General features: G+C 45.1%; 50 protein-coding genes and 1 rRNA gene (1 of these 51 running past the window's edge). 42 read left to right on the top strand and 9 right to left on the bottom strand.

Going from position 1 to position 57671, the window contains the following annotated elements:
* The 24 genes from K0625_RS18810 to K0625_RS18695 form a co-directional block, all read left to right on the top strand.
* On the top strand, positions 1-168 hold the final stretch of the coding sequence (locus K0625_RS18810; RefSeq protein WP_220111094.1) for a tetratricopeptide repeat protein. 513 nt of this gene lie to the left of the window's left edge; 168 of the gene's 681 nt are visible here — the last part of the coding sequence; its start codon lies beyond the left edge, outside the window; the stop codon is at positions 166-168.
* A gap of 64 nt (positions 169-232) precedes the next feature.
* Positions 233-1333, top strand: a complete 1101-nt coding sequence (locus K0625_RS18805) for a sensor histidine kinase (RefSeq protein WP_220111093.1) — start codon at positions 233-235, stop codon at positions 1331-1333.
* The gene (locus K0625_RS18800) at positions 1330-1926 is read left to right on the top strand and encodes a response regulator transcription factor (RefSeq protein WP_220111092.1); all 597 of its coding nucleotides are present in this window, start codon (positions 1330-1332) and stop codon (positions 1924-1926) included. Before K0625_RS18805 ends, K0625_RS18800 begins: the two co-directional genes overlap by 4 nt.
* Positions 1927-2063: 137 nt before the next feature.
* Positions 2064-4139: an ATP-dependent DNA helicase RecG gene (recG, locus tag K0625_RS18795; protein ID WP_220111091.1), complete on the top strand. Its 2076-nt coding sequence runs from the start codon at positions 2064-2066 to the stop codon at positions 4137-4139.
* 141 nt (positions 4140-4280) lie between these two features.
* Positions 4281-5150 carry a DUF3014 domain-containing protein gene (locus tag K0625_RS18790; RefSeq protein ID WP_220111090.1) on the top strand — a complete coding sequence of 290 codons (870 nt, stop codon included), beginning with the start codon at positions 4281-4283 and terminating at the stop codon, positions 5148-5150.
* A gap of 302 nt (positions 5151-5452) precedes the next feature.
* The gene (locus K0625_RS18785) at positions 5453-6181 is read left to right on the top strand and encodes a beta-ketoacyl synthase chain length factor (protein ID WP_220111089.1); all 729 of its coding nucleotides are present in this window, start codon (positions 5453-5455) and stop codon (positions 6179-6181) included.
* Positions 6174-6986, top strand: a complete 813-nt coding sequence (locus K0625_RS18780) for a lysophospholipid acyltransferase family protein (protein ID WP_220111088.1) — start codon at positions 6174-6176, stop codon at positions 6984-6986. Before K0625_RS18785 ends, K0625_RS18780 begins: the two co-directional genes overlap by 8 nt.
* 3 nt (positions 6987-6989) lie before the next feature.
* Complete coding sequence (locus K0625_RS18775) at positions 6990-7244, top strand: phosphopantetheine-binding protein (RefSeq protein ID WP_041418391.1); 255 nt, start codon at positions 6990-6992, stop codon at positions 7242-7244.
* Between the two features lie 8 nt (positions 7245-7252).
* Positions 7253-7495, top strand: coding sequence for an acyl carrier protein (locus K0625_RS18770; protein ID WP_012327172.1), 243 nt, complete (start codon positions 7253-7255; stop codon positions 7493-7495).
* 55 nt (positions 7496-7550) lie between these two features.
* A complete protein-coding gene (locus K0625_RS18765; RefSeq protein WP_220111087.1) occupies positions 7551-8111 on the top strand; it encodes a COG4648 family protein in 561 nt (186 codons plus the stop codon).
* Entirely contained in the window at positions 8108-9472 is a 1365-nt protein-coding gene (locus K0625_RS18760; protein WP_220111086.1) for an AMP-binding protein, read from the top strand. Before K0625_RS18765 ends, K0625_RS18760 begins: the two co-directional genes overlap by 4 nt.
* Positions 9465-9842 (top strand): ApeI family dehydratase, encoded by a 378-nt coding sequence (locus K0625_RS18755; protein WP_220111085.1) that lies wholly within the window; start codon positions 9465-9467, stop codon positions 9840-9842. Before K0625_RS18760 ends, K0625_RS18755 begins: the two co-directional genes overlap by 8 nt.
* A complete protein-coding gene (locus K0625_RS18750; RefSeq protein ID WP_220111084.1) occupies positions 9842-11545 on the top strand; it encodes a glycosyltransferase family 2 protein in 1704 nt (567 codons plus the stop codon). Before K0625_RS18755 ends, K0625_RS18750 begins: the two co-directional genes overlap by 1 nt.
* On the top strand, positions 11546-13108 hold the full coding sequence (locus K0625_RS18745) for an HAL/PAL/TAL family ammonia-lyase (protein WP_220111083.1): 1563 nt from the start codon (positions 11546-11548) through the stop codon (positions 13106-13108).
* Complete coding sequence (locus tag K0625_RS18740; protein ID WP_220111082.1) at positions 13105-13569, top strand: acyl-CoA thioesterase; 465 nt, start codon at positions 13105-13107, stop codon at positions 13567-13569. The genes K0625_RS18745 and K0625_RS18740 overlap by 4 nt, the downstream gene beginning before the upstream one ends.
* Positions 13566-14378, top strand: coding sequence for an outer membrane lipoprotein carrier protein LolA (locus K0625_RS18735; RefSeq protein ID WP_220111081.1), 813 nt, complete (start codon positions 13566-13568; stop codon positions 14376-14378). Before K0625_RS18740 ends, K0625_RS18735 begins: the two co-directional genes overlap by 4 nt.
* Positions 14375-16774, top strand: a complete 2400-nt coding sequence (locus K0625_RS18730) for an MMPL family transporter (RefSeq protein ID WP_220111080.1) — start codon at positions 14375-14377, stop codon at positions 16772-16774. The genes K0625_RS18735 and K0625_RS18730 overlap by 4 nt, the downstream gene beginning before the upstream one ends.
* Positions 16774-18036, top strand: a complete 1263-nt coding sequence (locus K0625_RS18725; protein ID WP_220111148.1) for an NAD(P)/FAD-dependent oxidoreductase — start codon at positions 16774-16776, stop codon at positions 18034-18036. Before K0625_RS18730 ends, K0625_RS18725 begins: the two co-directional genes overlap by 1 nt.
* 29 nt (positions 18037-18065) lie before the next feature.
* Entirely contained in the window at positions 18066-18308 is a 243-nt protein-coding gene (locus K0625_RS18720) for a hypothetical protein (RefSeq protein WP_220111079.1), read from the top strand.
* A complete protein-coding gene (locus K0625_RS18715) occupies positions 18305-18904 on the top strand; it encodes a DUF3261 domain-containing protein (RefSeq protein ID WP_220111078.1) in 600 nt (199 codons plus the stop codon). Before K0625_RS18720 ends, K0625_RS18715 begins: the two co-directional genes overlap by 4 nt.
* Positions 18905-18955: 51 nt before the next feature.
* Positions 18956-20149 (top strand): beta-ketoacyl-[acyl-carrier-protein] synthase family protein, encoded by a 1194-nt coding sequence (locus tag K0625_RS18710; RefSeq protein WP_220111077.1) that lies wholly within the window; start codon positions 18956-18958, stop codon positions 20147-20149.
* On the top strand, positions 20146-20649 hold the full coding sequence (locus K0625_RS18705) for a hotdog family protein (RefSeq protein WP_220111076.1): 504 nt from the start codon (positions 20146-20148) through the stop codon (positions 20647-20649). Before K0625_RS18710 ends, K0625_RS18705 begins: the two co-directional genes overlap by 4 nt.
* Before the next feature lie 3 nt (positions 20650-20652).
* Positions 20653-21378, top strand: a complete 726-nt coding sequence (locus K0625_RS18700; RefSeq protein ID WP_220111075.1) for a 3-ketoacyl-ACP reductase FabG2 — start codon at positions 20653-20655, stop codon at positions 21376-21378.
* A 40-nt stretch (positions 21379-21418) separates the two neighbouring features.
* Positions 21419-22648, top strand: coding sequence for a beta-ketoacyl-ACP synthase (locus K0625_RS18695; RefSeq protein ID WP_220111074.1), 1230 nt, complete (start codon positions 21419-21421; stop codon positions 22646-22648).
* A gap of 30 nt (positions 22649-22678) precedes the next feature.
* On the opposite strand, the gene K0625_RS18690 is transcribed toward K0625_RS18695, so the two are convergent.
* The 5 genes from K0625_RS18690 to K0625_RS18670 form a co-directional block, all read right to left on the bottom strand.
* Entirely contained in the window at positions 22679-23149 is a 471-nt protein-coding gene (locus K0625_RS18690) for a thioesterase domain-containing protein (RefSeq protein ID WP_220111073.1), read from the bottom strand.
* A gap of 2 nt (positions 23150-23151) precedes the next feature.
* Positions 23152-23589, bottom strand: coding sequence for a D-aminoacyl-tRNA deacylase (gene dtd / locus K0625_RS18685; protein ID WP_220111147.1), 438 nt, complete (start codon positions 23587-23589; stop codon positions 23152-23154).
* Positions 23590-23847: 258 nt separating this feature from the next.
* A complete protein-coding gene (locus K0625_RS18680) occupies positions 23848-24408 on the bottom strand; it encodes a hypothetical protein (protein WP_220111072.1) in 561 nt (186 codons plus the stop codon).
* Between the two features lie 5 nt (positions 24409-24413).
* Positions 24414-25376, bottom strand: coding sequence for an alpha/beta fold hydrolase (locus K0625_RS18675; protein WP_220111071.1), 963 nt, complete (start codon positions 25374-25376; stop codon positions 24414-24416).
* Positions 25373-26371, bottom strand: coding sequence for a virulence factor BrkB family protein (locus K0625_RS18670; protein ID WP_220111070.1), 999 nt, complete (start codon positions 26369-26371; stop codon positions 25373-25375). Before K0625_RS18670 ends, K0625_RS18675 begins: the two co-directional genes overlap by 4 nt.
* 98 nt (positions 26372-26469) lie before the next feature.
* Here K0625_RS18670 and K0625_RS18665 point away from each other — a divergent pair, with 98 nt between their 5' ends.
* The 10 genes from K0625_RS18665 to K0625_RS18620 all read left to right on the top strand — a co-directional run bounded on the left by K0625_RS18665 (position 26470) and on the right by K0625_RS18620 (position 39760).
* Complete coding sequence (locus K0625_RS18665) at positions 26470-26691, top strand: hypothetical protein (protein WP_065204628.1); 222 nt, start codon at positions 26470-26472, stop codon at positions 26689-26691.
* 58 nt (positions 26692-26749) lie between these two features.
* Positions 26750-27397, top strand: a complete 648-nt coding sequence (locus K0625_RS18660; RefSeq protein ID WP_220111069.1) for a DUF2959 domain-containing protein — start codon at positions 26750-26752, stop codon at positions 27395-27397.
* 200 nt (positions 27398-27597) lie between these two features.
* Positions 27598-28812, top strand: coding sequence for a 4Fe-4S binding protein (locus K0625_RS18655; protein WP_220111068.1), 1215 nt, complete (start codon positions 27598-27600; stop codon positions 28810-28812).
* Positions 28813-29088: 276 nt separating this feature from the next.
* Positions 29089-30201, top strand: coding sequence for a hypothetical protein (locus K0625_RS18650; protein ID WP_220111067.1), 1113 nt, complete (start codon positions 29089-29091; stop codon positions 30199-30201).
* 1 nt (position 30202) lies between these two features.
* On the top strand, positions 30203-30430 hold the full coding sequence (locus K0625_RS18645; protein WP_012327201.1) for a DUF350 domain-containing protein: 228 nt from the start codon (positions 30203-30205) through the stop codon (positions 30428-30430).
* A 1006-nt stretch (positions 30431-31436) separates the two neighbouring features.
* Positions 31437-33722, top strand: coding sequence for a tellurite resistance TerB family protein (locus K0625_RS18640; protein WP_220111066.1), 2286 nt, complete (start codon positions 31437-31439; stop codon positions 33720-33722).
* A complete protein-coding gene (locus K0625_RS18635; protein ID WP_232847170.1) occupies positions 33723-35033 on the top strand; it encodes an ATP-binding protein in 1311 nt (436 codons plus the stop codon).
* Complete coding sequence (locus tag K0625_RS18630) at positions 35030-37252, top strand: DEAD/DEAH box helicase (protein ID WP_220111065.1); 2223 nt, start codon at positions 35030-35032, stop codon at positions 37250-37252. Before K0625_RS18635 ends, K0625_RS18630 begins: the two co-directional genes overlap by 4 nt.
* Before the next feature lie 505 nt (positions 37253-37757).
* On the top strand, positions 37758-39359 hold the full coding sequence (locus tag K0625_RS18625) for a S41 family peptidase (RefSeq protein WP_220111064.1): 1602 nt from the start codon (positions 37758-37760) through the stop codon (positions 39357-39359).
* Positions 39360-39364: 5 nt separating this feature from the next.
* Positions 39365-39760, top strand: a complete 396-nt coding sequence (locus K0625_RS18620; RefSeq protein WP_220111063.1) for a hypothetical protein — start codon at positions 39365-39367, stop codon at positions 39758-39760.
* Between the two features lie 173 nt (positions 39761-39933).
* On the opposite strand, the gene pdxY is transcribed toward K0625_RS18620, so the two are convergent.
* Both pdxY and typA read right to left on the bottom strand, forming a co-directional pair.
* A complete protein-coding gene (pdxY, locus tag K0625_RS18615) occupies positions 39934-40797 on the bottom strand; it encodes a pyridoxal kinase PdxY (RefSeq protein WP_220111062.1) in 864 nt (287 codons plus the stop codon).
* Between the two features lie 233 nt (positions 40798-41030).
* Positions 41031-42842, bottom strand: coding sequence for a translational GTPase TypA (typA, locus tag K0625_RS18610; RefSeq protein ID WP_220111061.1), 1812 nt, complete (start codon positions 42840-42842; stop codon positions 41031-41033).
* A 367-nt stretch (positions 42843-43209) separates the two neighbouring features.
* Here typA and glnA point away from each other — a divergent pair, with 367 nt between their 5' ends.
* The 5 genes from glnA to K0625_RS18585 all read left to right on the top strand — a co-directional run bounded on the left by glnA (position 43210) and on the right by K0625_RS18585 (position 50310).
* On the top strand, positions 43210-44619 hold the full coding sequence (gene glnA, locus K0625_RS18605) for a glutamate--ammonia ligase (RefSeq protein ID WP_012327217.1): 1410 nt from the start codon (positions 43210-43212) through the stop codon (positions 44617-44619).
* A 167-nt stretch (positions 44620-44786) separates the two neighbouring features.
* On the top strand, positions 44787-45743 hold the full coding sequence (locus tag K0625_RS18600) for an ABC transporter substrate-binding protein (protein ID WP_220111060.1): 957 nt from the start codon (positions 44787-44789) through the stop codon (positions 45741-45743).
* A gap of 1 nt (position 45744) precedes the next feature.
* Positions 45745-48591 (top strand): ATP-binding protein, encoded by a 2847-nt coding sequence (locus tag K0625_RS18595; RefSeq protein ID WP_220111059.1) that lies wholly within the window; start codon positions 45745-45747, stop codon positions 48589-48591.
* A gap of 91 nt (positions 48592-48682) precedes the next feature.
* Positions 48683-49900 carry a dicarboxylate/amino acid:cation symporter gene (locus K0625_RS18590; protein ID WP_220111058.1) on the top strand — a complete coding sequence of 406 codons (1218 nt, stop codon included), beginning with the start codon at positions 48683-48685 and terminating at the stop codon, positions 49898-49900.
* Entirely contained in the window at positions 49897-50310 is a 414-nt protein-coding gene (locus tag K0625_RS18585; RefSeq protein WP_220111057.1) for a hypothetical protein, read from the top strand. The genes K0625_RS18590 and K0625_RS18585 overlap by 4 nt, the downstream gene beginning before the upstream one ends.
* 141 nt (positions 50311-50451) lie before the next feature.
* Here K0625_RS18585 and K0625_RS24800 read toward each other — a convergent pair whose 3' ends face one another.
* Positions 50452-52533 carry a S8 family serine peptidase gene (locus tag K0625_RS24800; protein ID WP_220111056.1) on the bottom strand — a complete coding sequence of 694 codons (2082 nt, stop codon included), beginning with the start codon at positions 52531-52533 and terminating at the stop codon, positions 50452-50454.
* Positions 52534-53118: 585 nt separating this feature from the next.
* Here K0625_RS24800 and K0625_RS18575 point away from each other — a divergent pair.
* The 3 genes from K0625_RS18575 to glnG all read left to right on the top strand — a co-directional run bounded on the left by K0625_RS18575 (position 53119) and on the right by glnG (position 56299).
* Positions 53119-53670: a DUF4124 domain-containing protein gene (locus K0625_RS18575; protein WP_220111055.1), complete on the top strand. Its 552-nt coding sequence runs from the start codon at positions 53119-53121 to the stop codon at positions 53668-53670.
* Between the two features lie 123 nt (positions 53671-53793).
* The gene (glnL, locus tag K0625_RS18570; RefSeq protein WP_220111054.1) at positions 53794-54840 is read left to right on the top strand and encodes a nitrogen regulation protein NR(II); all 1047 of its coding nucleotides are present in this window, start codon (positions 53794-53796) and stop codon (positions 54838-54840) included.
* Positions 54841-54883: 43 nt separating this feature from the next.
* The gene (glnG, locus tag K0625_RS18565) at positions 54884-56299 is read left to right on the top strand and encodes a nitrogen regulation protein NR(I) (RefSeq protein ID WP_220111053.1); all 1416 of its coding nucleotides are present in this window, start codon (positions 54884-54886) and stop codon (positions 56297-56299) included.
* A 1255-nt stretch (positions 56300-57554) separates the two neighbouring features.
* On the opposite strand, the gene rrf is transcribed toward glnG, so the two are convergent.
* Positions 57555-57670, bottom strand: a 5S ribosomal RNA gene (gene rrf / locus K0625_RS18560).
* Between the last annotated feature and the right edge of the window lies 1 nt (position 57671).

Raw genomic sequence — 57671 nt, 5'->3', positions numbered from 1 at the left:
GAGATCTGTTGGGGTCACGCTGAAGCTTACACTTGGCGTGGACTGGCAAAACAGAGCACAGGAGATAGTCAAGGCGCGATCGCCGATTGGCAAGCGGCAGTAGAAGTACAAGCTGATTACGGCTGGGCAAACTTTCTACTTAAACAAAATCAAATCGCCGCCAATTAATAATAACGATTAACACCGCTAAGGCGGTGTTAATTGCATCCAGCTAAGTGATCCGGACAAAACAATGAACAATACAGATACCGCCTCAACAACGACTCAAACCAGCGAAGATAAACTGTCTTGGGTCTACCTGATCAATCTGGTTTTCTACCTTATTCCGCTTATCCTCGGTAACATGCAAGTCTGGGAGATAGGCGTAAGCCTGCTAACCTTAATCCCCTTTGTCTACTGCTACTTTTGGGCATATCGCAGCCCAAGAGACAAGGCTCACACTCCAATTTTAGTGATGATAGCCTTAGGTGTATTAATTACGCCAATCAACACAGGCTCCTTATCCCTGTTTACTTTTGCGGGCTTTTTTATCGGTTTCTACTATCCACTTAAGACCGCTATTCTCAGCTTCTTCGCCCTAGTAGCAGTCCTCGGGGCACTCAACTTATACATAGGGATAGAGCACTACTATTTTGTGACTTATGGCAGCTTACTCATCGCGGGCGTGGGCCTATTTGGCGTTGTGGAGCGAAAACGGGTTGAAGCCAAGTGCCAAGAGCAGCAAAGCCAATCAGAGATAAGCCAGTTAGCGGCCATGTTAGAGCGTGAACGAATAGCCAGAGATCTGCACGACATCATGGGCCATAACCTATCCAGCATCTCCCTTAAGGCTGAATTAGCCCAGAAACTGCTGGACAAAGATCAACAAGTTCAAGCTCAGGAACAACTCAAGGAGTTAAACCAAATAGCCAGAGAGAGCCTAAGTCAAATACGCCAAACCGTATCTGGCTATAAACATAAGGGGCTAACATCTAGCGTGATGCTTCTCTGTCAAACCCTTAGAGATAAAGGACTCAGCGTGAGTCTTGAGGGAGATATCCCACAGTTCAAAGCCGCACTGGAAACACAGGTGATCTTAAGTTTAACCGAGCTTTGCAATAATATCATTCGCCACAGTCAGGCCGATCTCTGCTCCATCGGTTTCAGTGAATCCGCAACAGATGTCACCCTAGAGGTTATCGATAACGGCAAGCTTAAGCAGCTCAAAGAGGGTAACGGATTAAGTGGGATCAGAGAGAGACTGTCTGAATTTCATGGCCGTTTAGATTACGCTCTAACACAGGAGTGTCGTTTCAGCATCATATTGCCCAAACAAGGAAACCTAATCGAATGAGGATATTACTGGCAGAAGATCAAGCTATGGTAAGAGGCGCACTGGCGGCTTTGCTCAGCTTAGATGGCGAGTTTGAAGTGACTCAAGCCTGCGATGGCGATCAAGCGCTATCGCTATTAAAGACGCAAGCCTTTGATCTACTGCTAACCGATATTGAGATGCCCAGTTTAACCGGATTGGAGTTGGCTCAGTGGTGCCAGCAACAAGACAGTACTATCAAGGTGATTATTCTCACTACCTTTGGCAGAGCGGGATACATTAAACGCGCGATCGAGTACGGTGCAGGTGGCTTCCTGCTCAAAGATGCTCCTTCGGAGAGTTTGATACAGGGGATCAAGCAGGTCATGGCCGGTAAACGCGTTATCGACCCTGAACTGGCCATTATGGCCGTCGGTGAAAACGATCCTCTCAGCGATAAAGAGCGCAAAGCACTTCGCTTGGCCAGCGAAGGCAAAACCACCTCGGAGATAGCCTCGCTGCTGTTTATCGCCGAAGGCACTGTGCGCAACTACCTCAGTGAGGCCACCAGCAAACTTCATGGTTCCAATCGCATTGATGCAGCACGTATTGCCAAACAGAAAGGTTGGCTATAACCTCAAGCAGACTAATACCAATCAGTATAAGAAGTGCTTAAGATTGCCATCATCCATTTATCTGATAGTATATGTATATAAATACAGTGTTTGAGTATTCGTTTTAGTTCATGCTCAACAATAAAATGGTATAGGCCTTGAATAGACTCGATCTTGTTCCTGTCACTGAACTTAATGGTGTTGCCAAGAAGATGGCAGAGCGCTTAGCTAAGCTCGGCATCAATACAGTACAAGATCTCCTGTTTCACCTGCCACTACGATATGAAGATCGCACTCAGATCTATCCCATCGCCTCACTTTATCCCGGAAGCTACGGCACCATAGAAGCCGTGATCCAATCAAGCCAGATAGTCCAAGGTCGCAAACGCATGATGACCTGTACAGTGCGTGATGATACAGGCTCAATGGTACTGAGGTTTTTTAACTTCTCCATGGCTCAGAAAAACGGTCTGCAAAATGGCACTCGTATTCGTGCCTATGGTGAGATCCGCCGTGGAAAACAGCAACCAGAGATCATACATCCAGAATACAAGCTGGTCAGTGAATATGACTCTGCAGCCCTCAGTGATACCTTAACCCCAGTGTATCCAACAACCGAGGGACTAAAACAAGCAAGCTGGATCAAGTTAACCGATCAAGCCCTGTCTCTGCTGGAGAATGGCGGTCTACAGGAGCTACTTCCACCCCAGCTTCAACCCAATAATTTAAGTCTGAAAGAGGCCCTGCAACTTCTGCATCGCCCCCACACTGGCGTTGCCCTGTTTGAACTTGAGCAGGGAAACCACCCTGCACAGCAAAGACTCATTCAAGAGGAACTACTGGCCCATAACCTCAGTATGTTGAAACTAAGGCAGCGTAGTAATCAAGATAACGCTATCTCTATGCCAGCCACTGGGCAACTGCTCAACCCTTTTCTGAAAGAGCTTCCTTTTAAACCCACTGGCGCTCAGCAAAGAGTAGGTGCGGATATCTGCCGCGATCTTGAAAAACCATCACCTATGATGCGTCTTGTTCAAGGAGATGTAGGCTCAGGAAAAACCTTAGTAGCGGCACTCGCCGCACTACAGGCGATCGAAAATGGCTATCAGGTAGCCATGATGGCGCCCACTGAACTGCTTGCCGAACAGCACGCCATTAATTTCAGTCAATGGTTTGAGCCTTTAGGCCTAAAAGTTGGCTGGTTAGCGGGAAAACTTAAGGGAAAGGCAAGGGCTCAATCCCTAGCTGACATAGAAAGTGGCGATGCCCATATGGTGATCGGTACTCATGCTATCTTCCAAGATAAGGTTATCTTCAATAAGCTGGCGCTGATTATCATAGATGAGCAACACAGGTTCGGTGTTCATCAACGTTTAGGACTCAGAGAGAAAGGGATAAGCCAAGGGTTCCACCCCCATCAGCTGATCATGACCGCCACTCCTATTCCCCGCACCTTAGCGATGACAGCCTACGCTGATCTCGATACCTCAGTGATCGATGAACTGCCGCCGGGACGCACACCGGTTACAACAGTTGCCGTATCCGATGTTCGCCGCAGCGAAGTAATTGAACGTGTTAGACAAGCAGTGACCAATGATGGCAGACAAGTTTACTGGGTCTGCACCCTTATTGATGAATCAGAGGTGCTTGAGTGCCAAGCAGCGGAAGATACCGCCGCCGAGCTCTCGATTGCTTTGGCTGAGCTAAAAATAGGCTTAGTTCATGGCCGAATGAAGTCTGCTGAAAAACAGGCTGTGATGGCCGAATTTAAAGCCGGAAACCTTAACTTACTGGTGGCAACAACCGTTATCGAAGTGGGCGTAGATGTGCCAAATGCCAGCTTGATGATAATAGAGAACCCAGAGCGACTTGGGCTCGCGCAGCTCCACCAGCTAAGAGGCCGTGTCGGTCGAGGCTCTATCGCCAGCCACTGTCTACTCATGTATAAAGCCCCTCTGTCTCAGATGGCCACAAAGCGTCTAGGTGTACTCAGGCAGAGCAATGATGGCTTTATTATCGCGCAGAAAGATCTTGAGATAAGAGGTCCAGGCGAAGTGCTCGGTACTAAACAAACTGGGGTGGCAGATATGAAAATTGCCGATCTGATCCGCGACCAATCACTCATCCCCCATATTCAAAAGCTAGCCGTTCATGTGATGGAGCAAGCTCCCGACAATGTCGATGGCATAGTGCAGCGTTGGCTTGGGGAGCGAGAGCAGTACGTACAGGCCTAAATATCTGAAATAAAAGATACCTTAGGTTAATTATTTTTTAATTAGTCCAACTTAGCTAGACAAGGGCGTTGATTATTGCACAATGGTGACTAGCCCTTATTAATGCCAATTCCATCAAGTCGTTCGTTCAAAGGATGCTAAATGCAAGTCAATCAAGAAGATAGAATCGCGCCGCAGGAAAAGTCTGCAGGAGCTAATGCCCTCGCCATCGTGGCTATCGTTGTTGTATTACTGCTGTCAGGTGGTGCTTACTACTACTTTAGCTCCCAAGAACCTGTGCAACCTGAGATCGTTGAGGTCGTCGAACTGCCAGATCCAGTCCCTGCTGAGCCTCTGCCTACAGAGGCTCCTATTCCTGAGCCTGTGATAGAGGTAAAACCTGAGCCAGTGGTGATTGAGGAGGCTCCTGTCGTCCCTGAAGTTGAACCTCTGCCAAGCTTATCCCAGAGCGATGAGTTTGTGAGCATCAAAGCCGTTGAGATGGCCGATGGCATGAAGATCGAACCGCTTATGGTTGAGCAAGATCTTGTTAGGCATTTTGTGGTTTTTGTGGACAACTTAGCCCAAGGAGAGCTCGCCCGCAAAGTCAGCCCGATGAAAGCGCCAAATCGAGTGTTTACCGTTTCAGAGATCACCAACAAGACCTATTTGAATCCAGACAGCTACCACAGATACGATCTGTATGCCGACTTAGTCAGCGGCCTAGATGAGGAGCAGTTGGCAAAGACCTATCAAGAGTTAACGCCCCTGTTAGGAGAAGCATTTGAAGAGCTAGGCTATGGGGATATGAGCTTTAATGATCGCATGGTTGAAGCCATAGATGTCATGCTTGATGCCCCCATCATAGATAGCCCAATAGAGCTTGATGGCGTCAGTGTTAACTATCAGTTTGTTGACCCACAACTTGAAGCTCTACCCAATGCACAGAAGCTATTGATCAGAATGGGACCAGAAAACAGCAAAAAGGTGAAGGCCGCACTGCGCAAGCTGAAAAAGCATCTAGCAAACTAATTCAAGATGAATGGATGATGCAGTGGTGACTCCATTGCAAACTCATTTCACCTAGAGGTGCCAGCCAAGAGCACTCCAACCTGATAACCTGCAGCTTGTTAGCTGCAGGTTAACTAAAATAAACCCCTCTACAAATCCCTCCACACACTAGCAACAGCTGTTACTCAAAACACTTCATAAAGACCACTTTATTAGTGTAGAATAACCTCCGTATCAAGATACTCTCCACCAATGGCAGCTGATTATTGCGTGGCTGATATGCGTATTTTTACCGGCTGTAACGCCGAAAACGAGGCAGTGCGGTGCAATTAACATTTAACATATGCTCTTGGGGAGCCTGGTCACCTCAATATCAGCAGGCTGAGGATTGGAAGCACTGGCTTGAATCAGCCCCCCTCCAAGAGGAGCTCCCCCATTCTCCTAAGTTAGCTCAAGTTCCCGCCATGCAGCGCAGACGTTATAGCAAGCTAACTAAGATGCAGTTGGAAGCCGCATTTCAATGTGATGCCCCCAATCCATGTCGCTCTATTTTTGCCTCAAGACATGGCGAGCTCAATCGAACCTTAGGCTTACTCGATAATCTGGTAGAGCAGGAACCACTCTCACCGACGGCATTTAGTCAATCGGTACATAACACCGCCAGTGGGATCTACAGTATTTTAAAGGGAGATCAATCCTCCTCCACATCCATTGCTGCTAGCGAAGAGACACTGCTGCAATCCTTTATTGAAGCCTATGGGCAACTACATCAAGATCCGGCGCCACTTATGCTCGTTTTTGGCGATGAACCCGTACCTGAGATCTACTCCCAATTTACCGATGAAACCGGTCTTCCGGTCTCCATGGCGTTTGTATTAAGCCCAATCAATAACGAGAGCAGTAACGCCACCCTCAGCATTAGCAATTGTGATAATGAGACATTAGCTTCAACTCAGGCCTTGAGCTATGGGGCACTTCTTCATGGCTTAGCTAATCAAAGAGCCGTCTCAGGTGCACTGTCTAACCATCTGTGGAAGCTCAGTTTTGAATGATTCAGTATTAGCATCTAGCGCCGCAACCTCACCTCGGCTAACAGGCTTAGCCTATCTGCCTCGCTGGCTAGGTGGTGTGAGTTGCTATATCGCTTTTGGACTGGGAGGCTTATTAAGCTCACTGACTATTTTGCCCCTGTTAAGATTTTGGCCGGGGACAACAGAGCAAAGAATAAGTCGGGTACAGAAGGCCGTACATCATATGTTCCGCGGCTTTGTTCAAATGCTCACCTGGACAGGTGTCATTAAGGTAACCCCAGTTAATCTAGAGCGCCTGAGCTTAGCTAAAGGCAAGGTGGTTATCGTTAACCATCCGACATTAGTCGATGTGGTTGTTCTAATCAGCCTAATGCCAAACGCTGGCTGTATTGTCAAACAAGGGATCTGGCGTAATCCCTTTATGCGTGGCGTAGTCGCTTGTGCAGGCTACATTCCTAATCGGGGAGCAGAGCTGCTGCTTGAAGACTGCAAACAGGTGTTAGATAGCGGCACCAATCTGATTATTTTTCCAGAGGGCACCCGAACAGTCCTTGGCACTAAAATCAATCCCTTTGCCAGAGGAGCTGCCAATATTGCCCTAAGAACCAAAACGGATCTTTTACCTGTGGTTCTTCGTACCAATTCTCCAGGTCTGACAAAGCAGGAAGCCTGGTATCAAATACCCAGACGCACAATAGGGATGCATGTCGAAGTAGGCGACCCCCTGTTACATATCAGGTATGATGCTCAAGAGGGAGGTGATGCCAAGATGGCGCGCCAACTCACTCGAGACCTTGAAGATTATTATAAAAAAGAACTTAACTAAATGATGAACTTACATAACGATATAAAACAACTAATCATCGATTGCTTAGATCTAGAAGATGTCACCGTTGATGATATTGAAACAGAAGCCCCCCTATTTGGTGAAGGCTTAGGTTTAGATTCAATCGATGCGCTCGAACTTGGCTTAGCGATTAAAAAAGAGTTCGATGTCAAAATCGAAGCGAACTCAGAAGCCACAAAAGCACACTTCTATAGCGTTGCCAGCTTGGCTAGCTTTATTGAGTCCCAGCGAGCTTAGGAGGCATTATGCAAAGCCGTGAACAAATTCTTGAAGCCCTAACGCAGATCTTGGTCGATGAGTTTGAGATCGATGCAGAGGATATCACTCCAGAAGCTTCACTCTATCAAGAGCTTGATCTAGACAGCATAGATGCAGTCGATCTAGTGATAAAACTACAACAGATGACAGGTAAAAAAATTAAACCTGAAGAGTTTAAAGCCGTTCGCACCGTAGATGACGTTGTCACAGCGATTGAAGGGCTAGTATAAGCGCCAATGCCGTTATTTTTATGACCAACAGCAGTTTAAGCTAGTGAGGAAGCCGATGCGCCTCTTTTCACAAAAAGCTCTGCAAATAGTCACGAGTCTAGTCTTACTCGGCTACCCTTTGGCCGTGTATTTCGGACTCAACTATCTGCCTGCTGGCACCATAGCTATGGTTCTGTGTTCGCTGCTGATATTACGTTTAATCGTACAAAAACAGCAGGTAAAGTCGATGATCTTACCTGTGGCTGTCGGCATAGGGTTAACCGCATCCAGTGCGATAGCGAAAAGGCACGATTGGCTACTCTATTATCCTGTGGTGATAAACCTCAGCATGCTCGCCCTATTTGCTTATTCGCTAAAAATAGGCCCCAGCATGGTAGAGAGACTAGCTAGGCTAAAAGAGCCAGAACTTCCAGATGAAGCGACGCCTTACTTGGAAAAAGTCACATTAATCTGGTGTGGCTTATTTGTTTTTAATGGCAGTGTAGCCCTTTATACAGCCTGCTATACAAGCTTAGAAATATGGACACTCTATAATGGGCTAATCGCCTACCTGCTTATCGGTTCGCTACTGGGTGGCGAGTGGTTATATCGAACTATATGGTTAAAAAAGTCATGACAGAGCTATTAAAATCTTGGTTATCCAAGGGGCCTTCCAGCCAACAACTCATCAGCTTCAATCACCATGATATTGTCACAGGAGCCGTATTTACTGGCCAGGTGGCACATCTGCATCAGCAACTAGTTCAATCCCCCTCAAAGCGTTGGTTATTAGCCAGTGAATCGAGCGATCTGTTTGCCGTCGGCCTATGTGCTGCCCTGCTTGCTGGCAAAGAGATCATACTGCCAGCCAATACCCAAACTGGCAGCTTAAGTGAAATTACCCATGAGTTCGATGGTGTCATATCTGATCAAGCAATATGTGAAGGTAAATGCTTCATCATGTTGAAAAAGGATCATGCTTTAGCGAGTGCGACTTGGCCGGTAAGCACTCAATTTGGTGAGCTGGTTCTGTTTACATCCGGAAGCAGTGGCCACCCTAAGGCTATCCACAAAACCCTTAATCAGCTCGACGCTGAAGTAACAGTGCTTGAGCACACCTTTGCCAAGCATCTGCCTCAATGCAGTGTGATCTCAACGGTTTCCCATCAGCATATCTATGGGCTTCTGTTTAAAATATTGTGGCCACTGGCTGCCAGCCGTCCATTTTTAAGTGATCTGGTGGAATATCCAGAAACTTTAACTTACTACACGAGCCTCTTTCCCAATCTATGCCTTATCAGCAGCCCAGCTCAGCTCTCCCGTCTGCCCGATGCCCTGGATAACGAAGCACAACTGAGAGCGCCAAGCTTGGTCTTCAGTTCTGGTGGACCACTCAATTACGACTCGGCTCAAGGGATAGCCCAATGCTACGGCAAACAACCTATTGAAGTCTTTGGCAGCACAGAAACCGGCGGCATCGCTTTCCGTCGCCAGACTCAAAAAGATCAGGCTTGGCAGGTATTCCATGGCATTGAAATTAAACAGGATAAACAGGACTCGGCCCTTAATCTAAAATCGCCCTATCTGGAAGATACAAACTGGTTAAGATGTGAAGATCAGATAGAGCTGGTCGACGAAGGCTTATTCCATCTGTGTGGGCGCTTAGATCGCATCATTAAGATCGAAGAGAAACGTGTCTCCTTAGTACAAATGGAAGCACTACTCGAGAGCCACCCACTGATTGAACATGGGGCACTAGTGATGTTATCTGAGCCAAGAACTCAGCTTGGGGCTGTCATCACCCTGTCAAAACAGGGGAAAAAAGCCCTAGAGAGCGAAGGCAAGTTAAACCTAAACAATCACTTTAAGGCTCATCTGCTAACCCAATTTGAACGGGTTACCCTACCCAGACGCTGGCGCTACCCTGATACGCTACCGCTCAACAAACAAGGTAAACGCGTGCAGGCCCAGCTACTTGAGTTATTCGATCATGATTAAATCCAACTTACCTAAGATCCTCTCGAGCCACACTAGCGATGAGAGTATTGAGTGGCGTCTGCACATCGATGCCGATCTGCCTTTTTTTAATGGCCATTTTCCTGAGCAGGCCGTGCTTCCCGGTGTCACTCAACTCGATTGGGCTATTCGCATGGGTTGCCAGCACTTTGGCTACCCCAGTGATGTCGCCACCTTAGAGGTGCTTAAATTTCAGCAACTCATGTTGCCAGATTCAGAGGTCACACTGCAGATATCTCTAAACTCAGCAAAAACCAAGCTGATATTCAGCTATTTTGATGGTGATAAACGTTTTGGTTCTGGACGCATCGCTCTGAGCGACACAAGCCTGGCTAAGGTAGAGACTCGCTAATGTCACTGGCCTTAGTTATTCCCAACTATAACCACAGAGTCGCGATTGCGCAGACCCTTGAGGCCCTTGCTCACCTCAATCTGCCCTGCTACTTAGTTAATGATGGTAGCGATGATAAAACCTGCCATCTCCTGCTTGAGCTTGATGCCAAATACCCTTGGGTGACCTTAATTCAGCACCCTTTTAACCGAGGCAAAGGGGCTGCGGTCACTACAGGGCTAAGAGCAGCGTATCAAGATGGCTTTACTCATGCCCTACAGGTCGATGCCGACGGTCAGCACAATTTAGATGATATTCCGGCCATGATAGCTAAGTCTGAGCAACACCCTCAGGCCTTGATCTCTGGATTGCCGCAATATGATGAGTCAGTCCCTAAAGGGCGCTACTACGCTCGCTACCTTACCCATTTCTGGGTCTGGATTGAAACCTTAAGTTTCGATATACAAGACTCTATGTGTGGCTTTCGCGTCTACCCTCTGGCCGCTACCGAGCAACTATTTCTGACCGAATCCCTAGGTGAGCGCATGGATTTCGATATCGAAATCTTAGTTCGCTTACACTGGCAAGGGGTGGAAGTGCTCCACCTGCCGACTCAGGTTATCTATCCAGAAGATGGTGTCAGTCACTTCCAGGGACTGTGGGATAATATTCGCATATCTAGCATGCACACTCGCCTAGTGTTTGGCATGTTAAAGCGCCTGCCCCAGAGAGTATTTAAACAGAAAGGTAATCAGCACTGGTCAAGGATAAGTGAGCGCGGCAGCTATTGGGGGATCAAACTCCTTGCTGCTAGCTATAAACTAGGCGGTCATTGGCTCTGCCGCGCTATCATGTACCCAGTGATCTTCTACTTCTTCCTGACGGGTCGTCATGCCCGTGAAGCATCACAAGCATTTCTTAAACAGGTAAAGACATTCGATCCAGAGCACCCTCAACTCCAAGAGGAGATAAGCTGGCGTCACAGCCTTAAACACTTTATCGCTTTTGGTAATGCGGCACTGGATAGAATTGATGCCTGGTGCGATCGCATCCAGCTTAGCCAGATAGAGTTTCCCAACAGAGAGCTATTAGCTGCGCAGCTCGAAGCGGGACAAGGCGCCGTGTTACTGGTTTCCCATTTAGGTAACCTTGAGCTCTGTCGCGCCATCTGCATTAATCAGAAGCAAGTTAAAGTGAATGTGATGGTCATGACTCAAAATGCGGAAAACTTCAATCGCGTTTTGAAGCAGTTAAATCCAGATAGCTCACTCAATCTGATCCAAGTTACTGAGCTTGGGCCAACAACCTCCATGCTATTGCAGCAGAAAGTGGAACTGGGTGAACTTGTTGTCATTGCCGGTGACAGAACCTCGACCAACACTCAGGGCCGCGTCGTTTACTCCCCCTTTATGGGCAAAGAAGCGCCCTTCCCTCAAGGCCCCTTTATTCTTGCAGGTTTATTAGATTGCCCAGTTTATTTGATGTTCTGCCTAAGAGAGCAAGGGGTTTATCATGTTCATCTGGAAGCATTTTCAAACACATTAAAAGGGCCAAGAAAAGGCCGTATGCAAAGGCTCGAAGAAGCCGTCCATCACTACAGCGCACGACTCGAATATTATGCACGGCGAGAGCCACTGCAATGGTTTAATTTTTTTGATTTTTGGCATAAGGATTCAGAGATCCAGCGGACCAAACATCAGGGTGAAGATAGGACTGATAAATAGATGACTCAGACGAATCAATCAAGCTCAAAAGATATGATTGTCCACTTTGGCCATAGGGCATTAAGCCTAGAAGATGTGGTTGCTGTTGCTAAGGGCGCCAAAGCAAAGCTTAAAGAGAGCAGTGATTACCAAAGCTATATTCAAAAAGGTGCAGACTTTATCGACAGCCTGCTCAGTGAAGAGGGCGTTGTTTATGGCGTCACCACAGGTTACGGCGATTCATGTACGGTCACTGTTGGGCTCGATCTTGTCCATGAGCTGCCTTTGCACCTCACCCGCTTTCATGGCTGCGGTTTAGGCGAAATCCTCTCTCCTATGCAGTCACGTGCCGTTATGGCTTGCCGCTTAAGCTCACTAGCTGTGGGCAAATCTGGCGTAAGCTATGAATTACTACAAAGAATTGAGACCTTACTAAACCTCAATATCACACCTGTGATCCCCGAAGAGGGGTCAGTTGGTGCCAGCGGTGACCTAACCCCACTCTCCTATCTGGCCGCAGTGTTAGTGGGTGAGCGTGACGTGATCTACCAAGGTAAACGTCAGTCAACGGCCGATGTCTATGCAGAGCTTAATATCACCCCATTAAAGCTACGTCCTAAAGAGGGATTAGCTCTGATGAATGGCACTGCAGTGATGACGGCACTCGCTTGTTTAGCCTACGACAGAGCCCAATATTTGAGTCGACTGGCTAGTCGTATCACCGCCATGGCATCGCTAACTCTAAAAGGTAACTCAAATCATTTCGATGATATCTTGTTTGCCGCTAAGCCCCATCCAGGACAAAACAAAATTGCCGCTTGGATACGTGAAGATCTCAATCACCACGAGCACCCAAGAAACTCTGACAGATTACAGGACAGATACTCTATTCGCTGTGCGCCCCATATTATCGGTGTATTGCAGGATGCACTTCCCTTTATGCGTCAGTTTATTGAGACAGAGCTAAACAGTGCCAACGATAACCCCATCGTCGACGCCGAAGGGGAACATATTCTCCATGGTGGCCACTTCTATGGTGGTCATATTGCGTTTGTGATGGACTCGATGAAAAACACAGTTGCCAATATTGCCGATCTTATCGATCGTCAGATGGCATTGGTGATGGATCCTAAATTCAATAATGGTCTTCCTGCGAACCTTTCTGGTTCAACGGGTGCAAGGCAAGCTATCAATCACGGCTTTAAAGCGGTGCAGATTGGCGTCTCTGCATGGACGGCTGAAGCATTAAAAAATACCATGCCTGCCAGTGTTTTCTCCCGCTCTACTGAGTGCCACAACCAAGACAAGGTCAGCATGGGCACCATAGCGGCTCGTGACTGTATGCGCGTACTGCAACTGACAGAGCAAGTTGCGGCCGCAGCGCTATTGGCCATGTCACAGGGCATTAATCTGAGAATTGCACAGGGTGAGTTATGCCAATCATCACTGACACCTTCCGTCGCTAAGACACTAGAGCAAGTTAAAGCAGATTTTGAGCTACTTACCGAAGATAGACCCTTAGAGCCGATTTTGAGACAGACAGTCGATAAGATCCAACAAGGCCAATGGGAAGTCTGCTCATGAAGGCTTTGCTAACCACAGAGCTTGAGGTGTTAATCCCTTTCCATGATGTGGATTCCATGGGGATCACATGGCATGGCAACTATCTCAGATATTTTGAGATGGCTCGCTGTAAGCTACTCGATGAGATCCAATATGGTTACCGTGAGATGAAAGCCTCTGGCTACTCATGGCCCATCATAGATCTGCAGATAAAGTATGTGCAGCCCAGTACCTTCGATCAAAAAGTGAAAGTAATCGCCTCTCTAGTCGAGTGGGAAAACCGCCTTAAGATCACTTATCAAGTCAGGGACTTAGAGAGCAACCAAAGACTGACGAAGGGCTATACTATACAAGCTGCGGTTGAGATGCCAAATAATGAGATGTGCTTCGTGACTCCTGATGTGTTCAGAGAGAAGATTGCGCATTTAACAGATGAGAAAGTAGGTCTACATGCCGACATCAACAAGGACACTAGCCTATGATCTCAGCTTTTCTACCGCAGCAGATAACAAAGAGGCTGACAGGGCTTAAGTTAAGCACAACGTTGCTTATCACCTTGTTAGCTTTGCTCTGTGTTCAAACGGTACAATCAGCCTCATTTGATGCTCTTTTTGAATCAAGAGCTGACAATAAGCAGCTGGAAAAGCTGACGGATAGACTCGAGTTTGGTGAGAATGCCCAGGGGAAGTTTACTCAATATCGCCAACTTAAAGTACTTAAAAAGCCCCTAGTCAGTCATGGGCAGTTTGCATTCGACTCAAGTTTGGGCTTGGTATGGCAGCAGACGACGCCATTTCCTTCAACATTAGTGCTCAAAGATGGCGAGCTAATACAGATAGATAGCTCAGGCAATCGCCAAATTACCAAGGCCAATGAAAGTCAGGGAGCAAGCGCCTTGGCTGAAACCATGCCCAAGCTATTAAAAGCACTGTTAAGTGGTGAGATAACAGCCCTAGATGATCAATTTAATCTCTATCTAGTGCAAGCCGCAGAGTCTAACACCAGTAGCTCCCTAGAGGTCAATGACTGGCAGTTAGGCTTAGTGCCAAAAGATCCCTTAATGCTCAAAGTGATCCCTCAAATGGTGCTACAAGGGGAGAGTCAACTACACAGCTTAACTCTGCTCAGTAGCAATGGCGATACCAGTCGTATCGAATTTGAACAGATAAATAGCGGCCCCTTAGATGAGGAGATGAAGCAGCTTATCTCTCCACAACCAGCAATGGAACAAGCTAAGCCGCTAGCATCACAAGATGGCCTACCTGAGCCAAAACCTAAGCAGAAACCATGATAGATAAGCTTGCCGTACGACTGAGCCAGTGCTCAGCTAAGCTCAAATTTTCTCTTTGGTTACTGCTGCTCTGCTCAAGCTTAATCACTGGGCTGCAACTCTGGCAAGGTGGCGCTAAGATCCAAAGTGATATCTTAGCTATGCTGCCTAAAATACAGGAAGATCCCTTAACGCAAACCGCGTTAAATCGCGTGGATCAAGAGCTCTCCAATAGCATCTACCTAGCGTTACTATCTGACAGTGAGGCTCAGGCCGTTCTCGCCGCCCAAACCTTAATATCTAGCCTTAATAGCGATAAGAGTATCACTTTCACCCAAGTAAGAAGTGCAGACCTTAATCAAGCAGAAGCCCTAAACAGTTACTATTTCAACCATAGATTCAACCTGCTCACCCCCACACAAGAGGCGCAGCTTAACGCAAATAAACTGGACAGTTTAATTCTCCAAACTCAGCAGCAGCTCTACAATGCTTTTGGCTATGCAAGCAGTGGACTTATCGCTAAAGATCCCCTGCTGTTATATCCCGCCAACCTACAGGCGATGGCGCCTAAGCAAACACTGAAAGTCCAGCAGGGGATCCTACTCGGCGTCCAGCATGCTAGTGATACAGAAACTCAAGATAAAGTCGCAGCCATAGTGATGGCCAAAGGCGTTGGCAGCGCGTTTAACCCAAATATTCAGCAGCAACAGATAAGCGTACTGCAACAGGCTTTCGATGAGATCCACCAGCAAGATGCCGATATAAAGGTACTCAAAGCGGGCGCCCTGTTTCATGCAAGCGCTGCCACCCAAAGTGCTAAAACTGAGGTATCCACCTTAGGAGTGGCCTCGCTTATCGGAGTTAGTTTATTAGTCTGGTTAGCATTTCGCTCTGTGATGCCACTGGCCATCGCCCTGCTGACCATAGGCACAAGCCTGTTAATCGCCGTGGTAGCTACCTTAGCTATTTTTTCAGAGCTTCACCTATTAACCTTAGTGTTTGGCACTAGCCTGATTGGTATCGCCATCGACTATAGTTTTCACTTCTATTGTGAGCGGCTCACGCAGCCTAAATCTAACGCCGCACAAGTGATCCAACATATCTTTCCAGCGATCACCTTAGCCCTGATAACCAGCGTACTTGCCTATTCAGGTATAGGGTTAGCCCCCTTCCCAGGAATGCAGCAGGTGGCAGTGTTTTGTGCCGCCGGACTTATCGGCGCTTACCTAACCATACTACTGGCTTACCCTCTTTTAGCATCGGGCAGACTACCAGATCGCTCGGCGCCTCTGGAGTTTGCTGAGCACTACCTAAACAGATTGAGCCGTTTTCAAGCTAGATTAAAGGGTAAAAAATCCCTACTTTTATTTATCGCGTTGCTCGTAATCTGCTCCCTAGGTATCACCAGACTGACCACAGATGATGACATTCGAAATCTGCAGCAGAGTCCTGATTCTCTACTCGCCGAGGAGCAGCAGTTAAGATCTATGCTCAGCGGCGGTACCGATAATCAATTCCTGCTTGTCAGAGCTGACAGCGAGGAGTCACTGCTTCAATCCCTTGAGCAGCTAACACCTAGGCTTAACAAGCTAATAGAAAAAGGGGTAATTGGTAATGCTTTTAGCCTGACAAGTTACCTGCCGAGTCAGCAGCAGCAAACAGATAACTACCAGTTACAGGGAAAGATCTACCACAAGCTAGGCCATGTTTTAAACAACCTCGGGCTGGACGAATCACTTCAACCTGAGCTCGAACAGAGCTATAAACAGGCCGCTGGAAAATATATTGATGCCAGCTCCTTTATCAACTCAGATGCAGGTCAACTGTTCGCCCCACTTTGGATCGCAGCCGATGAACAACAAGATGAGTTTGGTAGCATCGTTTTACTGGGGGGCATTACCGATCTGGCAACTTTGACTAAACTCTTTCCCCATGGCAGTGAGGTACAACTTATCGATAAAGTCGGTGATATCTCTGATATTATGGGAAAATATCGAGAGTTAACCTTAATCTTATTAGCCATCGCCATGACCATAGCTGCCGTAATATTCAGTACCCGCTTTAGTATTAAACTAGCAGCCTTGGTCGTCGCAGTACCGGCGCTTTCAGCCATATTAACCCTCTCTCTACTTGGGTTAATTGGGTCGCCCCTGACTCTTTTTCATGCCTTGGCCCTGATACTTGTTTTCGGCATAGGCGTCGACTATAGCCTCTTCTTTGCCGAATCAAAACAGCAGAGCAGAGGCGTGATGATGGCGGTCTTTATGTCGGCATGCTCGACAATTTTAGCGTTCGGTTTACTGGCATTTAGTAGCACACCCGCCATACACAACTTTGGACTCACACTCCTGTTAGGGATAGTCTTTACCTTTGTACTCTCCCCATTTATTCAAACTTTCACAAGGACCATTAAGTGATGCAAACAGCCTCAGCAACACAAGGCAACCAAGCCGATATCGATGTTGTTATTATAGGTGCAGGACCATCGGGAAGCATCGCCGCTAGCCTGTTACATCAAGCTGGGAAACGAGTCGTGGTTATTGAGAAGCAATATTTCCCACGCTTCTCTATCGGTGAGAGTTTGCTCCCTTGCTGCATGCAGCTTATTGAAGAAGCAAATATGCTAGATGCAGTCAACGCAGCTGGGTTTCAGTTTAAAAATGGCGCAGCTTTTCGCTACCGAGATCAATACATCAACTTTGATTTTACCGACAAGTTCACTCCTGGTCCGGGAACAACTTTTCAGGTAGAGCGAGGCAACTTCGATAAACTACTGGCCGATACTGCCGCCGAGCAAGGAGTTGAGATCCGCTATGGTGAAACCGTTGAATCTGTCGACCTCAGCACATCTCCTATCCTAAGCGTTAGAGATGAAGCCGATAAGCTTTACACTGTTAAGGCTAAATACCTACTCGATGCCAGTGGTTTTGGCCGTGTATTGCCCAGATTACTCAATCTGGAAAAGCCCTCCAATTTGGCCAATCGCAGCGCAGTATTTACCCATATTCAGGATAATATTGGTGACAAACAGGTCGATGGTAAGCCCTTCGATCGCAATAAGATCCTTGTGAGTGTTCACCCTAAGAATAGAGATATCTGGTACTGGCTAATTCCCCTCAGTGAAGACAAATGCTCACTCGGCGTAGTGGGAGAGCCACACCTGCTTAATGGTCTGGAAGATAACTTAGAAGAGCTGCTGTTGGATATGGTCAAACAGGAGCCAGGTCTAAAGCAGCTACTGTCCGATGCAAAAGTACTCAGAGAGTGCGCCCTGCTTAAGGGCTACTCCGCTAACGTCAGCACCTTAGCAACCGATAAGTTCGCTCTACTGGGTAATGCTGGTGAGTTTCTGGACCCAGTTTTCTCCTCTGGCGTAACCATTGCGATGCAATCAGCTTCAATGGCGGTTAAATGTATCGCCAGACAACTCAATGGTACCCCAGTTAACTGGGAGCAGGAGTATAGTGCACCACTAATGCGAGGTGTAGATACGTTCCGCACTTATGTTGAAGCTTGGTATGATGGACGCTTTCAGGATGTGATCTTCTATGATGATCCCGACAATAAGATTAAGCAGATGATCTGCTCTATCTTGGCAGGCTACGCATGGGATGAGAGCAATCCCTTTGTGAATGATTCAAGAAAACGCTTAAACCTGATAGTAGAGCTATGTAAATAAACCAGTTAACGCTAAATGGGATAGTGGCTATGAACGGAATAGATAAGGGACAAAAAAATAGTAGGGGTTATGAGCTAATCACGCTGGCTCTGCTACTTATGCTATCTCTATCCGCTTGTAGTCAGATGTTGATGAGGCAAACCTGTGCCAGTTTAGCCATCACAAAGAGTGACTGTCTGGCCCCTTTACCTATCTCAAATAAGCCAGAAACAGTAGAGTCATTAGCCAATAAAAATACTAAAGAAAATAAGGACGCAGAGAGCGAGTTATGATGAGCAAAACACGTCAGCGACGCATAAGATGGTCATACCTAACCTCGCTCATCTTACTCCTATTTACCACGGCCTGTAGCCATACTTTAGAGAGGCAGACCTGTGTCGCTTTAGCCAGTGAAGTCAACTACTGCTTAGCGCCTATTCCTGCCAATAGCCAGATACACTCTCTCACTCAGCAGGTATCGATTAACGTCGATGAAGAGCACCATGAGCTATTAACTCAGCTTGAGCTAGATAAACAACAGCTCACTCTAGTGGGCTTAGCTCCCTTAGGCCAAGCCCTATTTACCTTAGTCTTCGATGGCAATACCTTGAGCAGCCAACAAAACATGCTATTAGGTGATGAATTTAAAGCGGAATATCTGCTTGCACTCATTCAATTAGCTTACTGGCCGATGGAGGACGTAAATTCATATTTACAGGGAGCAAACCTAGTTAGCCAAGCCTGTGATGCAGCAAGATGTCGATCCATATATGCTAGCGAAACTCAGGAGATAATAGAGATAAGCTACGATCGAATCGATCCATGGAGCGCAGTGATAGAGCTAGCGATCCCGCAGGCAAAATTTGAACTCAAGATAACCCCAATTTAATTTCGTTATCGGCATTATCCGCCATAACGACCGACGTTTGATGAAGATATAATGACAAAAATAGCTATCTCACACATGGGGTTATGTACTCCCTTAGGTCAAGATCAGAAACAGGTACTCACGCACTTAATCCAGGGAGATACAGGCGCGATGCTCAATCGAGACGACTTGATCCCAGAATCCAACACCTTAGTTGGGGAGGTCAGCGAGCCACTTCCTCAGCTCCCTGCCTCGCTATCAAGATTTGAGTCCCGTAATAACCAGCTCCTGCTCAGTGCTGCCCAGCAAATAAGCGATGCAGTCATTCAAGCTTGCGAGCAATATGGCCCCCAACGTATAGGCATAGTATTGGGCACCAGCACCTCAGGTATCGCCACTGGCGAAGATGCACTATCCCATAAAGCTGAGCTTGGTAAGCTACCCGAACATTACCACTACTCTCAACAGGAACTCGGCAACAGCAGTGATTTTTTAAGGGCGTTATTTAACATCTCTGGCCCCTGTTACACTGTATCGACCGCATGCTCATCCAGCGCAAAAGTATTCTCCAGTGCCAGACGCCTATTAGAAGCAGACCTGTGTGATATGGTCATTGTTGGCGGTAGCGATAGCCTGTGCAAACTGACCCTTAACGGTTTTAATTCACTCGAATCTGTCTCTAAGGGACACTGCCAACCCTTTAGTACCAATCGAGATGGGATCAATATCGGTGAAGGAGCGGCCCTGTTTACCTTAGAGCGAGGTGAAGCGGAAATTATGCTCGCAGGTATTGGTGAGTCCAGTGATGCACACCATATCTCAGCGCCTCACCCTGAAGGTCGTGGAGCAGTTTCAGCCATCAAGGCGGCATTAGATGATGCACAGATCTCCCCACAAGCGATCAGCTATATTAATCTGCACGGCACTGCAACCCGTAAAAATGATGCCATGGAGAGCCGGGCACTAACCCAAGTATTTGGCGAACAGACTCCTCCTTGTAGCTCTACTAAACCTTTAGTGGGACACACTTTAGGAGCTGCTGGCGCAATCGAAGCCGCTTTTTGTTATCTTCTGCTCTCATCACTCAATACCGAGCAGCACCTACCTCCTCAGATCTGGGATCAAGACTCAGATCTTGATGATCCTAACCTGCCATTAGTCCACAAGGGCCAGACTGCTGAGCTTCACTATCTAATGAGTAATTCATTCGCCTTTGGCGGCAGTAATGCCAGCCTAATTTTCTGCCGTGGTAAGGATTCAAAATGAGCCAGGAAATAGAACTACAAACATTTGAGCTACCCACTCCCCTGTCTCAACTGTCTGTCTCGGAGGTTGTGCCCCACAGGGCGCCAATGATCCTAATCGATGAGCTTGTCGCCCATGAAACAGACAGCCTAGTGACTCAAACAAATATCACCACCGATAGCCCCTATTTCGATGAAACACTCAACGCAGTGCCCAACTATGTGGGCATCGAGTATATGGCCCAGAGCGTGGCTGCTCTCGCCGGAGTTGAAGCCAAAAAGCGTGGTGATATTATACGGGTAGGCTTCCTGCTCGGCAGTCGAAAGCTCAAGATGCATATACCCAACTATCAACTGGGTGAAAGCTACCGCACTCATGTCAGTCGTCTTTATCAAGAAGACTCAGGACTCGCGGTCTTCGATTGTCAGATCTTCCACCATGATACTTTAGTGGCCGAAGCCAATGTTAACGTGTTCCAGCCTCAGGACACCCAAACCTATATTTCAGAGAGCCAAGGATAAAAAATGAATAAAAGAGTACTAATAACTGGCTCGAGTCGTGGTATTGGAAAAGCTATCGCCCTGCAACTGGCAGAAGCCGGATTTGATATCGCCCTGCATTTTCATAGCAACAAGGTTGCCGCAGAGCAAACAAGAGAGGAGCTCAGTAGCTTAGGGGTTAAGGTCTCTTTTCTGCAGTTTGATATCGCCGATCGTGAGGGAGTTAAAGCTGCCATCGACAGTGATATCGCCCAGCATGGTGCTTACTATGGCGTGATACTTAATGCAGGAATCAACTGCGACACCGCCTTCCCAGCTATGACAGAAGATGAGTGGGACAGCGTTGTACACACTAACTTAGACGGGTTTTATAACGTCATTCATCCAACGATTATGCCGATGATCCAGACTCGCACTGGCGGGCGGATAATCACCATGGCTTCAGTATCGGGCATTGCCGGTAATCGTGGCCAGGTCAATTACAGCGCCTCAAAGGCGGGAATTATTGGTGCAACAAAAGCCCTATCTTTAGAGCTTGCTAAGCGTAAAATCACCGTTAACTGTATCGCTCCAGGTTTAATCGAAACCGACATGGTAGCCGATATTCCTAAAGATATGGTCAAGGAACTAGTGCCAATGCGACGCATGGGCAAACCATCAGAGATAGCGGGACTCGCTAAATTTTTAATGTCGGAAGACGCCGCCTATATCACCCGTCAGGTGATCTCTGTCAACGGCGGCATGATCTAATGAAGCAAGTGTTAAGGCTTTTACATAAAGAGGTAACCCTATGAGCAGACGTGTAGTGATCACCGGATTTGGCGGGATCTCATGCTTAGGTGACAATTGGGAGTCGATGGCAAGCAGCCTAAAAGCCCAGAAGAATTTTGTTGTGACTATGGATGAGTGGGATAAGTTTGACGGCTTAAACACTCGACTCGCCGCCCCTGTCACCGACTTTGAAAAGCCTGCTCATTACTCGCGAAAGAAGATCCGCTCTATGGGCCGCGTCTCTCTCATGGCCACTCGTGCCAGCGAACTTGCTCTAACCGATGCAAACCTACTAGACAGCCCAGTTGTCACCTCCGGCGCCATGGGGGTAGCCTACGGCTCCTCCACTGGCAGTACTGATCCCCTTATCGCCTTTGGCGATATGCTCAAAGAGGGTGATATGTCAGGTGTGACCGCCACTAGCTATATCCGTATGATGGCACACACCACCGCGGTCAATGTCGGTGTTTTCTTCGGCCTTAAGGGGCGAGTCCACACCACCAGCAGCGCCTGTACATCCGGCAGTCAAGGAATAGGCTATGCCTATGAAGCGATCAAATATGGTCAGCAAGATCTGATGCTTGCAGGTGGCGGTGAAGAGTTATGTCCCACAGAAGCTGTGGTATTCGACACGCTTTTTGCCACAAGTACCAAAAATGAAACCCCAGAATTAACACCTCGCCCTTTCGACAAGAACCGTGATGGTTTAGTCATAGGCGAAGGAGCCTGTACTTTAGTGCTTGAGGAGCTTGAACACGCGAGAGCCCGCGGCGCTAAGATCTACGCAGAGATAGTGGGGTTTGGGACAAACTCAGATGGGCTACATGTAACCCAGCCTAATGCAGCAACGATGGAGATCGCCATCAGGCATGCACTCAAAGATGCGGATTTACCGCCAGAGTCCATCGGCTATGTGAACGCTCACGGCACAGCAACGGATCGTGGCGATATCGCTGAAACACAAGCCACGAATGCAGTTTTTGGCTCCACTATGCCTATCTCGTCACTGAAAAGTTATACCGGCCACACCTTAGGCGCTTGCGGAGCACTCGAAGCATGGTGCTCTGTTGAGATGATGAATGCAGGTTGGTTTGCCCCTAGCCTAAACTTAACCGATATCGATCCTGAATGTGGTGAGCTAGATTACATCAAAGGTGAGATCCGCCATATCGAGACCGATTATGTGATGAGTAATAACTTTGCCTTTGGTGGCATTAATACATCGCTTATCTTTAAGCGCTGGACTTAATATTGGTACCTATCAGCCAAGCCTATTGCACTAGGCCTTAGGCTGGCTGATATATAAGCCTGTAAATATTGCACAAACTTTCTCACCGCAATAGAGCTTAACCTCCAGCTTGACCTTCAATCGACGGCCACGCACCAATACAGAGATATCAGTACCAGGCCAGATGACTTTCGCCACAGGATTTACATCAATCGGGGCTAGATAGCGTATTTGCCCCTCCGCTAACACGATATCTCCCTCCACTTTGGCCAAACTCTGCTGTAACCACACCATGCCCCAGCCAGTAAGCGTGGCTAACGTGTAGATACTGCCTGCAAACATGGTGTTATGAAGGTTGATATTTGGGGCTAATGGCGCAGATACAGCCAGTGACTCGCCATCAAACGCAACAGGGGCTATCTGCATAAACTCGCTAACGGGGATAGTCTTATGCCAAGTTAGTGTTAGCTCAGCTAACTCCTGTTCATACTCAACATCGGCTCTTTTTGATTCGATACTCACATCTACACCTGAAGATTAAATGTCACAGGCCCATCGTTAACCAAACTCACCTGCATATCGGCGGCAAACTCACCGGTTTGAGTCGTGACCCCTTTAGCTTTACAAAACTCAACAAACGCATCATATAAGGTTTTAGCCTGATCCGGCGTACCTGCGCCAGAGAAGCTAGGCCTGAGTCCACGACCGGTATCGGCGGCTAGAGTAAACTGAGAAACCACTAACAAGGAGCCACCCGCCTGCTGAAGGTTAAGGTTCATCTTGCCGTTCTCATCACTAAAAATTCGATAACTCATCACCTTAGTGGCCAACTTCTCCATCTTAGCCAAGTCATCCTCACGTTCAACACCGAGTAGAACCAGCAAACCTCTATCGATTGCACCGATAGTGATACCGTCGACATCGACTTTAGCCTGGGAAACACGTTGAATTAAGGCTATCACGTTACTCATTCTCCGATAAAATAATGATTTGAATGAAAAAGCGAAGACGCACGCTTTGCTTACGGATAACGGAACGTTCGCAAGCTCACTCACGGAAAAACAACTTTCCCATCTTTTCCGTAAGCGCAGCGTTCCGTAAGTGGCATAGCCACGACCGTCAGGCCGTAGGCCGTTCGGCTTGTACCGTCTTAGCCTTTTCTAGGACCAGCCCATGCTTTTCCTAGAACCTAGACCCTTTCTTAGCTTTCCTAGGAGCTTTTAAGCCCCCTGCATAACAGGAATAGGTTTAATCATCTTTTCTGCGCCTTTAGGCAGCGAATGACCCACTTGACGCAGACCTTCATCAGTCCACAACATAAATCTACGGATCTCTTCGAGCTCAATAGTATCGACAAACGTTGCTGCGCCTTGTACTTGGATCACGGCGCCATTTTCACGCAGGGTAAATTTCGCAAAATTAAGCTTATGGTTGAGTGTACCGATAAGCACTAACAGATCTTTACTCCCCACCAGCTTAGGGTGCACCGCATAGAAACGATTCATCAAGATGCGGTCGATCCCATTAGGGTTGATACTCGGTTCGAGTAAAAATTGGTTATCATCAAACAGTACAGCGACGCGATCTGAGCCAGCCATTTTAGCCAGGTAGTTTTTCTGAATTAAGGCTTCATAGAGTTTTTTGGTGGCATCACTGTTACTCATGTCGCCTAAAGTCACCTGCTCAGGAGCCATACTCGCCTTAGGCGTTTCGTCACTATTTTCGGTCGCAGCACAAGCGCAAAGAGAGGTAAGAAACCCTGCGATAATGAGTTTTTTCATTGTATCTATTTTCCTTCTATATTCGTATCCGTTACGCTAGCTGCCATCTTCCTGACGGCACAGACGACTTCATCAAACATCTTATCATTGGCTAAAGCGTGATACCCGCCTTTAATCACCGAATAGCTTATCTTTTTCTGACCATATTGAGAGATAAACTTCTCACCGATCATGGTTGGACAGACCCAATCCATCTCACCCTGTAATATCATGGTATTAGCCTTAATTTTACCGGCGACATCACACATCAAGCGATAGGAATCGAAGTACTGATTACCCGCAAAATGTAGCTCGATTCTGGCTAAGCTCTTACCAAAAGAGAGACTCGCTTCAGATGGCTGGAACCCCGGCAGAGATAAGCTTAACTCCCAGGTTAACCAGCTATTGATGTAGTCGTTGTTGATCTCGATATTCGAATTATTAAAGCCATCTTGATAATCACGAAACAGGGTCGGTAGTGAACGTGTAAAAGCTTGGTGAGAGGTAAATGCGAGATACTCTTGAGGGAATAGGTTCGATGCTCCATCGGGGCCATATAACCAGCTAACCCCCTCATCACTTGGCACAAATAGCCCCCAAAATACTTGTGAAATCACGCTATCAGGAAATAGACCACTGTAGATAAAGCCTAAGGTTGCGCCATATGAGCCACCGACGACACACCAGCTTTCGATGTTAAGCTTAAGGCGCACCGCTTCTATATCTCTTAGCAAGCACTGCAGATCGTTGTGCCTCAACTCCCCTTTAGGTCTAGAGCGACCAGCGCCGCGCTGATCTAACATCAAGATACGGAAACTGTCCCTATCAAATAGTTTCAGCTCCTCACCGGCACAGCCACCACCTGGGCCGCCATGAAGGTATAGCAAGGGAATACCATTTGGATTGCCATACTGCGCCAAGTGGAGTACATGCCCGTCACCAACATCTATCCAATCTCTACGAAGAAACGCGGGAAGCGCTTGGCTCATTTAACTCGACTCTCCTTTATCGACTCCTCTACAGACTTCAACGACGGCTCTTGCGATTGCTCTTGTGACAGCTCAGAGATAGAAAAGCTCACATCAGGCACCTGACTATCAACCTTTTTCTCACTACTCTGCTCTTCAATTGTCGACTGCTTTTTATCTAGATATTCAGGCATGGCCGCGGTGATCACCGCCCCAAGCAAGACTATCATCCAAGAGAGATAAACCCACAAAAACAGAATTGGAATGGTTGCTAACGCGCCATAGATAGCTTCATAGGTGGGGAATTTTGTTAGGTACAGCGCAAACCCCTTCTTACCAAACTCAAACATCAAGGCTGCAACGATGGCCCCCAACAGCGCATGGAAAAATTTAACCTTAGTGTTAGGCACCACCATGTAGATCAGCAGGAAAGTTGCCACCGAAAACAGCATAGGCAGCCGTTCAACAAGCAAGGGCACCACCCCCGAGAGATCTGAGCCGTTAAAGACTTTAAGTGAGACCACATAGGAGGTCGCCACTAAGCTCGCTCCCATCAACACAGGCCCTAATGTCAGTACCATCCAATACATGGAAAATGAGATCACCATAGAGCGCTTCTCTTTAGTTCTCCATATGCTATTAAGTGACTTGTCGATACTGGAGATCAGCATGATAGCCACCACCATCAGGGCCGCAATACCAACGGCTGTGCCCTTAGATGCATTGTCGACAAACTCATTGATATAAACCTGAACACTGTCGCCAGCCGAAGGGATGAAGTTATTATAGATAAAATCCTCAATCTGGCCTCGGATCCCTTGGAAAACAGGGAAAGCTGAGAGCATCGACATGGTCACGGCAACCATAGGCACCAAAGAGAGTAAACTCACGTACGCAAGGTGGCCTGCGCGAATATTAATCTGATCTTCCGCTAATCGTTGCTTTAGATGTATCATGAAGTGCCAGATACTTAGCATTAAAGTTTGAAATTGGGTCAAATTGATCTTTTTTTTCACAGCGCTCTCGATTCGATAATTAGAGTGTTGGCGTTGAATGCTTATATTCGTACAATAAAGCTTATAACCTAAGATTTACAAGTGTAAGGAATAAATAGATGTCACAACAAGGATCTGCAGGCAATGTGATTGCCGCTATCGCTAGTTTTTTCTTTCCAGGTCTTGGTCAGCTGGTTCAAGGTCGTATCCTAGCTGCACTACTATTTTGCGTGATCACTATTGTTGGCTATGCCATGTGGTGGTTGATATTTCCTGCAATAATCGGTGGCATAGCCCATCTCTGGTGCATTATCGACGCGGCTAAATTTAAGGCCGACTAACTAACCGACATATAGACTTAATCGGTTTACATGGGCATAAACAAGGACACCCTACCTGATGAAAAAACATATTTTAATGGCCATCGTCTCCACCAGCCTTCTATTAAGCGGCTGTCAAAGTGCCTACTATGGGGCTATGGAAAAAGTGGGTTACCACAAGCGCGATATTATGGTCGACAGAGTCACTGACGCTAAAGAGTCTCAAGAGGAAGCACAAGAGCAGTTTAGCTCAGCTTTAGAGGAGATACAGGCACTATTGAATCACGATGGTGGTGACTTAGAAAAAGCCTATAACAAGGCGAAGGATGAATATGAATCATCACAGGATGCGGCCGATGATGTGAGTAACCGTATTGAAAAAGTAGAAGATGTCGCCGATGCCCTATTCGATGAGTGGCAAACAGAGATAGGTGAGATAAGTAAAGCGAGCCTACGCCGCAACAGCGAATCTAAGCTTCGTGAGACAAAACGCTCCTATGAGCAGTTAGTCCGCACCATGAAGCGTGCTGAGAGTAAAATGGCGCCAGTACTTACCGCAATGAAAGACAATATGCTCTATCTAAAGCACAACCTCAATGCGCAAGCCATAGGCGCAATTAAAGGCGAGTTTGCCAGCCTACAAACCGATATAACAGGCTTAATCAAAGAGATGAACAAGTCTATCGATGAGTCGACTAAGTTTATCGCCTCTATAGAGGGTAAATAAGCCACTTACCGAGCAAGTACTCCTAGGGCTAAACCACTGCGCTATAAAGCTGGCAGTTTAGCCCTTTTGTGATCTGATTAAAGAAAATGCAGCCACAAATAGGTTTAATGTAGATCAACACCACGAAATATAACCCACTGAAGAACTTAAATTTCATCTACCTCATCTAACTAAAACACACCACCTAAAATCAGAACAAAATGAGCTTCATCGAATCACTAACGCTTATGCTAGCACTCATCTATAGTGCCAGTTTACTCTATTGGAACGGTAAAAAATCCGGCGCGATTATTACTATCATTCTGGCTGTGAGTGCGTCGATTATCTCACTCTCTTGGCCCTTAATCATCGCACTTACGATCGCAGTGATATCACTAACCCTACTCACTAAACTACGGCCTGAAATCGCTAAAGGGGAGTTGAGAGCCAACCAACTAAGGAGCGGAATACAGCATCTATTAGCACTATCTATGTTACTTGTCGGCATACAGTTCGCAGTCAACGCACTTATGCTCAAAGCAGGCATCGCACCTTGGGTAATGCGCCCTGATGTCGGAGATGCTTTCCTACCGATAGCCGGGGGAATAGAACTCAAAGCAATATTGACTTTAGGCCTTTGGGATCAAACTCACCCAGCCGCTGCCGTTATGCTGACTACAGTGTTGCTGACAGGCCTGCTCTGTAAACGAGCCTTTTGTGGCTGGGCTTGTCCACTCGGGCTGGCTGGCGAATATCTCTATAAGCTGAGAAAGCGTGTGATAAAGTCTGAGTTTTTGCCACCATCTTGGTTAGACTGGCCATTACGCATGACCAAATATCTGCTATTACTGGCCTTGTTATATATCATCATTGGCATGCCAACTCAGAGTATTCCTGGCTATTTAAACAGTTATTATCACAAAATAGCCGACCTTAAGATGGCACTGTTCTTTATCACTCCGGGGCTTATTACCTTAATCTGTTTTGGCTTTATTCTTGGGATTTCCGCCTGGCGTCGTCAAGGTTTCTGCCGCTACATCTGCCCCTATGGCGCGCTGCTTGGACTAATCAGTTTCTTTAGCCCACTTAAGATCCGCCGTAACACTCAGCACTGTTTGATTGAAACCAAGGAGATGAGTTGTGATAAGTGTACCCGCGCTTGCCCAGCCAAAATCTCAGTTCACACACAACAACATATTCGCTCTGATGAGTGTCAGGCCTGCATGCGTTGCATCTCCGCCTGCCCTAAAAAAGAAGCATTGCAATTTAGCACACGCAATGGTGTAAAAATGTCAGCAAGAGGCTTAACCATCGTCTTGTTGCTGATTATGTTCCTCATTCCACTTATCGCTTATGTCAGCGGATTCTGGGTCAGTCAAACGCCGACTGAAATACGAATGTACTTGATCCAGCATTTGGATGCGATTGGACATTAACTTACTTGTCTTCGAAATGGATTAGCCTTCGAATAAAGGCTAATCCATTTTTTATCTTTTAACTTTTAGCTTTTAGCTTTTAGCTTTTAGCTTTTAGCTTTTAGCTTAACCAGTATTGGCTAGGCAGGTGAAGAGAGTACCTTCACAGATATTAATTTCCTGCGGCAGGTTTATATGTAGAAACTTCTGCACTCAGTAAACTCAAGTGTTATCTTGAGAAAATCGTAGTAACATAACCGCTACATTTTCTGTTTCGTCATAGAGCTAATCACTCAAATGAAATTTAAACTCTTCTCTATCCTCCTGACTCTCACTATCTTTTTTGGCGTTATTATTTTTTCTGATCACCAACAGAAGCCAAACTTCTATAAAGTCGATATTAAAGAGAGGGCAGAAATAGAGAAGATCTATGCACTGATAAATGAGCAGAAATACGATCTTGCTCTGCCCTTGATTGAGATGAGTTTACCCAAACTGCTGGCTAAGCAGTCCAACGATGGATCTATGATTGCCTGGCTCTATGATATGAAAGCCCATGTGATGGCTTCTCGCTATCACTTTCACTACGCCATTGAAGCGATCACTCAAGCTAATCAATATAAAAGCGACCCACGTTATCGTAAATTAAGGGAGGAATGGCTCAAAAAGATAGACGCTATGCAAGAAGAACGGCAGTTAAGGACAAGCTATATCAGTGGTCGTAATGCCGGATTATCGCAATCTCTCACCAATGATGTCCATATCGCTTATATCTATATTGATGACAACCGCAGCAGCAAATGGTCTGGAAAACAGAGAATTAAAAATCAGGTATCGGTAGATAAGGTTCTGGAGTGGTATAAGCAGCAAGCTAGTCACTACGCCATTGACGAGCTAGATTTCAAAGTTCGCTACTTTGTTGTGAACAGCCCTAAGGGAGTGGGGAAAGAGTGGCTTAGAGACCCAACAGCCTTTCGGCAAATCCTCAACAACCTCTTCAAGCGACTCTCCTTTCGAGGTATCGGCGAGTTTATTGAAGATATCAAAGGGGAGAATAAAAACAGCCAAGTCGCCATCGTCTTTCACTCCAATTATGACGGCCGCTCTTTTGCGATGAGCTGCCCCGCAGGCAGTCGTCTCTATCAATGCCAATATGAGTATGTGATGCTAACTGAGAACATGAACAATACCAGACTTGGCTGGGCACTCCCTCAAGTACAAGCCCATGAAGTATTACACCTATTTGGCGCCAAAGATCTCTATAACATAGCTAAGTCTAAAGATTACGCTGTCACCGATATCATGAACTACTACAGCAGAGACATAAAATACGCCACCATAGACCCCATCTCCGCATGGGCGATCGGCTGGCATAAACAACCCTCCACCCCATTCAACATTGAGAAATAATATGGAAATCACCTCCCTAGAGCAGAACGTCATTTTTATGCTAATTAACTTAGGCTACGCAGTATTAAGTCTATTTATTAGCGTTATCGCATTGGTCGTTATCGACCGCTTTATCTTCAAAGATGTCGACTTTATTCAAGAGATCAAAAATGGCAATATCGCCGTCGCCATCTTCCAATCTGTCATCTTGTTATTTATTGGTGTGGTGGTGTCATCAGCAATGAGTTGAAGCTAGCCTTCGAATGAAGGCGAGTTACATTTTCTATCTACTAACTTTTATCTGAATTGGTATTTGGTTAGGTTGCTGAAGGTCATACCTTCATTGTGATCTATCGCCTCCATCGGGGGAATGTGTAGCTACTTCTGCGAGACGCTGTGAATATATCCCTATACGCTCTACGACTTCATCCCTGAAGTCGAAGCTCGCAGCCGCACCTACACTTGGTAATTTTTTCTTCGATTTAGCTTTACTAGGTAGGAAAACACAACTGATTTTTGTCCCAAAGTTGGCTAGCCGTCGAATGAAGGCTGAATACATTTTGTAAGGTTAACCGTCATCCAGAACTCCCTCTTGTTGCTAAAAGTAGGATCCAACTTCAAGATTTCGGATTAGTTGGTATTTGCAGGTGTGCTTGAAGGTTGTACCTTCATTGTTATCTATCGCTTCCAGCGGGGGAATGTGTAGTTACTTCTGCGAGACGCTGTGAAGCCATCCATGGCCGCTTTACGGTTTCATCCTTGAAACCGAAACTCGCAGCCGCACCTACACCTGTTCATTTGTCTCTTCGATTTGGCTTTACTTGTTGGGGGTCGTAAATGATTTTTGCCCCTTTATTAGTTTCGCAGCTGAAAAGGAAAATAGGCCGAGAAATTTTTTCTATAGAAAAGCTAATCTGAACAAGAGATATTTCAGTTCAAATAGGTAGCTATGCCTGTACCATCTTTTCATATAAACCCAGAGGTGTTTTATGATGATCGAATAGTGAGGGGACCGTTTCAATAAATATATATAAGCGCTTTTTGCTCACTTTTTTATATATACTCTGTTAACCCAAACTAATCGCTTGTTTTCAATTATCTCCTATTGCCCCTACATTTTTCACTTGAAGTGTTTGCCATATATTTCACTAAGGGTATATTCTTGCGGTTCAACTGCTAGCTGAACCGATAACTAGTTAAAATTATGTAAGATTCTTCTTTCATAAAATCCTCCCTTCTACACATAAGGACAAATAATGGAATATTTTATAGGAGCTATTGTTCTCTATATTTTGTATCGATGGATATCAGGGAACTCGAGATCCAATACAATAAAAGACCCAAAAACTAGAAATACACAGTCTCAAATATCAGAACATAGAGCTAGTACCTATGCTTCATCTAGCGCTAATACATCATCTATTTCGTCATACGACAGTGCAGATGATGAATTTGCTACATTCACCATCCAGACAAGCTATGGTTATGAATCAGAAAAATCATCGAATAAGCAAAAAGGTCGATGGATAGGAGATAGTGAGCAGCTAACAATTAATGGTCGAAAACTCGATAGAGGTCTTTTCTACTTTGGTGGAGTGATGAAATCTCTGAGTGGATATGAGGTAGAACCTTCGTTAGTCGATGAAACAAGATCTGTATCTAAACCACCTTTAGATAGGAGTACCGAAATTCATACTGATGAATCATTAGGGTACTGGCCTAGTTATGCAACACTCTCCGAAGGTTGCAAAGGAGCGTATCTCGATTGGTTAGCTTCAGAACGTTCAAATCCCAATATCCCAATTGGATATGTTTTCATATATTTTTACGGCTTTGAACGAAGAGTTATAGAAAGCAATACTACCTCAGATGTCTCTGACTCTGAATTCATAGCTATCTTTAACGAAGTTATACGCTTAAATAAAGTATTTAGTGCCAATCGTTCATTTAATCGATATTCATCTCATTTACTAGAATTGATGACTCTGCTCAGACCTTTATTGCTTGCATCTAAGGTAGACGAAATACCTGAGACGACTAATGCTTTTTCATTCAAAATTAAACTTGCTGAAACTGTTGTAAAAGAGCAATCAGTGGGAGCTGAACTAGCTTTAGCTTGGTTGAAAAATACGATCGAATATTCTCTCAAGATGCCAGCAAGAAGATGCGAAGAGGAATTTAAACAACTTTTTGAAATCCGCTTTAAACAAAAGTTTGGTGAAGGCATACCTGTTAAGCCTAATAAAACAAAGCTACGTCTTTCATACAATCCCGCAAGTAACGGGATTCATGGGGTAGATTTGGCTATGGAAGAACTACCTGATCCAAGTATTTTGAAAGGGCCTATTAATAAGCTCATTCCCATTGCAGAAAGTTGTACTGAGGAGTTGGCAAGTTACAGTCGATATTTAGGTAAGGTCGAGACTTCTAAAAATGATATTGCAGCGTTAATGCTATTGCCTAAAGAGTTGGTTAATGAGTCAAATTCCCCCATCATTAGAGAGTTTGAAAAATGGGCAGAACAAGTCATAGAAAAGCAAGGCGGGCTTACGACGGTTAAAGAATTTTGGTCTCACACAGGGATGCCCTTTCCTAAGGCTATAAATAAAAAAGAAAATGAACTACTAACCAACCTGGCTAACAAAGCTAATATAGGAATAGCCCCTGATCAACGCTTTCATCAAGCAAAGGTTACAGTTGATGGCAATATTGTACTGTTCACACCTGCCCATGGAGAGTTCTTTGAACCTAGCATAGCGTTTAATCAAGTTAGTCTTGCCATGAGACTTGGTGCAATGGTCGCAACAATCGATGGTTACGTTGATCAAGAAGAAAAGTTTGCACTGCAAAGACTGGTGGATCAAGATGAAAAGTTGAGCCCGTCAGAAAAAAACTCACTCAAAGCTTACTTGATATGGAGGCTAAATAGCCCAGTAAATACAGCAGGATTGAAAGCAAGAATTGAAAAGCTTAGAACTAATGAAGTTGAGTTTCTAAAGAAGTTCATGATTTCCATCGCGCTAGTTGATGGGAAGGTAGATTCATCTGAAATAAAACAAATCGAAAAACTCTACACCTCACTTGGGTTGGATAGGTCTCTTGTTACTAGTGATATCCATAATTTAACTTCCTCGAATAGCCGTACTTTTACTAGTTCGGAAAGTACGGATACTAGCGCCAATACATTTAAATTGGATGAAGGCATTTTGGCTATGCACGAGAGTGAAACAAGTGACGCCAAGACAATGTTAGAAAATATTTTTGCAGTTGATGATGAACCTGAAATAGAGATTGTTAGTCTAGTACAAACAGAGTCGGATGGATTGGACGATGCCCATAAAGAGCTGTACGACACATTGCTAAGTAAAGAAACATGGTCACGCAATGAAGTTCATGAATTTTGTAGCAAGCTTAGCCTCATGGTAGATGGTGCGATAGAAACCATTAATGACTGGGCTTATGAAAAAGTAGATGCACCTGTATTAGATGATGATGGTGATATTTATGTTGATCTTGAAATTGTTGAAGAGTTAAAAGGATAAATGATGATTGCGAAAAAAATACGGTCTAAAGAAAGAGATGCAATTATCCAGTCTTTAAAATCAGGAGTGACACCAAAAGTAGGAATTCAACACATTCAAGTGGGCAGAGTAAAAGAACTAAAAGCGCTCATTCAGGATATTGAGCGTGTTTCAGATGGTGGTTCTGCTTTTAGACTCATTATTGGAGAGTATGGTTCGGGAAAAACATTTTTCTTAAGTGTTGTAAGATCAATCGCTCTTGAGAAAAAATTGGTAACCGTCAATGCTGATCTATCACCTGATCGCCGCATTCATGCTTCATCAGGTCAAGCTCGTAACCTTTACTCTGAGTTAATGCGTAACATGTCGACACGGAATAAGTCTGACGGTAATGCTCTAACAAGTGTCGTTGAAAAATTTATTACTGAAGCGAGAAAAGAAGCTGATGCATCAAACAAAGAAATAACCGCAGTTATTCATGAGCGCCTTTCGTCTTTATCAGAGTTAGTTGGCGGATACGACTTTGCCAAAGTTATCGAAGCTTATTGGCTAGGGCATGAGCAAGATAATGATGACTTAAAAAGTCATGCGATCAAGTGGCTTAGGGCTGAGTATTCAACGAAGACAGATGCTCGTAAAGACTTAGGTGTCAGAAGCATAATTACGGATGCATCCTTTTACGACTCTCTGAAACTGTTAAGTCTATTTGTTCGGCAAGCTGGATACCAAGGCTTGATTGTTAACCTCGATGAATTGGTTAATTTGTACAAGCTACATAGCACTCAAGCAAGAACGTCTAATTATGAGCAAATTCTAAGAATGCTTAATGATTGTTTACAGGGATCAGCGGAGCACCTTGGTTTTCTACTAGGTGGTACGCCGGAGTTTTTATTAGACCCTCGAAAGGGGTTATATAGCTATGACGCACTTCAGTCACGTCTTGCAGGAAATACTTTTGCTAAGCAAGCTGGTGTAATCGACTACTCCTCACCAGCACTGCACCTGGCTAGCCTTACACCAGAAGAACTTTATATTCTTTTGAAAAATTTGCGGCACGTTTATGCTTCAGGTGACCAATCGCAGTACCTTGTGCCCGATGAGGCGCTTAAATCATTTCTTCACCACTGTAGTCAGACAATTGGGGACGCTTATTTCAGGACACCTCGTAATACGATAAAAGCATTCTTAGATATGCTTGCGGTAGTTGATCAAAATCCATCTATTGTATGGGACAGTTTGATTTCATCGGTCTCTATTGAAGAAGAAAAACCTTCAGATGTCGAACTTGAGGTCGAAGAGAGCGAAGATGGACTTGCTGACTTTAAACTATGATCGACGAGTATAAAAAGTTAGACATGAGGGTCCAGCAATGGATCTTTAAGCAAGGCTGGGCAAACTTAAGAGAAATACAGTGCTTGTCTATAGGGCCGATACTATCTGCTGAAATTGATGTTCTAATCAGTGCTTCAACTGCAGCTGGTAAGACTGAAGCTTTTTTTTTACCAGCAATTAGTGCCATTGCAGATCAAAAAGAAGGGATCGGTATTCTATATATCAGTCCACTAAAAGCCTTAATAAATGATCAGGAAAGACGTTTAGAGAGTCTTTCGGATTTACTGGATATGCCTGTCACCCCGTGGCACGGTGATAGCCTACAAAGTCGGAAGAATAAATTAAAGCGTTCACCAGCTGGTATTGTATTGATTACCCCTGAATCACTTGAGTCATTGCTTATTCGTGATGCTGGGTGGGTGAAGTCTGCATTTTCTAATTTAAAATATATTGTTATTGACGAATTCCATGCCTTCCTTGGTACTGAACGTGGACATCACTTACTTTCCCTGCTTCATCGTTTGGAGCATCTTCTGGGGAGACTAAAGTCACCCATTCCCAGAACGGCATTGAGTGCAACCCTCGGAGAATTGGAAAAGGTACCATTGTCACTTAGGCCAAACCAATCCTTACCGTGCAAAATAATTAAAGATTCGAACTCAACATCGACATTTAAGATTCAAGTTAAAGGTTATGTAAACTCGGCAGGTGTAGATGATAAAGCTCCTGTAGATGCGGAATACCAAATATGCCAAGATTTGTTCAAATTTTGCCGTGGAGGTAATCATTTAGTCTTTGCAAACAGTCGAAAGCGAACTGAAAGTATAGCCGCAACATTAAGTGATTTTTGTGATCAAAAAATCGTACCTAATGAGTTTTTCCCTCATCATGGTTCACTCTCGAAGGAGCTTAGAGAGAGCTTGGAAAAGCGACTTCAAAAAGAGCAATTACCTACGACAGCTGTTTGTACAATGACACTAGAATTGGGTATCGATATCGGAAAAGTAAATTCGGTTGTTCAGGTAACAGCTCCTCATTCCATTTCTAGTTTAAGGCAACGAATGGGACGTTCAGGGCGGCGTGGGGGTCCATCTATACTTCGAATGCTGATCGCTGAAGATGAGTTAACAAAAGATTCGAGTGTTATCGATAAACTCCGATTGGAGTTAGTTCAATCCCTCGCAATGATCAGATTATTAATTAGCAATAAATGGTATGAGCCAGCTGATACGTCCCTTTACCATTTTTCAGCACTTCTGCATCAGACACTTGCAGTCATTGCACAATGGGGTGGTATTAGAGCGGAGCAGTTGTTTAAATTACTTTGTAAGGAAGGCCCTTTTCAGAACGCTGGAGTTGAGAACTTTAAAGCTCTTCTGAGTCATATGGGGAAAACAGAACTAATAACACAGTTAGGTAGCGGTGAGATTGTTTTAGGGCTATTAGGTGAGCGCATAACAAATCATTATTCATTTTATGCGGTATTCAAAACTCCAAAAGAGTTCAGGGTTATTAGTGGCGTAAATACAATTGGAACACTGCCTGTTGATTCACTTGTGTTAGTTGGCCAGCACATTATTTTTGCAGGAAAACGCTGGAGAGTAAAAGATGTCGATGCCGACAAAAAAGTTATCTACGTAGAGTTCGCCAAAGGTGGGAAGCCGCCAAAGTTCGGTGGTGGCGGGATGTCAATTCATGACGTCGTGCGCCAAGAAATGTATCGCATGCTTAAAGAAGGCGATTACAGGATATCAGTCGGCGACCAAAAAGTAGATTTTGCAGATACTCCTGCTAAAGAGCTATTCCATGAAAGTATTGGTTTTTTTAATACAGCTGGGCTAGCGAACAGGTCATTGCTACAGGTTGGTAATACAACCTACATATTCACATGGTTGGGAGACAAAATAGTAAATACGATCGTAGCTCTTCTTATTAGGAAAGACTATGAAGCTGGCGCCTATGCTGGAGTTATTGAGATAGAAAAATCATCCCTTGAAGGTGTTAAAGCAACATTGCAAACACTAGCCCAAGCCCAATTGCCTAATGAAACAATGCTAGCCGAATCGGTGTTAGAAAAGCAGATCGAGAAGTTTGATGAGTTCTTGCCAGACGACGTTTTATCTATTGGGTATGGCACCAAAACATTTGACACTAATGGTGCTAAAAAATGGCTTGATAAGTTTTCACTGGAAGTTGGGAAAAGATATATGGGGTCATAGGGTCAATGTGAACTGTTTTGATTACCATACATTTCCTAATGCTACGATTTAACTTTAGACCCTTTGCACTAACCAATTATTGTCCATTTATGGCTTAGAATAATCGCTCTAACCCTGTGTTCATCAAGCAATTCTGTCGTATCTTAATTTCCAAGAGACTTTGTCATACAGAACCTAAATCGAAGAGATAAAAAATCAGGTGTGAATGCGGCTGCGGGCTTCGGTTTCAAGGATGAAACCGCAGAGCGGCCAAGGATGGCTTCACAGCGTCCCGCAGAAGTATTTACACATAAGGCATGCTGCAGGCAATAAACATTAGTTTAGGTATCGTATTTAGGAAACCAACCAAATACCAAAATCTATACTTTCACAGCCTCTGTTCGAAAAGAATTTAGTGGTAGCTAGAGTATTGATAACCTACAGGGTTATAGTTATGTTAATGTTCAGTATTGTCTAGTTATGATTTTCATCTACAAATTAAGAGTCTAATAATAAAGGATTATTTATGAAGTTACTCTCCACGAGTGTGTTAAGTACTGTTATCGTTTCAAGCCTGCTTCTAGCGGGTTGCAGTGGAGGCGGGTTAGTCGATGAAACCAATTCAGGTAATACAGGCGGTGGCTCTATTGGTTCGGGCTCTGGTGGTAATACGCTAACTTGGGTCGAGGGAGAGTTTCCCCCTTACCCAAACCTTGCGAATCAATGTGTGGCCAATAACACAGGCTCAGCCTTGAACGAGAAACTATGGCTTCGTTCGTGGAGCAATGATACCTACCTTTGGTACAGCGAGATCCCAGATAATGACCCAGCACCTTTCAGTGTTGGCGAGTACTTTGACATTCTAAAAACCACTGGGCTTTCTGAGACGGGTAATGTGAAAGATAGATTCCACTCCTCAATGTCTACGGCTGAGTGGGAGCAGCTTAATCAATCTGGCGCTTCAGTCAGTTACGGGCTGAACTTTCATCTACAGCAAGCTAGTGCCAGTGTAGATAGAAAAATCACCGTCACCTATACAGAGCCTAACTCCCCGGCGAGCTCTGCCGATATTGAACGCGGTGCAGTCATAGTCAGTATCAATGGTGTCAGTGTTAAAGATGCCAATGACAGTGCAAGTATTAACCAGCTCAACCAAGGACTTTTCCCTGAAAGCAACGGACAACAAACTCGCTTTACACTGCTCGACCTCGGTGCCAGCCAAACTCGTGATGTTACCCTAGGCGCGCAGACAGTGGTGTCAACACCCGTGCAAAACGTTAACCTTATTCCAACGAATAATGGCACCGTGGGCTACATCCAATTTAATTCACACATCGCGACAGCAGAGCGTGGTCTCGTCGATGCAATAACTAGCCTTCGCAGCAATAACGTGAACGACCTTGTACTCGATCTGCGTTATAACGGTGGTGGGCTACTCGCTCTTGCCAGCCAGTTAGGCTATATGATTGCAGGTGAGCAGGCCACCCAAAATCGTATTTTTGAACGCAGCACCTTTAACAATAAATACCCAAGCACTAACCCAGTTACTGGCGAAACATTAGCACCAATGCCTTTTATTGATGAGAGTATCGGTTTTAACACTGACTTACTTGGTGCAGGGCAAGCACTACCATCACTCAACTTAAATCGTCTCTATGTGCTGACCACGGGTAACACCTGCTCAGCCAGTGAAGCCCTAATGAACGGTTTGCGCGGAATTGATATTGAGGTCATTCAAATCGGTGACACAACATGTGGTAAGCCCTATGGTTTTTACCCAACTCCCAACTGCGGCACCACCTACTTCACCATTCAATTTAAAGGGGAGAACGATAAAGGGTTTGGCGACTACTCTGATGGATTTATTCCTAGCACCAGCCCTACTTTAGCCAGCGAGATCTCAGGCTGTGACATTGGCGATGATTTCTCCAAGCCTTTAGGTGATGTTAATGAAGCCATGCTATCGGCAGCACTGTTTTATCGCGACAATAATCGCTGCCCAGCTGTCAGTGCAGCAATGGCTAAAAGCGCGCCTAAGCCGCAATTTATTGACCAAGGCTTTATGCTGCAAGACACCCGAATGCAAAATGTATTGCTCAATAACCGTATCTTAACTCAGGTAAAATAGTGATCATGAAGAGATCAAATCTCGTAAAGACGCTACTAAGCCTCACCCCATTACTCTTAATGGGGTGTAGCCTACAAGCCGACGATAGTCAGCAACCCGCACCGTTACCCGCATTGGTCAGTGATCCTAGCCCAGAAAGTATCGCGGAGTTAGAAGCGGCTATCGCAAGTTTACTCAAGATAGAGCGGGTCACCATTGCCGATGATGCGTTTACTCGCAGTAGCCGTTTGTCGCTTGAGCGTTCACCTCATAAAGCTCCAAACGGCCAATTGATTATGGGGCGTAATTTCGAGTTACCGCAAACGGTGCAACTGTGGATGAGCGCTGAGACATGTTTTGTCACTGATACCGATAACCATCGCAGTGCCCCCCTCACCCATACCCAATGTAAAGCCGAGTAGTGCTTGAATTAGCCGATACGAAAGGGGGGAGATGAACGCACTATCGACGTATGGACGTATGTGGGCTAACAGTTTGAATCGTTAGCCCGCAATGCTTTAGGTTACTTACAACTTGTTACCCGACAAATACCTATCGTCAAAGGGGCTAAGTAAAACTTTACTCTAAACTAAGTTCAATTAACCTGTTGAGCACGCTCTTTAATCACTGGTGATGCAATTGCACTCTGCGCACGTATCAATTGCAACTCATAGGCACCTTGATTGAAGGTTTCCAGTAATACAGCATCCACAGAGGCATTAGTGCGCTCAAACGCTTGAACAGGGCTGTAGCCAGCTTGCAGGTTAGCTAACATTAAGCCACTGATAAGGTCGCCGACACCGACAGGTTGCTTATCAAACTCATACAGGGGACGAGAAACTAAGTAGCTGCCACTCTTGTCCACCAGCAACATCTCAAACTGCTCTTGATTGGTTGCAGCCTTAGCAAGGTGTTTCACCAGTATCATCTCAACACCTGTTTTGAGCAGGCTTTCACAAGCCTGAATGACCTCATCAAGTGTCTGCAAGCTGCTGTCAGTCAGGGTTTCTAACTCCAATAAATTAGGCGCGATAATATCGGCAGCGGCCAAGGCTTGGGTTTTAAGAAACTCCTGCACACCAGGTGCGACGATACAGCCCTTCTCTGGGTGCCCCATAACAGGATCGCAAAAATAGATCGCCTGGGGATTGACTGCCTTTAGCTGTTTCACTGCAGCAACGATTTCACCACCTTGCTCTGCACTTCCCAGATAACCACTTAAGATGGCATCACAGGTTTTCAGCTCACCAATGTTATCTAAGCCCTGCACTAATTCGGTGATCTGCCCTGACGGCATAACCATGCCTTTCCATCCTTGTGCGTATTGAGTGTGGTTAGAGAACTGCACCGTATTGATCGGCCACACTTCCATGCCGAGACGACGCATAGGAAATACTGCGCTACTGTTGCCGGCACAGCCAAATACCACATGGGATTGAATGGATAGGATCCGCTTCATGGTCACAACCTTTAAATTCTGTTAACGAGTAAAAATGGAGGTACTTGATGGCTGTCAGTTAACAACCATCCAAGATTTTCAGAGATTATACCTCTTACGCTAAATTAGTATTCCTCAACGTAATCAAGCTGTGACCTATTACACTGAGATTTGAGCCACAAAATAAAAAGGCCCTGAACATCTTCATGTTCAGGGCCTTCAAATACTTAGCTCATGGAGCTGAAGCGAAACGATTACTTGCGGTTATGACGCTTACGCTCGTTTTCAGTCAAGAAACGCTTACGAACACGGATGTTCTGTGGCGTTACTTCTACTAGCTCATCATCATCGATAAACTCAAGCGCTTGCTCAAGTGTCATTTCGATATGTGGAGTTAGTACCTGTGCTTCATCGGTACCAGATGCACGCATGTTAGTTAGCTGCTTACCTTTCAAACAGTTAACTGTTAGATCGTTTGCACGTGCATGTAGACCAACCACTTGACCTTCATATACTTCAGCAGCGTGAGTAATGAATAGACGACCACGCTCTTGTAGACCGAATAGTGCGAAGGTTAGTGCTTTACCAGTAGCGTTAGAGATCAGTACACCACGTGCACGTTGACCGATATCGCCGCCTTTCACTGGACCATAGTGGTCAAATGAGTGGTAGATAAGACCAGTACCTGAAGTCGCTGTCATGAATTCAGTTTGGAAACCGATTAGACCACGGCTAGGGATAACGAAGTCGATACGTACACGACCCTTACCATCTAGCTGCATATCTTTCATGTCACCCTTACGAGTACCAAGCTTCTCGATCACTGTACCTTGATGTTCCTCTTGAACATCAACAGTTAGTGTTTCGAATGGCTCACACATCTCGCCATCAATCTCTTTCATGATAACTTCTGGACGAGAAACGGCTAACTCGTAACCTTCACGACGCATGTTTTCAATCAGAATAGATAGGTGAAGCTCACCACGGCCTGATACGCGGAAACGATCTGGGCTGTCAGTCTCTTCAACACGTAGTGCTACGTTGTGAACAAGCTCCTGCTCTAGACGCTCAAGGATGTTACGTGAAGTCACGTACTTACCTTCTTTACCTGCGAATGGAGAGGTATTTACCTGGAAAGTCATTGTTAGTGTTGGTTCATCAACAGACAATGGAGGTAGCGCTTCAACAGTTGTCGTTGCACAAACAGTGTCAGAAATCTTTAACTGACCAAGACCAGTAATCGCAACGATGTCACCAGCATTTGCCTCAGTAACTTCGTGACGCTCTAGACCCATGTAACCTAATACTTGGCCCATTTTACCGTTACGCTTGTTACCTTCAGCATCAATGATAGTCACTTGCTGGTTAGTCTTAACGCTACCGCGCTTGATACGACCAACACCGATAACACCTACGTATGAGTTGTAGTCCAGCTGCGAAATTTGCATCTGGAAATCACCTTCTGCATCAGCATCAGGAGATGAAACTTTCTCAACGATCGTTTCAAACAGAGGAGTCATATCACCCTCTGTAGTTTCTGGATCAAGAGAAGCAAAACCGTTTAACGCTGAAGCATAAACGATTGGGAAATCTAGCTGCTCATCAGTCGCGCCTAAATTATCAAACAGATCGAATACTTGATCGATAACCCAGTCAGGGCGAGCACCTGGACGGTCAATCTTGTTGATAACAACGATAGGCTTAAGGCCTTGAGCAAATGCTTTCTTAGTTACAAAGCGAGTCTGTGGCATTGGGCCATCAACCGCGTCAACAAGAAGCAGTACTGAATCAACCATAGAAAGAACACGCTCAACTTCACCACCGAAATCGGCGTGACCAGGAGTATCCACGATGTTGATGCGGTAGTCGTTCCACTTGATGGCAGTATTCTTTGCCAGAATCGTGATCCCACGCTCCTTTTCAAGATCGTTCGAATCCATCACCCGCTCAGTGGCCTCTCCTCGAGTCTCAAGGGTTCCGGACTGCGCCAGCAACTTATCAACTAGGGTAGTTTTACCATGGTCAACGTGTGCAATAATGGCGATGTTACGTAAATTCTCTAACACAGATAAACCTCTTACCATCAAAATATAGGGGGTATTTGTAACAGCTCAATTAATAGCTGTTGCAATAAAAAACGTGCCATTCTACTCTAGCCGAGGGCTCTCGCACAGGATTATTTTTTAGTCAGCTATGAATAGTCAGTTTTATTTCATCCGCACCAGGATGGTGAGCGCACCATTATCGAGCAATCAACGCACCAATTCGGTGCAAAACATCTCCTACCTAAAATACAAGTTTCAAGAGTTACCACTATAATCAGTTAGTTATAAATATGGCACGACTCTGGCTTATTGATTGTCAGAATCGCGATAAGCGCTAATTAAATTAAAAATAAAAGGGATATCCCTTTACTCTACTCGGAGACTCAGAATGTCAGCTGAATTAGTTTTACAACAAATAGAAGAATTGGAAGTTAAGTTTGTTGATTTGCGTTTTACCGATACGATAGGTAAAGAGCAACACGTTTCAATCCCTAGCCACCAAGTGGACGCTGATTTTTTTGAAGACGGTAAGATGTTCGATGGTTCTTCAATCTCAGGTTGGAAAGGCATCAACGAATCAGACATGGTGTTAATGCCAGACCCTGAAAGCTTTGTACTCGATCCTTTCACTGCAGAGACAACAGCGAATATCCGTTGTGACATCCTTAACCCAGGCACAATGACAGGTTACAACCGTGATCCACGCTCAATTGCTAAGAAAGCTGAAGATTACCTACGTTCTACTGGTATTGCTGACACAGTATTAATTGGTCCTGAGCCAGAGTTTTTCCTATTTGATGATGTAAAGTTCAGCTCTGATATGTCTGGTTGCTTCTACAAGGTTGACGCTGAAGAAGCGGCATGGAACTCAGGCACTAGCTACGAAGACGGTAACAAGGGTCACCGTCCAGGTGTTAAAGGCGGTTACTTCCCAGTAGCTCCTGTTGACTCTTCACAAGATATCCGTAGTGCGATGTGTCTTGTACTTGAAGAGATGGGCCAAGTGGTTGAAGCGCATCACCATGAAGTGGCAACTGCTGGTCAAAATGAGATCGCAACTCGCTTTAACACGCTAACGCTTAAAGCCGATGAAGTTCAGGTGCTTAAGTATGTTATCCATAATGTTGCTCACGCTTACAACAAGACAGCGACATTTATGCCTAAGCCAATCGTTGGTGACAACGGTAGTGGTATGCACGTTCACCAATCTCTTGCAAAAGATGGCGTTAACATCTTTGCTGGTGACAAGTATGGCGGATTAAGTGAAACAGCACTTTTCTACATTGGTGGTATTATCAAGCATGCTCGTGCTATTAACGCATTTGCTAACCCATCAACTAACTCTTACAAGCGTCTTATCCCGCACTTTGAAGCACCTGTAATGCTTGCATACTCTGCTGCTAACCGCTCTGCTTCTATCCGTATCCCAGTGGTACCAAGTGCTAAGGCTCGTCGTATCGAACTTCGTTTCGGTGACCCAATGGCTAACCCATACCTAGCTTTCTCAGCAATGTTGATGGCAGGCCTTGACGGTATCCAGAACAAGATCCACCCAGGTGAAGCGATGGATAAAGATCTGTATGACCTACCAGCTGAAGAAGCTGCTGAGATCCCAACAGTTGCGACATCACTTGAAAATGCACTTGAGTGTCTAGATGCTGATCGTGAGTTCCTAACACGCGGTGATGTGTTCAGTAATGACTTTATCGATTCATATATCGCACTTAAGTCTGCTGATGTTGAACGTATCAACCAAACAACTCACCCTGTTGAGTTCGAGCTTTACTACAGCTTATAACTCCTAAGCGGTATCTTCTAAAAGCCCTAATTTATTAGGGCTTTTTGCTTTCTCATTTCCTTATCAAAAACGCTCACCTCTTTTCAATCATTTCACCCCTCTCGTTGGCGATTAAGTCTTCTGTCTACTAACCTAATAACTAGATTCAACTTACTAAGAATGCTTCCATGCTACGATTCACAGCCAGTCTGTTCATCTCTCTTCTACTTGTTGCTTGCAGTCCTCAACCAGTAACAAAAACAATCACTATCGCCATCAACCCTTGGCCAGGATACGAGCTACTTTACCTCGCCGAGAACAAAGGCTTTTTCAAACAAGTTGGGCTGGATATTAAGCTCTCTCAGACAGCAACACTCTCCGATGCCCAGCGAGCCTATATCAGTGGCCGAGTCGATGGTTTTGCCAGCACCATAGTCGAAGCAGTTCAGGCTCAGGAATTTGGTGGCGACCCCTTAAAAATTGTACTGCTTGCAGATTACTCTAATGGAGGAGATCTCATTGTAAGCCATGAAGACTTTAAAACATTAAAGCAACTCGAGGGACGAAAAGTAGGTTGTGAAGTCAGTTCTCTGGGGATCTATATATTAGCCAGAGCACTTGCGGTATACGATATGTCTCTAGATGATGTGGAGATAGTCAATATGGAGCAGGGAAATGCTCTACAAGCTTTAAATAGTAACCAAATAGATGCCATGGTCACCTATCCTCCCTACTCCTTTGAAATTTTAAACAGCACCAGCCAAAAGAACCACAAGGTATTTACCACATCTGAGATCCCAAACGAGATATTAGATACAGTGTCATTTTCACAGAAAGTGATAAAAGCAAATCCAGATCTAGTCTTTAAACTTCAGCAAGCTTGGCAGTTGGCCTATGACTACCTAGAGCAACACCCCGATGATGCAATTGAACTGATGGCTGAACGAGAGCAGATATCAGTTGATGAATTCAGCCAAGCCCTTGCCGACATCTATTTATTAAATAATGTAGATCAAGAGAAATTATTAAAAGAGAATAAAAAACTCACTAAACTTGCTCAATCAGTTTGCGATACGCTCAATAAAGTCGGTGCATTTGACAGTTCATGTGATCATGTAGAAACACTTTTCTATACTGGGATTTAAGATGGAAAACCCATCTTCTGGTACAGAAAGTCAACCCCATATAACAAGGAGCATCGCATTAAAGCTCAATCTAAGCACTCTGCTTATAGGAATATTACTCTGTGGGATTCTGGCCGTATATTTTTTTCAAGAAACACAAGAGAGAGTGAAAAAGCAAGCTAGCGTTGAGCTGACTCAAATCACAGATACATTAAAACTCGCATTAGAAACCAACTCCCATCTCTCCAATATGATCCGCATTGTGGGGGTCTTAACAACAAATAAAAACATTGATCGCCTCTCAGTGATCAAATCATCGGATATGAGAATTAATGCCGACAGTTTAGCGCAATATAATGGGAGATTAGCGCAAGAGGTCTTTCCCTCTCCTATTATGGAACTGTTGATGCACCCCGCAAGGGTTCATGACCAGCAGTCAGGTGAATTTATCGGCAATAATTTGCATCATGCGGTTCAGTTTCACCTAATCGATCCTGAAGTAAACCGTCTAAGACCCTACATCATCTACTTCAAATATGACAAAACCATACTGGAAGCAGGCATTAACCAAAACCGTAATAACTATCTACTTATTGTTATTTGTGCTTTTAGTTCACTTCTACTTATTAACCTATGGATACATAAAGTGGTGGTACTCACCCCACTGTCTCAGATAACAGCCCAACTTAAGCATCAAGCGGGGCGTAATATCAGTCCTAAACCCCTGAAAATCTCTACAAAGGATGAGTTTGGTATACTTGCTAATAGCTATAATCTCTCTGTTCATACCCAGCTAATGCAGAAAAAGGAGCTGGAAAAATCCCACCGTCACATTCAAAACATGACACGAATGCTCCCTGTACACTTGATCTATATCGACACTCAACAAAAAATTCAATTTATTAACCGTCATAGCCTGAACTGGCTAGGTTTTGAAGCCAATAAGGTGCTAGATCATACCTGCGAAGAGATCATCCCCACTAAACTTTTTAAACTCATGGCCCCCTTCATAGCTCAAACGCTCAAAGGGGAATCCTTAACCTTTGATGCTGAATTTCAACACTTAAATACAGAAGAGCTCTCTTTTCATATCACTCAAGTGCCAGATATAGACATGGATGGCAAAATCAGTGGTTTTTTTATCTGCATAGAAGAGCAAACTCAAACAAGGAACAATGAAAAGAAGATTGAAAAATATGCGCAAGACCTCGAATTTAATAACTGGGCTCTGGATGAAGCCCGTGAAGAGGCAGAGGCCACAGCAAGAGCAAAATCTGAATTTCTTGCTTGTATGAGCCATGAGATCCGAACACCGATGAATGGCATACTAGGTATGCTTAGCCTACTAAGCAGAACAGAGTTAGATCAAAATCAGCAACACCACTTAGGGATGGCACAAGGTAGCGCTAAGTCTCTACTGACACTCATCAATGATATTTTGGACTTCTCTAAAATTGAATCAGGGAAGCTTAACCTTGAGTCTATCGAATTTAATCTGCATCAAACTTTAGATGAGCTAATACAACCATTAGCCATACGAGCACAGGAAAAAAACCTTGAATTAACACTAGACATAATTCAAATAAAACCCGCAAATATTATCGGAGATCCAGGGCGGATCACCCAAGTTTTAACCAACCTAATAGGGAATGCCATAAAGTTTACCCAACAGGGCAGCATTATTGTAACTGGGAAACTGATAACTAGAGATAGCAATCATTGGCTTACTTTTTCAATCCAAGATACCGGCATAGGAATGAGGAAAGAGAAGCTAGAAAACATATTTCAAGCCTTTAGCCAAGCAGACAGTTCAACTACTCGACACTACGGTGGAACAGGCCTAGGACTCTCTATCGCAAGGCACCTTAGTCACCTGATGAACGGGGATATCTCTGTTACTAGCAAAGAGGATATAGGCAGTAATTTCGTGGTAGAGCTTGAGATCAAATTACCAGACTCCAACTCAATGAGCCAAGATAGCTCTACACTGGATCTTAATAAGTTTCCCATCTTGTTGCTCAGCAAAAAATCGTTTGCAGATAATATATTGGAAAAGATTTTCAGAGAGTTTAATGCAGATGTTGAGAGACTAATCATAACAGAAAGTGAAAAATCTACTGATTTAAGTAAGTTAACTAACTCTCAGCCCCAACTAATTGTTCTAAGCCTACCTGCTGGCGAAAAAGCTATCAAAAAAGAGATAGAGAAGCTAAATAGTGAACCATTACTGTCTGACATTACAACCTTACTCAGTTATAACTCAATAGATGCGCCGATTATTCACCACTATCTGCAGAAGCAGATCTGTGGCTCTTTCACTAAACCAATTTCACAAGTTCGACTTGTATCCCTACTCAACAGATGTACTCAAGCTCAACTTTCTCCCTCCCATGAACCTGAAACAGACGATAGTGATAATTGGCTCTTAACAAGCCACTTCACCCCGACTCTGCCTAGGCTACTTTTGGCCGAAGATAATATGGTCAACCAGCTTGTTGCCGAGGGGATCATCAAGGAGTTTGGCCTAGAAATTGAGATAGCCAACGACGGTATTCAAGCATTGGAGTTTTTGTCTAACTCTAGTCAAGATAATCCCTACCATCTGATTTTCATGGACTGTCAGATGCCTAAGCTGGACGGTTACCAAACCACAGCCAAAATTCGTGATGGTGAAGCGGGCGAGCATTACAAAAACATCCCCATCATAGCAATGACAGCAAACGCTATGGTTGGTGACAAAGAAAAGTGCCTAGCGATCGGCATGAATGACTATATATCCAAACCGCTCGAACCAGAACATATCAAGACAGCTTTACTTACTTATCTAGCCCACCTCACTCATAAAAATGAACAACGCCATTCAGGCTAAAACTGTTAAAAAAAAGCCAAATTTGACTCCTAAGATAACCCACTATAACGTGTTAACACATCGCCAAAATAAACGGTACAACGGATAAATTATGTGGCATAGCATTAGGGCTTATCAAACATCAATCATATTACTTTCAGCATTGATGCTTGGTGGAGCTTTAGGCCTAACTCTTCCCGAAGTGGCATTAAAATTAAAACCCATAGGTCAGATTTTCCTAAATTTACTCTTTATGATTATCGTGCCCTTAGTTGCTATTAGTGTTACCTCCTCCATCGCCAGAATGACAGATCTTAAGCGACTGGGCGTAATCTTAGTGGCCGTCATGCTTGTCTCTATTGCCATGTCTATCATTCCCGCTGTTGGTATGCTTGGATTAGCGATGGCATTTGATCCAGCACACGGGGTGACACTGGATCTAACTCAAGAGGTCCAAGCTGGACAGGGAAGCATGGACTTCGTCTCTTTGTTAACCACTAATGACTTTGTTGGTTTGCTCTCAAAGTCAAACATCCTTGCCTTAATCATCATGTCAGTGATCTCCGGTATCGCTATCGGTCAATCAGGCGAAGATGGCAAACGCATCTCATCTATGCTTGATAGTTTGAACACTGTCATTATGAAAATAGTATCTATCTTAATGTACGCAGCCCCCATTGGGCTTGGAGCCTACTTCGCTTCCACCATGGCCAGTCAAGACTCGGAGATAATCACAACGTTTGCACATACCATAGGCCTATTTTTTATTGCTTCTTTTATCTACCTGACATTGGGCTCAAGCTTGTATGCATGGTTAGGTGGCGGAGCAAAAGGGGTCCGTCAGTTCTGGCGTAATGCGATAGAACCTGCCGCAACAGCGTTAGGAACCAGCTCATCACTGGCCAGTTTACCAGTGAATTTAAGAGCTGCCGGTAAAATGGGCATCAAAGAGGAAGTAGCGGATATATGCTTGCCACTGCTCGTTAACCTGAATAAAGGTGGCGCTTCGATGATCACAGCGTTAAAGATTATCTTTATCTATTCATTATTAGGACTAGAGTTTACCCATGAGGTCTTCGCCATCACTGTTTTAATCTCCGTTTTATCAGCATTTGTTATTGGAGGTGTACCAGGAGGTGCATTTCTTGGAGAGATATTTATCGTCACAACCCTTGGCCTCCCACTAGAGACGATACCCATCTTAGTGATTATAGGGGCTGTTACTGACGCACCCTCAACCGTGATCAATGTGGTACATGATCTCAATGCAACACAGATTATTGAGCGATTTACACAGAAAGAGACTAAAGATCAGGAAGCTGCCGTATGAAAAGCTTACTAGCCATTGTAATAATAACGCTCCCCCTTATTGGTTGTCAGGTAAGCCAACACCAGCAAACATCAGATAAGGATAAAAGCAACGTGTATGAGCCGATACATAAGGGGGTATATGTTTGGGGTCATGAAGTTAGCTCTTATCAACCTTGCGGAGAAGATTTAACCTATTGGGTTACATCAACGCCAGCCAGTGATGAGCTAAACCAGCTTTCACTAGCCTTGAGTGAAACTCGCAATGCTCCTTACCAAGCTATCTATATCGAAGCCCAGATTCATCCAATAGATCGCAACAGCCATCCAGCGTTTTCCGATGGCTTTGCTGCAGATTACGACGCTATTATTGAGATATCCAATGTCTATATAAAACTCACAGAGATCCCTTCTAGTTGTATGCTTAAGTAGTAAATTGATCCCATCTCTACTTTTTCAAATCCATAGCATGGCTTTGCAATGAGAAAAGCCCAAGCTAGCGACGTTAGCTTGGGCTTACTTCAACGCAAAGAAGCGAAGGATCTACTTTAATATCAACTCAGTCATTTCGACTTAGTTACAACTACCGTTATTGCTCCACACAGCCCATTGGCCAGAGTTATCAGCTGGACTTTGGTTTTCTGTCCACCAGTTAGCGGTATATTTAACATTGTTATGTGCCACCTGATCGCCAGTGTTATACACAGTTGAAGCCGACCAGTTAGCTAGACCATTACAACCCTGCATACCATCAGCTACTGCAACCGTTTGTACTTGGGTATGACTCAAGCCTTGCTCATCTTCAACTGTTAGGCTCACTTGGTAATCACCGCTTGCACCAAAAGTGTGCGCAGGGTTCGTTTGGTTAGAAACGCTACCATCACCAAACTGCCAAGCATGACTAGAGACAGCGTTGTCATCTGTAGACTGACTAGTAAAACTTACGGTCAAACCAGATGCTGAAGCGCTAAAGCTGGCCACAGGAGGCTGATTCGGATTACTGCCACCACTGCACTCGCCACGATTGGCCCACACATTTGAGTAAACGTCAGGTTGTGCACCCGTTGACCACCACGTGGCTTCATATTTACTACTGCTATATGAGACGAGCTCCCCGATGGCATACGAAGTGCTCGCATTCCAAGCGTTCAAACCATCGCAACCTTTGCCGCCATCGCTGCCGATCGACACTATAGCTGATTTACTGCTGGTTTGATTAGCAGTGTCCGTTACGGTCAGTGTCACGCTGAAATCACCATTACTGCTGTAAGTGTGTACAGGACTTGCTTGAGTAGAGCTGGTTTGATCGCCTAAGTCCCAATAGTAACTGCTTATACCATTATCATCGCTAGAGGCATCACTAAAGCTCACCGTACTGCCATTCACAGCTACATTAAAGTTGGCAACTGGTGGCTGATCTCCCCCGCCACCACAACTGCTGGTCAGTAAGTAATCATAAGCGGCTCTGGCTTTTACAATGCCATAGCCGTAAGAAGTATCTCGGCCAGCACTACCACGATCTTCAGCTGTGGCGTTTAATGCACTACGAATTTCAGCGGGTGTACAGCTTGGGAAATGACTCCAAACCAAAGCTGCAACCCCAGCAACATGAGGCGTCGCCATTGAAGTACCACTAATGGACTTATAGCCACCATTATTCCAAGTTGAGTTGACATCAACACCAGGCGCGGCAATTTCTACCTGTGAGTTATACTGCGAAAATGACGCTTTTGTACCTGAGCTATCAACCGCAGCCACAGACATTACTTCATCATATGATGCCGGATATGACATAGTACTGTTGCCATCATTTCCCGCTGCAGCAATGCTTAACACACCTTGACTGGTTGCATTGGCAAACGCTTGTCGCTCTGCAGATGATGCAGCACCGCCACCTAAGCTCATACTGATCACATCTGCACCAGCCGCCACACATTGATTAATTGCTGCAACCATGTCAGAGCCATAAGCCCAACTGCCACTGTCATCAAACACCTTAACAATATGCAAGCCGACTAATCCCGACGGGTTAACGCCAACTACGCCTTGATTATTACCACCAATGGCCGCAATGGTGCCCGCAACATGGGTACCATGGCCATTACCATCACTGTACCAGTTACCCGTATTATTACTGCCATAACCATCGTCACCAGTGACACCTGTACTAGGCAAATCACTATGGCCTCGGGTATAGCCAGTATCTGTGATACACACCTTTCGATTGGCAGTTTGGCTATCCGAAACTAAATTCGCTTGCACCATACCAATGCCATAAGGTGATGATTCTGCCATCAGATAACGCTTAGGGTCGACCTCAACCAGCGCAACATTCGGATCTGCAGACAACACCTGGTATTGCTCACTATTTAGCATGACCGCCATTGCATTGATTTGTGGCAACGACAAAACCACTTCAGCACTAACACCAGCTGCGGTTTGTTGCATCAAATCAACTTTGGCTTGGGTAACCACAGCCGGCGAAGACTTGCCCTGCTGTAAGCTATTAATACTGCGATCGGTCATCTGCACAATAAAGCGCTGTGCTTGCTTCTCATCAACAGTATTTTGGGTTTGAGCATTAACGGCAGCGGCAACTAAGCTCAGGGTAAAAGCTGCAGCTAAAGGGAGTTTTTGTTTATTTATTGTTTTCATTGTGTACCTTCACATTGTGTGAAGCTCGCTGTGAAAACGCGACAACTAAACACGTCAACAGGAGCCGTGTATTTACATGTCAAACAAGTAAGGAGAATAACTAATTATTCACTTTACCCGGATTTAATTAAGCGCAACTTTGTTAGGCAGTCAAACTAATTATCAGTAACTTACTGTTACCACCAGCCAAATAATTGGCATAAAAAAAGTGCGTAAATATATAGATACAGTTAGAACAAATATTCTACAAAAATGAACTTACCACAAGGGATCAAGTACTTAGTTAGCACACTTGAGCATCTTTAACCTGATGGTTTATAACTGTGTAAATTTTAATCGACAAAAGCGCTATAACATAAAGGAATGAGTTATAAATCAAGAGTATAACTCAATTGTTAGTCTGTCATATAAAACTGCTAGTCCTTGGTTTTATTTAACATGCATTAATTTCAGTTTTAAGCCTCACACATATCGATAAGCCAGATTGTCTGTTTTAGTAAATAAACTAGTTAGCTTTTACCATGATTTTTGATCTAAAAACGGCTAATCTATAAAGGTTTACAAACATGCTACAAAGGACTTTTTATGCGCTTACTCTTAACTTTTTTTCTGCTAGCTTTTACGCTTGCATCCTCTGCAGCAGTGTATAAATGGGTCGATAAAGATGGCAAAACTCACTTTTCAGATAAGCCAATTGAAAACTCAGAAGTGGTTGAGTTTAAAAGTAATACCCAAAATCAAATAACGCCTCCCCCAATGCAAACTGTTTCCAAAAGCGCAGAAAACAGTGAAGAGTTAGCTCCGTCGACACAGTACTCCGTCAGAATTCAATCTCCGAAAGAGGAGGAAACAATAAGAGAGAACAGTGGTGATGTCACAATAATGGCAAGTATCTCACCTGATTTAAAACCCGATCACCTTCTAGTCATCCTCATGGATGACAAAGTTATGGGTTCCGCTCAAACAACACCTATCTTCAGCCTTAAGAACATTCCTCGTGGTGAACACACCTTCGTTATCAAAGCCGTAGCTCAAAACGGCAAACAACTTGCATCGTCACCACCAAGAAAGATCTATCTTCACAGAGCAATAGTGAATAACAGCAAAAAACCGACACCATTTGGTAAAGGGAGTTAATTAACTCTCTAAAATACATAAGGTTAATCTGTCAGTTCACCTAAATTGCTTCCATAAAAGATAGTTGCAGCTTGCACTAGTTTGGTGCACCATAATGGTGCAATTAGGCCAATAGGAATACTGATGGATACAAAACACCTGCTCAATAATCTGGTCACAGCTGTGATTGTGATCGATGCAGATCTAAAGCTCTGCTACGCAAATGCGGCTGCAGAACAGCTATTGGGTGTCGGGATTCATCGCTTAACAGAACATTTCCTTGCCGATAATTTTCGACTTATTGGTGTCAGTAATGAGCTACTAACAGAGTCGATTAAGGAAAATCAGGGTCTAACGGTTAATACAGCTTCATTAATTACATTTGATAATCAGCACCATACAGTTGATATTACCCTCTCACCTTTAGAGCAGGAGCAAGGACTTGCGCTACTAGAACTGCGTCAGGTCGACCAACAACTACGTATTCACCAGCAACTAACCCTTGATGCTCAGCAACAGGCTGCACAATATCTAGTGCGAAACCTAGCCCATGAAATTAAAAACCCATTGGGCGGTCTTCGTGGTGCGGCACAGCTTCTATCCCGAGAGCTACACGACCCTCAACTCAATGAATTTACCGATCTCATCATTGAGCAAGCCGATAGGTTACGAAACTTAGTTGACCGTTTACTTGGACCACAAAAACCAACTAAACATAGTCTGCATAATATCCATGAAGTTATTCAGAAAGTGCTAAAACTTGTTTCTATGGCACTCCCAGAGAATATAGATTTAGAGCAAGATTATGATCCATCTATACCAGATATTCAGATGGATCCGGAGCAACTGCAGCAGGCAATACTCAACATAGTACAAAATGCCGTGCAAGCCTTGGAATGCGACGGTGGGAATATACTCATTAAAACACGTACGCAGCATCAGGTCACAATAGGAACCGAGAGGCACAAGTTAGTGCTAGCGCTATCGATTATAGATAATGGCCCAGGGGTAAAACCTGAGCTATTAGACACCCTCTTCTACCCTATGGTCACTGGACGAGATAATGGCTCAGGGCTAGGTTTATCGATCTCGCACAACTTTGCCAGATTGCATGGCGGTAGAATCGACTGCCAATCAACCTCTGCTGGGACAGAGTTCACCATTTTACTACCAATTGAAAACAATAATTAATCCACAGCAAACTAAAGAACTGTGTAATAGACCTAAAGGATTGATGAGTATGAATGAACAGGTATGGGTACTCGATGATGATAGCTCTATTCGCTGGGTTGTTGAGCGGGCATTAAAAGGGGCAGAGATCAGCAGCACTAGCTTTGCTGCCGCCGAGTCACTTTGGGATGCACTAGAGCATGGTCAGCCTAAAGTCATTATTTCAGATATTAGAATGCCAGGCACAGATGGGTTAACACTGCTTGAGCGAATTCAAGTTCACTACCCTCATATACCGGTCATCATAATGACTGCGCACTCAGATCTCGATAGTGCGGTCAATGCTTATCAAGCAGGCGCATTTGAATATCTGCCCAAACCATTCGATATTGACGAAGCAGTTGCACTTGTGGAGAGGGCTTTAACCCACTCAAATGAGCAGATTGTAAAGCAAAACGATGAGCTAACGGTAAAAGCGCCAGAGATCATAGGTGAAGCGCCTGCGATGCAGGAAGTGTTCAGGGCCATTGGCCGCCTTTCACGCTCCTCCATCAGCGTACTAATTAACGGGCAATCAGGAACAGGTAAGGAGCTTGTTGCTGGAGCCCTACACAAACACAGCCCACGTAAAGAGAAGCCTTTTATTGCGATTAACATGGCAGCGATTCCCAAAGATCTTATTGAATCAGAGCTATTCGGCCATGAAAAAGGCGCATTTACGGGGGCAGCAGGAGTAAGACAAGGACGATTCGAACAAGCTAATGGAGGTACACTTTTCCTCGATGAGATTGGTGATATGCCGCTCGATGTGCAAACCCGTTTACTGCGTGTATTAGCTGACGGACAGTTTTATCGCGTTGGCGGTCACTCGCCAGTTCAAGTGGACGTAAGAATCATAGCTGCAACTCACCAAGACTTGGAGCTTCTGGTCCAAAAGGGAGAGTTCAGAGAAGATCTCTATCATAGGTTAAACGTCATACGCGTCCACTTACCAGCGCTCTCACAGCGCAGGGAAGATATTCCACAGCTAGCGCGTCACTTCCTAAGCTCCGCTGCTAAAGAGATTGCCGTAGAGCCTAAATCCCTCACCAAGGAGACGGCAGAGAAACTCTCTCAACTCCCTTGGCCAGGAAATGTAAGACAGCTAGAAAACACCTGTCGGTGGCTAATGGTAATGGCCTCAGGACAGGAGATTTTGCCTCAAGATCTCCCCCCAGAGCTTTTACAGGAGCAGAGCCAGACCAACTCATTATCCACAGGAGAGCCTGCAGACTGGCAAGAGTCATTGAAGCTTTGGATCGATGAGCGACTCACAGCTGGAGAGAATGACCTTCTCACCGAAGTACAACCCGCTTTTGAACGTATTCTGCTACAAACTGCATTAGCCCACACCAACGGTCATAAGCAGGAAGCCGCCAAGCGTCTCGGCTGGGGACGAAATACCTTAACGAGAAAGCTCAAAGAACTATCAATGGAATGATCTAAATTAAGATCACTCACCAGAAAGCCTACTTAGATAAGTAGGCTTTCTATTATCTAGTCAATACCGCTCTAAATAAGACAGATGTAGTGAATGCCAGTAACGCAAAGATGCTCAGCCTGACCAAGCTGAACGGCGGGCGACAATCATGTATCGATATTGAACGACTATATGGATATAGGAGGTAGAGCGAAGCACGACTGAATGGATTCAGGAGGTAGGGTAACGCAGGAGCGGTTACCGAGGATGCTAGAGCCGAGGAGCATTTATCAACCGACGTCGGGAGTAGGCATTTTATAGTCTGTAACAAAGGCGCCTTTCAATGTCCAGCTTCGAGCATGCCGCCATGGATGGCGGTAATTAGAATAACGCAGGAGCAGTTATCGAAGCCCTCCGCGTTAAACTACAGCATCAAGCTACGCTTGATAAGCGCAGCAGCCTAACCCTACTATTTATTATGCCCTCTCCCTCTGGGTACACATAGAAATGTGGCATGCTTCGCATGCGTTAACTATTTCCCCCATGTTCGAGTGGTCACTCTTTCGTTATTAGGCGCCTGGAAATGACCTACTCTCGGAGTTCGCGCAGCGAACACATGGGGGCGGAGAAGTAGTGCTTTGAATGCGTAGCATTTAGAGCGGTGCAGCCGCTTAACTGGAGGCAAGGCACACGGATGTTCCGAATGTCAGAAACGCATGGATGCAGTTCCTGACCAAGCTCAGCGGCGTGGCGACCGCCATGGATGGTGGAAGTGTTGATTTGGCAGGAGCATCATATCTACCTGCATGCGAGGTAGGTGTTGCAAGTACGTGCTTGAGTGGATAAGCCAATAAAAAGTGATTTCTTAGCCATACCAAAGGCGCCTTCCAATGGCCCAGCTGCGAGCCAGCTCTCCACGTTCAATAGGCACGAAGCTGCGCTTCGCCAACAACGCCTATTTCACCCTACTCCACATGGAAATGTGGCATGCTTCCAGGCTAAAAACGAAAAAAGCCCGTTGCTAATGCAACGGGCCTTATCGTTTATTAGGCGCCTGGAAATGACCTACTCTCGGAGTTCGCGCAGCGAACACATGGGGGCGGAGAAGTAGTGCTTTGAATGCGTAGCATTTAGCTACTTTGTAGCGAGAAGCGACGTAGTCGTTGAACTGGAGGCCCCGCTCAGCGGCGGGGCGACATCGAGAATAGCTCCTTCGCGGAGCGTAGAAAGCAAAAAACCCTAGCGTTTTATGCTAGGGCTTTTTGCTTTATTAGGCGCCTGGAAATGACCTACTCTCACATGGGGAGACCCCACACTACCATCGGCGCGATTGCGTTTCACTTCTGAGTTCGAGATGGGATCAGGTGGGACCACAATGCTATTGTTTCCAGAC

Source organism: Shewanella nanhaiensis (genome assembly GCF_019457885.1).
Classification (GTDB): Bacteria; Pseudomonadota; Gammaproteobacteria; order Enterobacterales; family Shewanellaceae; genus Shewanella; species Shewanella nanhaiensis.
The sequence above is the reverse complement of the archived record's forward strand: the minus strand, read 5'-3'. Positions and strand labels throughout refer to the sequence as shown.

What these genes read in the sequence shown, in the direction of transcription:
- K0625_RS18700 (WP_220111075.1), top strand. Translation starts at nt 20,653, where the DNA reads ATGAATAAAAGAGTACTAATAACTGGCTCGAGTCGTGGTATTGGAAAA.
- K0625_RS18770 (WP_012327172.1), top strand. Translation starts at nt 7,253, where the DNA reads ATGCAAAGCCGTGAACAAATTCTTGAAGCCCTAACGCAGATCTTGGTC.
- K0625_RS18710 (WP_220111077.1), top strand. Translation starts at nt 18,956, where the DNA reads ATGACAAAAATAGCTATCTCACACATGGGGTTATGTACTCCCTTAGGT.
- K0625_RS18620 (WP_220111063.1), top strand. Translation starts at nt 39,365, where the DNA reads ATGAAGAGATCAAATCTCGTAAAGACGCTACTAAGCCTCACCCCATTA.
- K0625_RS18760 (WP_220111086.1), top strand. Translation starts at nt 8,108, where the DNA reads ATGACAGAGCTATTAAAATCTTGGTTATCCAAGGGGCCTTCCAGCCAA.
- K0625_RS18745 (WP_220111083.1), top strand. Translation starts at nt 11,546, where the DNA reads ATGACTCAGACGAATCAATCAAGCTCAAAAGATATGATTGTCCACTTT.
- K0625_RS18755 (WP_220111085.1), top strand. Translation starts at nt 9,465, where the DNA reads ATGATTAAATCCAACTTACCTAAGATCCTCTCGAGCCACACTAGCGAT.
- K0625_RS18590 (WP_220111058.1), top strand. Translation starts at nt 48,683, where the DNA reads ATGTGGCATAGCATTAGGGCTTATCAAACATCAATCATATTACTTTCA.
- glnL (WP_220111054.1), top strand. Translation starts at nt 53,794, where the DNA reads ATGGATACAAAACACCTGCTCAATAATCTGGTCACAGCTGTGATTGTG.
- K0625_RS18680 (WP_220111072.1), bottom strand. Translation starts at nt 24,408, where the DNA reads ATGAAAAAACTCATTATCGCAGGGTTTCTTACCTCTCTTTGCGCTTGT.
- pdxY (WP_220111062.1), bottom strand. Translation starts at nt 40,797, where the DNA reads ATGAAGCGGATCCTATCCATTCAATCCCATGTGGTATTTGGCTGTGCC.
- K0625_RS18575 (WP_220111055.1), top strand. Translation starts at nt 53,119, where the DNA reads ATGCGCTTACTCTTAACTTTTTTTCTGCTAGCTTTTACGCTTGCATCC.
- K0625_RS18790 (WP_220111090.1), top strand. Translation starts at nt 4,281, where the DNA reads ATGCAAGTCAATCAAGAAGATAGAATCGCGCCGCAGGAAAAGTCTGCA.
- K0625_RS18675 (WP_220111071.1), bottom strand. Translation starts at nt 25,376, where the DNA reads ATGAGCCAAGCGCTTCCCGCGTTTCTTCGTAGAGATTGGATAGATGTT.
- K0625_RS18640 (WP_220111066.1), top strand. Translation starts at nt 31,437, where the DNA reads ATGGAATATTTTATAGGAGCTATTGTTCTCTATATTTTGTATCGATGG.
- K0625_RS18655 (WP_220111068.1), top strand. Translation starts at nt 27,598, where the DNA reads ATGAGCTTCATCGAATCACTAACGCTTATGCTAGCACTCATCTATAGT.
- K0625_RS18600 (WP_220111060.1), top strand. Translation starts at nt 44,787, where the DNA reads ATGCTACGATTCACAGCCAGTCTGTTCATCTCTCTTCTACTTGTTGCT.
- K0625_RS18645 (WP_012327201.1), top strand. Translation starts at nt 30,203, where the DNA reads ATGGAAATCACCTCCCTAGAGCAGAACGTCATTTTTATGCTAATTAAC.
- K0625_RS18650 (WP_220111067.1), top strand. Translation starts at nt 29,089, where the DNA reads ATGAAATTTAAACTCTTCTCTATCCTCCTGACTCTCACTATCTTTTTT.
- K0625_RS18595 (WP_220111059.1), top strand. Translation starts at nt 45,745, where the DNA reads ATGGAAAACCCATCTTCTGGTACAGAAAGTCAACCCCATATAACAAGG.
- K0625_RS18775 (WP_041418391.1), top strand. Translation starts at nt 6,990, where the DNA reads ATGAACTTACATAACGATATAAAACAACTAATCATCGATTGCTTAGAT.
- K0625_RS18720 (WP_220111079.1), top strand. Translation starts at nt 18,066, where the DNA reads ATGAACGGAATAGATAAGGGACAAAAAAATAGTAGGGGTTATGAGCTA.
- K0625_RS18585 (WP_220111057.1), top strand. Translation starts at nt 49,897, where the DNA reads ATGAAAAGCTTACTAGCCATTGTAATAATAACGCTCCCCCTTATTGGT.
- K0625_RS18735 (WP_220111081.1), top strand. Translation starts at nt 13,566, where the DNA reads ATGATCTCAGCTTTTCTACCGCAGCAGATAACAAAGAGGCTGACAGGG.
- K0625_RS18725 (WP_220111148.1), top strand. Translation starts at nt 16,774, where the DNA reads ATGCAAACAGCCTCAGCAACACAAGGCAACCAAGCCGATATCGATGTT.
- K0625_RS18665 (WP_065204628.1), top strand. Translation starts at nt 26,470, where the DNA reads ATGTCACAACAAGGATCTGCAGGCAATGTGATTGCCGCTATCGCTAGT.
- K0625_RS18695 (WP_220111074.1), top strand. Translation starts at nt 21,419, where the DNA reads ATGAGCAGACGTGTAGTGATCACCGGATTTGGCGGGATCTCATGCTTA.
- K0625_RS18800 (WP_220111092.1), top strand. Translation starts at nt 1,330, where the DNA reads ATGAGGATATTACTGGCAGAAGATCAAGCTATGGTAAGAGGCGCACTG.
- K0625_RS18805 (WP_220111093.1), top strand. Translation starts at nt 233, where the DNA reads ATGAACAATACAGATACCGCCTCAACAACGACTCAAACCAGCGAAGAT.
- K0625_RS18715 (WP_220111078.1), top strand. Translation starts at nt 18,305, where the DNA reads ATGATGAGCAAAACACGTCAGCGACGCATAAGATGGTCATACCTAACC.
- K0625_RS18750 (WP_220111084.1), top strand. Translation starts at nt 9,842, where the DNA reads ATGTCACTGGCCTTAGTTATTCCCAACTATAACCACAGAGTCGCGATT.
- K0625_RS18765 (WP_220111087.1), top strand. Translation starts at nt 7,551, where the DNA reads ATGCGCCTCTTTTCACAAAAAGCTCTGCAAATAGTCACGAGTCTAGTC.
- K0625_RS18660 (WP_220111069.1), top strand. Translation starts at nt 26,750, where the DNA reads ATGAAAAAACATATTTTAATGGCCATCGTCTCCACCAGCCTTCTATTA.
- K0625_RS24800 (WP_220111056.1), bottom strand. Translation starts at nt 52,533, where the DNA reads ATGAAAACAATAAATAAACAAAAACTCCCTTTAGCTGCAGCTTTTACC.
- K0625_RS18740 (WP_220111082.1), top strand. Translation starts at nt 13,105, where the DNA reads ATGAAGGCTTTGCTAACCACAGAGCTTGAGGTGTTAATCCCTTTCCAT.
- K0625_RS18705 (WP_220111076.1), top strand. Translation starts at nt 20,146, where the DNA reads ATGAGCCAGGAAATAGAACTACAAACATTTGAGCTACCCACTCCCCTG.
- K0625_RS18630 (WP_220111065.1), top strand. Translation starts at nt 35,030, where the DNA reads ATGATCGACGAGTATAAAAAGTTAGACATGAGGGTCCAGCAATGGATC.
- K0625_RS18635 (WP_232847170.1), top strand. Translation starts at nt 33,723, where the DNA reads ATGATGATTGCGAAAAAAATACGGTCTAAAGAAAGAGATGCAATTATC.
- K0625_RS18730 (WP_220111080.1), top strand. Translation starts at nt 14,375, where the DNA reads ATGATAGATAAGCTTGCCGTACGACTGAGCCAGTGCTCAGCTAAGCTC.
- K0625_RS18625 (WP_220111064.1), top strand. Translation starts at nt 37,758, where the DNA reads ATGAAGTTACTCTCCACGAGTGTGTTAAGTACTGTTATCGTTTCAAGC.
- glnA (WP_012327217.1), top strand. Translation starts at nt 43,210, where the DNA reads ATGTCAGCTGAATTAGTTTTACAACAAATAGAAGAATTGGAAGTTAAG.
- glnG (WP_220111053.1), top strand. Translation starts at nt 54,884, where the DNA reads ATGAGTATGAATGAACAGGTATGGGTACTCGATGATGATAGCTCTATT.